The sequence below is a fragment of the Moorena sp. SIO1G6 genome, from assembly GCF_010672795.1.
GTDB classification, from domain to species: domain Bacteria; phylum Cyanobacteriota; class Cyanobacteriia; order Cyanobacteriales; family Coleofasciculaceae; genus Moorena; species Moorena producens.
The window spans coordinates 1-57,671 of record NZ_JAAHFZ010000023.1 but is presented as its reverse complement, the minus strand read 5'-3'; the positions used below and the strand labels follow the sequence as shown (position 1 = coordinate 57,671).

At 43.9% G+C, this 57,671-nt stretch carries 46 protein-coding genes and 4 pseudogenes (1 of these 50 running past the window's edge); 28 read left to right on the top strand and 22 right to left on the bottom strand.

Features of this window, described 5'->3' with window-relative positions; all coding sequences use genetic code 11:
- Positions 1-40, bottom strand: the start of a protein-coding gene (locus F6K63_RS21320) for a hypothetical protein (protein WP_287267086.1). It extends 362 nt beyond the left edge of the window; 40 of the gene's 402 nt are visible here — the first part of the coding sequence; it begins with the start codon at positions 38-40; the stop codon falls past the left edge of the window.
- Between the two features lie 668 nt (positions 41-708).
- Entirely contained in the window at positions 709-1,395 is a 687-nt protein-coding gene (bchM, locus tag F6K63_RS21315) for a magnesium protoporphyrin IX methyltransferase (RefSeq protein WP_287267083.1), read from the bottom strand.
- Between the two features lie 68 nt (positions 1,396-1,463).
- Between bchM and F6K63_RS21310 the strand changes: the two genes are divergently transcribed.
- From F6K63_RS21310 to cobD, 7 genes are all read left to right on the top strand, one after another.
- Positions 1,464-2,762, top strand: a complete 1,299-nt coding sequence (locus tag F6K63_RS21310) for a bifunctional folylpolyglutamate synthase/dihydrofolate synthase (RefSeq protein ID WP_287267082.1) — start codon at positions 1,464-1,466, stop codon at positions 2,760-2,762.
- A gap of 202 nt (positions 2,763-2,964) precedes the next feature.
- Positions 2,965-4,068, top strand: a complete 1,104-nt coding sequence (gene pilM, locus F6K63_RS21305; protein WP_044495077.1) for a type IV pilus assembly protein PilM — start codon at positions 2,965-2,967, stop codon at positions 4,066-4,068.
- 4 nt (positions 4,069-4,072) lie between these two features.
- The gene (locus tag F6K63_RS21300) at positions 4,073-4,873 is read left to right on the top strand and encodes a PilN domain-containing protein (RefSeq protein ID WP_008189108.1); all 801 of its coding nucleotides are present in this window, start codon (positions 4,073-4,075) and stop codon (positions 4,871-4,873) included.
- Complete coding sequence (locus tag F6K63_RS21295; RefSeq protein ID WP_287267081.1) at positions 4,870-5,625, top strand: GspMb/PilO family protein; 756 nt, start codon at positions 4,870-4,872, stop codon at positions 5,623-5,625. The genes F6K63_RS21300 and F6K63_RS21295 overlap by 4 nt, the downstream gene beginning before the upstream one ends.
- Before the next feature lie 268 nt (positions 5,626-5,893).
- Positions 5,894-8,341, top strand: a complete 2,448-nt coding sequence (locus F6K63_RS21290) for a secretin GspD/PilQ domain-containing protein (RefSeq protein ID WP_287313071.1) — start codon at positions 5,894-5,896, stop codon at positions 8,339-8,341.
- A 552-nt stretch (positions 8,342-8,893) separates the two neighbouring features.
- Complete coding sequence (gene hbs, locus F6K63_RS21285; RefSeq protein WP_008189112.1) at positions 8,894-9,178, top strand: non-specific DNA-binding protein Hbs; 285 nt, start codon at positions 8,894-8,896, stop codon at positions 9,176-9,178.
- A gap of 26 nt (positions 9,179-9,204) precedes the next feature.
- The gene (gene cobD, locus F6K63_RS21280) at positions 9,205-10,341 is read left to right on the top strand and encodes a threonine-phosphate decarboxylase CobD (RefSeq protein ID WP_287313070.1); all 1,137 of its coding nucleotides are present in this window, start codon (positions 9,205-9,207) and stop codon (positions 10,339-10,341) included.
- Positions 10,342-10,374: 33 nt separating this feature from the next.
- Here cobD and F6K63_RS21275 read toward each other — a convergent pair whose 3' ends face one another.
- A complete protein-coding gene (locus F6K63_RS21275; RefSeq protein ID WP_165691831.1) occupies positions 10,375-10,527 on the bottom strand; it encodes a hypothetical protein in 153 nt (50 codons plus the stop codon).
- A 146-nt stretch (positions 10,528-10,673) separates the two neighbouring features.
- On the opposite strand from F6K63_RS21275, the gene F6K63_RS21270 reads away from it, so the two are divergent.
- The 4 genes from F6K63_RS21270 (at position 10,674) to rph (ending at position 15,803) form a co-directional block, all read left to right on the top strand.
- Complete coding sequence (locus tag F6K63_RS21270; protein WP_008189114.1) at positions 10,674-12,194, top strand: dihydrolipoyl dehydrogenase family protein; 1,521 nt, start codon at positions 10,674-10,676, stop codon at positions 12,192-12,194.
- 98 nt (positions 12,195-12,292) lie between these two features.
- Positions 12,293-13,801: a thymidylate synthase gene (locus F6K63_RS21265; protein WP_287313069.1), complete on the top strand. Its 1,509-nt coding sequence runs from the start codon at positions 12,293-12,295 to the stop codon at positions 13,799-13,801.
- Positions 13,802-14,418: 617 nt separating this feature from the next.
- Positions 14,419-14,991, top strand: a complete 573-nt coding sequence (locus F6K63_RS21260; RefSeq protein ID WP_008189119.1) for a deoxycytidylate deaminase — start codon at positions 14,419-14,421, stop codon at positions 14,989-14,991.
- Positions 14,992-15,098: 107 nt separating this feature from the next.
- A complete protein-coding gene (rph, locus tag F6K63_RS21255; protein WP_008189121.1) occupies positions 15,099-15,803 on the top strand; it encodes a ribonuclease PH in 705 nt (234 codons plus the stop codon).
- 97 nt (positions 15,804-15,900) lie between these two features.
- On the opposite strand, the gene F6K63_RS21250 is transcribed toward rph, so the two are convergent.
- Positions 15,901-16,704, bottom strand: a complete 804-nt coding sequence (locus F6K63_RS21250; protein WP_008189123.1) for a TPM domain-containing protein — start codon at positions 16,702-16,704, stop codon at positions 15,901-15,903.
- A gap of 189 nt (positions 16,705-16,893) precedes the next feature.
- Here F6K63_RS21250 and F6K63_RS21245 point away from each other — a divergent pair, with 189 nt between their 5' ends.
- Entirely contained in the window at positions 16,894-17,046 is a 153-nt protein-coding gene (locus F6K63_RS21245) for a hypothetical protein (protein ID WP_154659937.1), read from the top strand.
- Between the two features lie 191 nt (positions 17,047-17,237).
- Positions 17,238-17,864: a type I restriction endonuclease gene (locus F6K63_RS21240; protein ID WP_008189126.1), complete on the top strand. Its 627-nt coding sequence runs from the start codon at positions 17,238-17,240 to the stop codon at positions 17,862-17,864.
- A 101-nt stretch (positions 17,865-17,965) separates the two neighbouring features.
- On the opposite strand, the gene F6K63_RS21235 is transcribed toward F6K63_RS21240, so the two are convergent.
- Positions 17,966-18,286, bottom strand: a complete 321-nt coding sequence (locus F6K63_RS21235; RefSeq protein WP_008189128.1) for a helix-turn-helix domain-containing protein — start codon at positions 18,284-18,286, stop codon at positions 17,966-17,968.
- Between the two features lie 105 nt (positions 18,287-18,391).
- Complete coding sequence (locus tag F6K63_RS21230; RefSeq protein WP_198954017.1) at positions 18,392-18,556, bottom strand: plasmid partition protein ParG; 165 nt, start codon at positions 18,554-18,556, stop codon at positions 18,392-18,394.
- Between the two features lie 678 nt (positions 18,557-19,234).
- On the opposite strand from F6K63_RS21230, the gene F6K63_RS21225 reads away from it, so the two are divergent.
- Positions 19,235-19,438: a hypothetical protein gene (locus F6K63_RS21225; protein WP_008189134.1), complete on the top strand. Its 204-nt coding sequence runs from the start codon at positions 19,235-19,237 to the stop codon at positions 19,436-19,438.
- 641 nt (positions 19,439-20,079) lie between these two features.
- Positions 20,080-20,521, top strand: a pseudogene (locus F6K63_RS37940) (hypothetical protein).
- 135 nt (positions 20,522-20,656) lie between these two features.
- Here the strand turns inward: F6K63_RS37940 and F6K63_RS21210 are convergent.
- The gene (locus tag F6K63_RS21210; protein ID WP_008189137.1) at positions 20,657-22,003 is read right to left on the bottom strand and encodes an RNA-guided endonuclease InsQ/TnpB family protein; all 1,347 of its coding nucleotides are present in this window, start codon (positions 22,001-22,003) and stop codon (positions 20,657-20,659) included.
- Between the two features lie 72 nt (positions 22,004-22,075).
- Between F6K63_RS21210 and F6K63_RS21205 the strand changes: the two genes are divergently transcribed.
- Positions 22,076-22,273: a hypothetical protein gene (locus F6K63_RS21205; RefSeq protein ID WP_008189138.1), complete on the top strand. Its 198-nt coding sequence runs from the start codon at positions 22,076-22,078 to the stop codon at positions 22,271-22,273.
- Positions 22,274-22,498: 225 nt separating this feature from the next.
- Here F6K63_RS21205 and F6K63_RS21200 read toward each other — a convergent pair whose 3' ends face one another.
- From F6K63_RS21200 to F6K63_RS21185, 4 genes and pseudogenes are all read right to left on the bottom strand, one after another.
- Positions 22,499-26,218 carry a helix-turn-helix domain-containing protein gene (locus F6K63_RS21200; protein WP_008189139.1) on the bottom strand — a complete coding sequence of 1,240 codons (3,720 nt, stop codon included), beginning with the start codon at positions 26,216-26,218 and terminating at the stop codon, positions 22,499-22,501.
- A 372-nt stretch (positions 26,219-26,590) separates the two neighbouring features.
- A pseudogene (locus F6K63_RS37935) lies at positions 26,591-27,216 on the bottom strand (Uma2 family endonuclease).
- Between the two features lie 27 nt (positions 27,217-27,243).
- The gene (bcsA, locus tag F6K63_RS21190) at positions 27,244-29,784 is read right to left on the bottom strand and encodes a UDP-forming cellulose synthase catalytic subunit (RefSeq protein ID WP_008189146.1); all 2,541 of its coding nucleotides are present in this window, start codon (positions 29,782-29,784) and stop codon (positions 27,244-27,246) included.
- A gap of 201 nt (positions 29,785-29,985) precedes the next feature.
- Complete coding sequence (locus F6K63_RS21185; protein ID WP_287313068.1) at positions 29,986-32,268, bottom strand: cellulose biosynthesis cyclic di-GMP-binding regulatory protein BcsB; 2,283 nt, start codon at positions 32,266-32,268, stop codon at positions 29,986-29,988.
- Between the two features lie 2,224 nt (positions 32,269-34,492).
- On the opposite strand from F6K63_RS21185, the gene F6K63_RS21180 reads away from it, so the two are divergent.
- Positions 34,493-34,897: a hypothetical protein gene (locus F6K63_RS21180; protein WP_287313067.1), complete on the top strand. Its 405-nt coding sequence runs from the start codon at positions 34,493-34,495 to the stop codon at positions 34,895-34,897.
- Here the strand turns inward: F6K63_RS21180 and F6K63_RS21175 are convergent.
- From F6K63_RS21175 to F6K63_RS21160, 4 genes are all read right to left on the bottom strand, one after another.
- A complete protein-coding gene (locus F6K63_RS21175) occupies positions 34,894-38,964 on the bottom strand; it encodes a CHAT domain-containing protein (protein WP_287313066.1) in 4,071 nt (1,356 codons plus the stop codon). The two genes, F6K63_RS21180 and F6K63_RS21175, sit on opposite strands and share 4 nt — an antisense overlap.
- Before the next feature lie 563 nt (positions 38,965-39,527).
- Positions 39,528-39,743: a hypothetical protein gene (locus tag F6K63_RS21170; RefSeq protein WP_008189162.1), complete on the bottom strand. Its 216-nt coding sequence runs from the start codon at positions 39,741-39,743 to the stop codon at positions 39,528-39,530.
- A gap of 809 nt (positions 39,744-40,552) precedes the next feature.
- Positions 40,553-41,293, bottom strand: a complete 741-nt coding sequence (locus F6K63_RS21165; protein ID WP_287297404.1) for a calcium-binding protein — start codon at positions 41,291-41,293, stop codon at positions 40,553-40,555.
- Between the two features lie 354 nt (positions 41,294-41,647).
- A complete protein-coding gene (locus F6K63_RS21160; RefSeq protein WP_044493068.1) occupies positions 41,648-41,863 on the bottom strand; it encodes a hypothetical protein in 216 nt (71 codons plus the stop codon).
- Positions 41,864-42,425: 562 nt separating this feature from the next.
- Between F6K63_RS21160 and metH the strand changes: the two genes are divergently transcribed.
- The 4 genes and pseudogenes from metH to F6K63_RS21145 all read left to right on the top strand — a co-directional run.
- On the top strand, positions 42,426-46,016 hold the full coding sequence (gene metH, locus F6K63_RS21155; RefSeq protein WP_287313065.1) for a methionine synthase: 3,591 nt from the start codon (positions 42,426-42,428) through the stop codon (positions 46,014-46,016).
- 341 nt (positions 46,017-46,357) lie between these two features.
- Positions 46,358-46,861 carry a hypothetical protein gene (locus tag F6K63_RS21150; RefSeq protein WP_287252652.1) on the top strand — a complete coding sequence of 168 codons (504 nt, stop codon included), beginning with the start codon at positions 46,358-46,360 and terminating at the stop codon, positions 46,859-46,861.
- A gap of 167 nt (positions 46,862-47,028) precedes the next feature.
- Positions 47,029-47,172, top strand: a pseudogene (locus tag F6K63_RS37930) (BrnT family toxin); the annotation flags it as partial.
- 4 nt (positions 47,173-47,176) lie between these two features.
- A pseudogene (locus tag F6K63_RS21145) lies at positions 47,177-47,314 on the top strand (antitoxin); the annotation flags it as partial.
- A 15-nt stretch (positions 47,315-47,329) separates the two neighbouring features.
- Here the strand turns inward: F6K63_RS21145 and cbiE are convergent.
- From cbiE to F6K63_RS21130, 3 genes are read right to left on the bottom strand one after another with little or no spacing between them, the layout of a single operon-like run.
- The gene (gene cbiE / locus F6K63_RS21140; RefSeq protein WP_287313063.1) at positions 47,330-48,676 is read right to left on the bottom strand and encodes a precorrin-6y C5,15-methyltransferase (decarboxylating) subunit CbiE; all 1,347 of its coding nucleotides are present in this window, start codon (positions 48,674-48,676) and stop codon (positions 47,330-47,332) included.
- Complete coding sequence (locus F6K63_RS21135) at positions 48,669-49,283, bottom strand: cobalt-precorrin-8X methylmutase (RefSeq protein WP_287313062.1); 615 nt, start codon at positions 49,281-49,283, stop codon at positions 48,669-48,671. The genes cbiE and F6K63_RS21135 overlap by 8 nt, the downstream gene beginning before the upstream one ends.
- Positions 49,284-49,338: 55 nt before the next feature.
- Complete coding sequence (locus F6K63_RS21130; protein ID WP_071103855.1) at positions 49,339-50,145, bottom strand: DUF1868 domain-containing protein; 807 nt, start codon at positions 50,143-50,145, stop codon at positions 49,339-49,341.
- Between the two features lie 24 nt (positions 50,146-50,169).
- Between F6K63_RS21130 and holA the strand changes: the two genes are divergently transcribed.
- The 3 genes from holA to F6K63_RS21115 all read left to right on the top strand — a co-directional run bounded on the left by holA (position 50,170) and on the right by F6K63_RS21115 (position 52,613).
- Complete coding sequence (gene holA, locus F6K63_RS21125) at positions 50,170-51,153, top strand: DNA polymerase III subunit delta (protein WP_287313061.1); 984 nt, start codon at positions 50,170-50,172, stop codon at positions 51,151-51,153.
- A gap of 212 nt (positions 51,154-51,365) precedes the next feature.
- Positions 51,366-51,878 carry a DUF4168 domain-containing protein gene (locus F6K63_RS21120; protein ID WP_287313060.1) on the top strand — a complete coding sequence of 171 codons (513 nt, stop codon included), beginning with the start codon at positions 51,366-51,368 and terminating at the stop codon, positions 51,876-51,878.
- A 288-nt stretch (positions 51,879-52,166) separates the two neighbouring features.
- Positions 52,167-52,613 (top strand): DUF4168 domain-containing protein, encoded by a 447-nt coding sequence (locus tag F6K63_RS21115; protein ID WP_008183844.1) that lies wholly within the window; start codon positions 52,167-52,169, stop codon positions 52,611-52,613.
- A 69-nt stretch (positions 52,614-52,682) separates the two neighbouring features.
- Here the strand turns inward: F6K63_RS21115 and F6K63_RS21110 are convergent, their stop codons facing one another.
- Positions 52,683-52,877, bottom strand: a complete 195-nt coding sequence (locus F6K63_RS21110) for a hypothetical protein (RefSeq protein WP_287313059.1) — start codon at positions 52,875-52,877, stop codon at positions 52,683-52,685.
- Between the two features lie 131 nt (positions 52,878-53,008).
- Here F6K63_RS21110 and ureE point away from each other — a divergent pair, with 131 nt between their 5' ends.
- Entirely contained in the window at positions 53,009-53,440 is a 432-nt protein-coding gene (gene ureE / locus F6K63_RS21105) for an urease accessory protein UreE (RefSeq protein ID WP_008183842.1), read from the top strand.
- A 65-nt stretch (positions 53,441-53,505) separates the two neighbouring features.
- Here ureE and F6K63_RS21100 read toward each other — a convergent pair whose 3' ends face one another.
- Positions 53,506-53,895 carry an alr0857 family protein gene (locus F6K63_RS21100; RefSeq protein WP_071103353.1) on the bottom strand — a complete coding sequence of 130 codons (390 nt, stop codon included), beginning with the start codon at positions 53,893-53,895 and terminating at the stop codon, positions 53,506-53,508.
- Complete coding sequence (locus tag F6K63_RS21095) at positions 53,867-54,445, bottom strand: HNH endonuclease (RefSeq protein WP_502708334.1); 579 nt, start codon at positions 54,443-54,445, stop codon at positions 53,867-53,869. The genes F6K63_RS21100 and F6K63_RS21095 overlap by 29 nt, the downstream gene beginning before the upstream one ends.
- A gap of 413 nt (positions 54,446-54,858) precedes the next feature.
- Here F6K63_RS21095 and F6K63_RS21090 point away from each other — a divergent pair, with 413 nt between their 5' ends.
- Positions 54,859-55,200 (top strand): ribbon-helix-helix domain-containing protein, encoded by a 342-nt coding sequence (locus F6K63_RS21090; RefSeq protein ID WP_287313057.1) that lies wholly within the window; start codon positions 54,859-54,861, stop codon positions 55,198-55,200.
- 80 nt (positions 55,201-55,280) lie between these two features.
- Here the strand turns inward: F6K63_RS21090 and F6K63_RS21085 are convergent, their stop codons facing one another.
- Entirely contained in the window at positions 55,281-56,735 is a 1,455-nt protein-coding gene (locus F6K63_RS21085) for an S-layer homology domain-containing protein (protein WP_287313056.1), read from the bottom strand.
- Between the two features lie 204 nt (positions 56,736-56,939).
- On the opposite strand from F6K63_RS21085, the gene F6K63_RS21080 reads away from it, so the two are divergent.
- Together F6K63_RS21080 and F6K63_RS21075 are read left to right on the top strand one after the other, a co-directional pair.
- On the top strand, positions 56,940-57,182 hold the full coding sequence (locus tag F6K63_RS21080) for a hypothetical protein (protein ID WP_154659772.1): 243 nt from the start codon (positions 56,940-56,942) through the stop codon (positions 57,180-57,182).
- Positions 57,173-57,631, top strand: a complete 459-nt coding sequence (locus F6K63_RS21075; RefSeq protein WP_287313055.1) for a Nif11-like leader peptide family natural product precursor — start codon at positions 57,173-57,175, stop codon at positions 57,629-57,631. Before F6K63_RS21080 ends, F6K63_RS21075 begins: the two co-directional genes overlap by 10 nt.
- Positions 57,632-57,671 lie beyond the last annotated feature (40 nt).

Here is a 57,671-nt window from a genome sequence, read left to right as displayed (position 1 = left end):
TAAGCAGCAAACCAGCAGATATTTTTTTAAACCGTTTCATTATAGCAAATTTTTAACAAACGTTTATCAGCTTTCAGCTTTCAGCTTTCAGGTAATTATTCAGCTTTCAGCTTTCAGCTTTCAGCTTTCAGCTTTCAGGTAATTATTCAGCTATCAGCTATCAGCTATCAGCTATCAGCTTTCAGCTTTCAGGTAAGTATTCAGCTTTCAGCTTTCAGCTTTCAGCTTTCAGCTTTCAGCTTTCAGCTCTGAGCTATCAGCTCTGAGCTATCAACTCTCAGCTTTTGAATAAAACAAGTAAGGATTGGAATAATGCTGAGTGAAGTCCCAGGGTCGTTCGCACAGCGTGGCCAAACGCGCACGCGTGGCCGTTCGCGTAGCGTGGCCAAAAGGCCAAAAGGCCAAGGCCAAAGCCTGTGCCAAAAAGCACCTCAAGTAGCGTGAGCTTTTAGCTCACGGCTGACGGCTGAATGCTTACGCTTTCAGCTTTCAGTTATCAGTTATCAGCGTGTCGCGTATCAGCTTATGGGTTACCTCCCAGGGTCGAAGCCTGTGCCAGGCTACTGTTCGCGCAGCATGCGCGTAGCCCAATCGGTGCTTTTGAATCAAAGCGGTAAGCATTCATTTAATCTCTGTTACATCTGCTGACTGCTGAGGGCTGACCGCTGAGGGCTGACCGCTGAGGGCTGACCGCTGAATGCTTTTTTTTTAGTTACGGATAGCCTCCAATAAGCGAGAATAGTAAAAGCGAGTGCTAGTCATTTCCTGTCGCTGAATCGAAAACCCATTATTTACTAAAATATTAACGATATCTGCTTCTCGATGCTGATAGGCACGAGTGGTTTTACTTGGTCCTGGAAAAAACTCACCAATCTTTTTGAGTGCAGTAAGAAGCAACGTTTTCGGGGCAAAACTAAGAATTAAACGAGACTCGGCCAAAGAGGCTAAGTGAGTTATCATTTCAGCCGCTTTATCCTGGGGATAATGAATCAACACATCTAGACAAATTACGGTGTGGTAGCTACCACCTAACCCTTCCAAATCCTTGACCATAAACGAGAGATTGTCAGTATTCCCTAAACTCTCCTTAGCCCTTACCTTGGCTTCTTCTACCATTTTGTGAGAAATATCACTAGCAAAAACTATAGCGCTAGCTTTTGCCAGAGGAATACTAAGACTCCCAACACCACAGCCAGCATCACAAATCGACAAACCTGACAAATTTCCATCAGCCTCCAGCCAACTAATCACTTTATCCACAGTCTGCTGATGACCAATCCGGATATCTTGCTGTACCCGGTTAACCTCGCCATCACCATAAATCCGCCGCCAGCGGTCAAACCCAGTGGCATTGAAATAGTCTTTAACAATCGCCTTATCATTAACTGTATTCATATTTAATAACAAACACTCTCCTGAGCTTGGTGTCCTTCCCGTCTTTGCGGTTCATCACAAATCATCCCATGGATATTGACGACCTTCTCCAATCCTTTAAATACTTTGGCGTTGAGCTTGGCTTAGAACGGATTAAGCAACTTCTATCGCGCTTAGGTAACCCCCAGCAGAATTTTCCAATCATTCACGTGGCTGGAACTAATGGTAAAGGCTCAGTTTGTGCCTACCTGTCTTCTATACTCACCCAAGCTGGCTACCGAGTCGGACGTTATACTTCTCCTCACTTGGTTGATTGGACAGAACGGATTTGCCTTAACCAAGAACCCATCTCTAGCCATACCCTAGGCACAATTTTGGAGCAAGTTAAGGCAGCAATTCCAAAAAACTGTTCCGATCCACCTACCCTATTTGAAGTGACTACTGCTGCTGCTTGGTTGTATTTTGCTCAGCAGCAGGTGGATGTGGCTGTAATAGAAGTGGGATTGGGAGGACGGCTGGATGCAACGAATGTATGCGATCGCGTTTTGGTTAGTATTATCACATCCCTGAGTTGGGAACATTGGCAGCGTCTTGGTCCAACCTTGGCTGATATTGCTAAGGAGAAGGCTGGAATCCTAAAGCCTGGCTGTCCTGCGGTAATTGGTCCGCTCCCGCCAGAGGCTAGGGCAGTGGTTGAATCAAGGGTGAATCAGTTGGGGTGTCCAGTGGTGTGGGTAGACTCAGCAGTGGATTTGCCAGAAGGTAAGACCCCAAGCACCGGAAAGCATCTCAGATGGGTGGAGTATGGGGGAGTCAGCTATAATTTGCCCTTGTTGGGGGAGGTGCAGTTGGTTAATTCGGCGATTGCGATCGCAACGGTACAAGTTCTGCAACAGCAAGGTTGGGAGATTCCAGAAGATGCGATCGCATTGGGGATGGCGAAAACCACTTGGCTGGGACGTTTGCAGTGGACTAGCTGGGAGAATCACCATTTACTGATTGATGGAGCCCATAATCAAGCCTCTGCTCAGGTTTTGAGACAATATGTTGATACCCTAGGTAAATCGGTCAACTGGGTCATGGGTATACTCTCAACCAAAGACCATGCTGGTATTTTTAATGCCTTGCTCAGACCAGGGGATCGATTATCTCTAGTGCCAGTACCAGACCATAGTTCAGCTGAGTTAGACTACTTGGCTACTCTCGCGCAACAAATTTGTCCAACCTTAGCCGATTGTGCTATGTATCCAGAGTTAGTGACAGGACTCCGTGGTACCTTTAACAAAGCCGAAGCTGAAGAGAAGATTACTGTCCTTTGTGGTTCTCTGTACCTAGTTGGTCACTTTTTGCGAACAGAAGCTTTTGTTGGTGGTAATGGGAATAGCTAATCGCTAATCGCTAATCGCTACAGTAATTAATTTCAGGATTAATCAAAAAATTGTCATGATTATAAGATAAATTGGGTACGATCAAAAGCAACCTAATGTTGAAACCCCCATCTACCTAACTCAGATCGGGTAGCTAAATAAATTCTGATAATTTTTGATCCCATATTCCCAGATCCGCTACTCCCTACTCCCTTTGCTAGATATGGTTAACCGTTTTAAAAATTTATTTTCCCGGCGCAAGCAAGGTGTTGGTATAGAATTAGCCCCAGAACGAATTCATATTGCTCAATTGCAGCGGCAAGGTCAGAGCCTCAAAGCTACCACCCTATATGCTCATGAGGTTCCAGAAGGGATCTGGGAAGGAGGACAGATTGTTGATTCCCCTGGTTTAGCGGAACTGATTCGAGAAGCCCTACAGGAAAGTCAAGTGAAAGTGGAGCGGGTTGCGACTGCTTTACCCATGCGGGAAGCAGTAATCCGGATTATTCCGATTCCTGCTGAGCTAGATGATAACGAGCTCCGGGATATGGTACTCAACCATGAAGCTGGCTTATATTTGCCCTATCCCCGGGAAGAAGTGGATTTGGATTATCAGAAGCTTGGCTTCTTCGTCGATGAAGATGGAATCGAAAAGGTGCAAGTGCTGCTGGTGGCTACTCGTAAAGAAATCACCGATAGCTATCTCGATACCTTTGAGCAGGTAGGTTTACAAGTAGATGTACTGGAAATTAATAGCTTTGCCCTGATTCGTACCATCCGAGAACAACTGCGTCAATTTCCTTCCCAAGAAGCAGCCGTTCTGGTAGATATTGAATTTGATAGTACTGAAATTGCCATTATTGTAGATGGTGTACCGCAGTTTTCCCGTACTGTTCCCATTGGTACCTACCAACTTCAGAGTGCTCTATCACGGGCGATGAATTTACCAGCCTCTAGAAACACTGAACTCCTCCAAGGGATGACTATTCCCAGTACCCCAGTTGATGGCATGCGCACCGGCTCGACCGGGGTAAATCCAGGTATGGTAGCTCTGATCCAAGTCTTGGGAGAAATTGCTGATGAACTACGCCGCTCTATCGATTTTTACCTCAATCAGATGGACAATCTAGAAGTAGCCCAACTTCTACTAGCTGGTCCTGGGGGTGGTATCGGACAACTTGATGAATTTTTCACCCAACGGTTAAGCTTGCCTACGATTCAGGTGGATCCCGTGGCGGCTCTTTCTCTAGAAGTGGAGAAAGATATTCCGATGGTACAACGACCGAGCTTAGGAACTGTGCTTGGATTAGGATTACGAGAGGTATAGCACTATGTATAGTCTTGATATTAATTTTTTAAAAGACCGAAATCCTGAGGAGATCAAGTCCGTTCAGGATGGAGCGGCTAGACCAGGGATGGCCCTAGGGGAAATGACCCCTCTACTGATTGGAGCTGCAGTCGGTCTAATCCTACCTGGATTGGTGGGAGGCTTTTGGGTAGTTCTCCAACATCAAAACGCCCGGTTGAAGGAAGAAATTGCTGATGTTGACAAGAAACTGGCAGCCTTGGGGGCGCAAAAGCAACGAATTAGTAAGCTAAACAAGGAACTCAAGCTGGTCAACGACGAAACTAATGCTCTTGCCAGTGTCTTTAATCAAATTAAGCCTTGGTCAGCGATGTTACAGGACATTCGTGAGCGCACTCCCCCCGGAGTCCAAATTAAAGACATCGAGCAACAGCAAGTCACTGACAAAAATGCTTCTAAGGATGAGTCTAACGCTAACTCACGACCTAGAATTGAGCTGGATATTTCCGGTACAGCTCGAACCTTTGATGATGTGAATTACTTTTTGCTGACGCTACAGAATTCTTCCTTTTTCGACAAAAATGACACTCAACTGATCAAAGCTCAGTTAATCAATAATCCCACCAAATTAGAAATTCCTGAGAGTCAAAAAGAATTAGTAACTCAGGTAAAATATACCCTGCCAAAAGTGGTAGAATATACTATTAAAACTCAACTGAGTGATATCCCCGCTTCTGAGATATTAAAAGAGTTAGACCGTAAAGGAGCAGTAGGATTAGTGACTCGGATTAGAAACCTTCAATCCCAAGGAGTGATTCAACAATGACCTATGCTACTGATGACGACTTTATGAGTGTTGAAGGTCAGGAGGAAGAGCCTGAGTATCCTACTGCCTTCGGCATTACCTTTACTCCCCAAGTTTCTGGGATTACCTTTGCTATTCTTGGTGTGGCCGCTGCTGTCTATCTAGCCATGAACCTGATGTTACCGGCTTGGCAGGAGTATCAGACTTTACGAAATGATTTATCAACCAAGCAAGATGACCTCCAAAATCCCGAAGTACTCCAGAAAAAAATTAAACAGAAAGAGGATGAACTCAAGCAAGCCAAGCAGCAAAACCGCCGGGTTTTGAGTTTGTTTGCCAGTGACAAAACTTTGGATACCTTATTGATTGATCTCAATACCTTTGTTAAGAATACTAGAGGAACTTTGCTTAGATATGAGCCAGATTCCGAGGGAATCAATATAGTTAATGATGGGTCTCTAGGAACCTTAGTTGATGGAAAATTAAAACGGAGAACCGTCAATGTCGAAATTGAGGGTAGCTTCCAACAAGTGCAGTCAATTATGCGCAGCTTTGAGCGGCTACAGTCGATGTTGCTGATCAAAGACCTAGAAGCTCAAATCAGTGAACCGCAAACACTAGTGCTACAGCAAGGTAGAGTAGTTCCTGGTCCTCAACCTAAGCTGAAAACTAGCTTAACCCTGGAAGCTCTCATGCCTGCTAGAGATTTGGATAAGGAGGAAGAAAAAGCTGAGGAAAAGAATGATAAGAAACAGTCAGGTAAGAAGAAATAATCCCAAATTACTTTATTATTGCTACCAATAATGATGGGTAGATGGCAAGATGGGTAAATTGATCGGTAGGCAAGTTGTTGGAAATTGGGATAACTTGCTGTTTGATTGATATGACAGGGTTATTAGTGTTGGTGATTATGGTTGTTTGTTGAGTGTTTAGTGTTTTCTCTTTAACGTCTCAACGGTCAATAGTCAATAGTCAACCGTCAACAGCCCTTTGTATGGAATAATTTCTGTGATTTGAGTCAGGAGATTTGAGGAAGTGACCGTGAGACAGATTCAAGTATGTGGTGGAGTGTTTGCGGCTACAGCAGTGGCTTTATGGGCAACACAGCCTGTAGTCGCAGCAAGCCAAGTTAGTGCCATACGGTTCAACCAGCAGGGGAGTGAACTGGAACTGAAACTTGAGACAAAAGGGGGCAATGAGCGTCCACAGATTTTTGCTGTTAACCAAGGCAATGTTTTGGTAGCTGATCTGGTTAATACCCAGCTGAGTTTGCCCAAAGGGACTAACTTCCGTGAAACTAACCCCCTACCCAATATCAGTGCGGTTGCGGTTAAGGAACTGGATGACAATCGGGTCAGGGTGACAATTCGAGGCACTGACAAACTGCCAATAAGTTCACTGATCCAAAGGGACGCTCAGGGAATTACCTTAGGCATTGACACCACTACTGAGAATCAGGGGATATTATCTATCCAAGACTCATCGGTGATGAAGCTGGCTCAAGTTCCTAATCCTCAATTTCCTAATACAGAAACTAATACTGAAACGGAACAGATGGAGAAACCAGCGGAACTTTCTGAACCAGAACCAGAGACAGAGGCTAACCCCTCAGAAACTCCTGAACCTCCAGAAATCGTGGCTCCTGAACCAGATGTGCTGGTACCTGAGCCAGAAATTATTATTGATGGGATACCGGCAGCTCCAGCTAATGCGGTGCAACCGATTGCGCCAGCGCCCCCCTTCTTACCTAGAGCAGTAGCACCACCAGTAGGGGATATTGCAGTTTCCAATATTAATGCTGCTGCTAGCACTATAGATCTTGGCACAGCAATTCTAGTGCCCCGTTTAGTATTACGAGAAGCACCGATTCGAGAAGTGTTGTCTCTGTTGGCTCGTTCTGCTGGACTCAATCTGGCCTTTGCTGAGTCAGATGAAGACTCGGGTGTAGCACAGTTCACCATTTCTATTGATTTAGAAAACGAACCCGTCCAAGATGCTTTCAACTATATTCTCCAGCTGTCTGGTCTTCAGGCTAACCGTCGGGGAAGCACAATTTTTGTTGGGGCCAAACTCCCTCAAGCCGCTCGTAATTTAATTAGTCGTACTCTACGGCTCAATCAAGCCAGTGCCCAAGGGGCTGCTACTTTCTTAGCCACTCAGGGAGCAGAAGTGCAACAGGTAGTAAGCGAGACCGAAGAAATCATCGATCCTGAAACCCAACGAGTGGTGCGACAAATCCAACGAGCCCCAGAAATTCAACCAGTTACCGCTGAGCGGGAAGACGGTAGCCAAGGGGCACTGTTGCTGGAGGGATTAGCAGTATCTACGGATGAGCGACTTAATTCTATATCTCTGGTAGGTGAGCCCAGGCAAATTGAAATTGCGACCTCTTTACTCAAACAGTTGGATGCTCGTCGCCGTCAAGTGGCAGTAAATGTCAAGATTATTGATGTTAACCTGGCTGGAACGGATGCTTATAATGCCAGTTTCTCCTTTGGGATTAATGATACCTTTGTAGTCAGTGATGGCGGAGCCGCAGCAGTTAATTTCGGCAGGGTTAATCCCCCCAGTAGAGATGATGTAATTAGTGGTCAGTTTCCTAATATTGAGCCATTTGATTTTCGTGCTGTAGACGGAGACGGTGATATATTCTTCGATAGACAAAATGCTCCCTTTGATAACGTGATTGAGGGTTTCAATGAAACCGCTGGTACTCCATCACTCTTCGCACGTCCTGGTTTTGGTCGAAATAATAATCCATTCCAGCCAGGTGTGACGGATGTCCAGCGTCAAGATGATGGAAACGAGTTTGATTTTGCTCTTCCTTCTCTATTTGAGTTCCCTGATAAGTTCTTATTAACCTTGGAGGCTCAGATAGAGAGCAGCAACGCCAAGATTCTGACCGACCCGACTCTAGTGATCCAAGAAGGGCAGCAAGCTAGTGTCAAGTTGGTTCAGGAAGTACTGACTAGTGTGAGGACAGATATAGACTTAGATGGTGGTGTGGCCACTAGAACCATCACCCCGGTTATTGAAGAGGCTGGTTTAACGCTAAATGTGAATGTTGAGAGAATTGACGACAATGGTTTTATCACCTTATCTACAGCTCCCATAATCACAGCTCCTTCGGGAACTCAAGTGTTTGAGAGTGATAATGCAGAAAATACAATCACATTCCTCAGTCGCCGAGAACTGAGCTCTGGGCTAGTTCGTCTGCGGGATGGTCAGACGTTAATTCTATCTGGCATTATTCAGGACAATGACCGCACAACCATAACGAAAGTGCCAGTTTTGGGTGATATTCCCTTACTTGGTGCTCTGTTCAGAAGTACCGAGAAGGTCAATGAACGCCGTGAAGTGATTATCCTGCTGACCCCTCAAATTATGGATGATACAGACCGCAATGGTGGGTATGGTTACAGCTACACTCCTGGACGGGATGCCCGTCAAATGTTAAACCGGGGAGGATTTCAGTCTCCAGGTAATTAAGGTAAAGGTAAGGTAAACGTCAATCAACACTTATCTCCCCGAGCGAGGGATTGCTCGCTCGGGGGTAATCAACTTATGGATTTGACTACTCCCCCCTACTTTAGTGGTGGGAATAGTTAGGTTTTGAAACTTTTACGTGTTTATTTGTTTTTGGTTGACAATTTTATTGACTTGGTTTGATTTAATTTTTATAAATCCTTAATTATACCTTATTTTAAGGTTTATTGTCAATATATAAAAAAGGCTCTCACCTTTGCTATCCCATAGGAGGCTCACCAAGCACTGCTAGAGCGAGGGGCTTACCTTAAATGAATTATATATAATTAACAATGATTGATCATCAAAAATTCTGATTGCCTACTCCCTCAGGAATAAATTTAGGGGAGCATTTTGGGGCAAAATTCTGAAATCTATATAAATTAAAGCATTCAACGATCCATATAGGCATTGCAAACATTAGAATAATGCAGTGAAACCTTGAAGCTGCGAGTGTTGCAGCGATTTTTTTGTTGAAAACCCTGGTTGGATGATCTGAAAAACAAGGAGATTTGAATGAATAAGGGTGAATTAGTTGATAAAGTGGCGGAAAAAGCTACTGTAACCAAAAAACAAGCCGATGCAGTACTAACTGCTACGATAGAGACGATTATGGAAGCAGTGTCCGAGGGTGATAAAGTCACCTTAGTGGGCTTTGGTTCCTTTGAATCCCGGGAGCGTAAGGCTCGTGAGGGCCGCAATCCCAAAACCGGTGAAAAGATGGAAATTCCGGCAACTAAGGTTCCAGCCTTTTCTGCTGGTAAGGTTTTTAAAGAGAGAGTTGCACCACCGAAGGAGTAATCGCTGATTCACTCAGAAACTTGTCCTTGAAACGACCAACTCACGGGGGAAATTTAGCCTGGGCAGCAGCACTGGCTAACTGTCCTCCTTCCTTAATTATTGATTTTTCTGCCAGCATCAATCCTCTTGGTCCCCCTAAAAGTGCGATCGCAGCGATTGAGTCTGGGCTAAATAACCTGGTAGCTTATCCTGACCCCAATTATGCCGAGCTGCGGCAGTGTTTGACGCAACTGCATCCAACCCTGCCCCCAGACTGGATTCTTCCAGGTAATGGCTCAGCCGAATTATTAACTTGGGCTTGTCGCGAGCTATCAGAACTAGATCAGACCTTGATGATTACCCCAGCATTTAGGGACTACCAACGGGGACTGAAGGCATTTGGAGCAAGAATTAGGAAGTGCCCCCTGATGAGGGAACTCTCGAGACCTAGTCTCAGATGGGGAGATGGGGAGATGGGCCGCGAGATTGATTCTTTGATGCCCTTACTCCCTGACTCCCTTACTTCCTTACTCCCACAAGAGGGGACTCGAAAGGGTTTGCTGCTGAATACCCCCCACAATCCCACAGGTCAATTGTTTACCTTAGAAGCAATTGAGCCTTATCTGAAGCAATTTGCTTTGGTGATTGTGGATGAGGCTTTCATGGATTTCCTGCCTCCTGAGCAGGAGCAAAGCCTGATTCCTTTAATTGGGGATTATCCGAACTTGGTAATTTTGCGATCGCTTACCAAGTTTTACAGCCTTCCTGGACTCAGACTAGGTTATGGCATTGCCCACCCTGAGCGACTCCAACGTTGGCAGAAGTGGCGGGACCCTTGGCCAATCAATACCTTAGCAGCGGCAGCCGCAGCTGCCGTGGTCCAGGATAGAGCATTTCAACAGCAAACCTGGGATTGGTTAGCACCAGCGCGTAGGCAACTGTTTCAGGGACTGGCTAAGTTACCTGGTCTCCAACCTTACCCCAGTGCAGCTAACTTCTTGCTAGTACACTCAGAAAAATCCACTTCACAGATCCAAGCACAACTACTCCAACACCATCGGATTCTGATTCGAGATTGCCTAAGCTTCCCGGAATTAGGCGATCGCTTTTTCCGGGTCGCTGTACGTACACAGGCAGATAACCAACGCTTACTAACAGCTTTAGACGCTATCTTGATAAGTTGAAGGTTAGAAGGTTGAAGGTTAGAAGGTTGAAGGTTAGAAGGTTGAAGGTTGAAGGTTAGAAGGTTGAAGGTTGAAGGTTGAAGGTTGAAGGTTAGAAGGTTGAAGGTTGAAGGTTGCTGGCCGTAGGCGTCTGTTGTCGGATAGGTTAGTTAGATGGTTGTTCGCGTAGCGTGGCCAAAAGGCCAAGGTTAGAGCCTGAAACCTGTAACTTTCAACCTGTAACCTGTAACTTGAAACCGCGTCACCTGTAACCTGTAACCTGTAACCTTCAACCTACCCTACGGGAACGCCAAGGGCTGCCTGTAACCTGCTAACCTTTAACTGTTGGACGAATGACTGTTGACTATGACCTAATTATCATTGGTAGCACTCCTGCTGGTGTCTATGCTGCTGTTGCGGCTGCTGGTTTAAAGGCTCGTGTGGCTCTGGTAGACCCTCAGCCAGGACAAACTAGCTGGCTAGGACAAGGGGCTATTTACACCAGAGTATTAAGTGAGATTGGGCGTAAGCTTGAGCAGATGCGTGACGCTGCTCAATGGCGTATTTATCCTCAAATAGCTGATTCAACTGAACCAGACATGTCACAGACCGGGTTTCCATCCCTACCACTAACTGAGGTGATGGAATGGGCTAATCTAGTGGTTGCCAACTGCTCAGAACAGAATTCTCCGGCTATTTTAGCTGCTTTAGGAATTGATATTATCACGGGTGAGGGGGAATTTTGCCGACTGCCTCACCTCGGTTTTGTAGTCAACAACCGACGTTTGCGGTCTCGTGCGTATCTGATCGCTACTGGCTCTCGCCCAGATATTAGCGATATCAAAGGGTTACAGACCATAGACTATTTCACACCAAACGATATCTGGCACAAAGTGTTGAAGGTTGGAAAGTTGAAGGTTGCAGGTTCAACCTCCCAACCTTCACTACCCAAAAGCTGGGTAGTAATTGGTGATGAGCCTATTGCTCCAGAACTAGCTCAGACCTTAGTGAGACTCGGTTGTGAGGTAACGTTGGTGGTCAGTACTACCCGTATTTTGTTCCAGGAAGACCTAGAAGCATCTAGGCTCATACAAGCTCAGTTAGAAGCTGAGGGAATTCGGGTTCTGACGGATAGTCCAGTTGATCAGGTCAGAGAGATTGAGGGTAAAACCTGGGTTCAGGCTGGTAATAAGGCGATTGAAGCTGATGCCATTTTACTGGCTACGGGTGAGCAACCCAATGTGGAATCCTTAAATCTAGAAGGGGTTGGGATAAAGTACACTCAGCAGGGTCTTCAGCTCAATCAGAAGCTACAAACGACTAATCCCCGCATCTATAGCTGTGGCAAGATGGCTGGTGGTTATCCCTGTGGCCATATTGCCCAGTATCAAGCCAGCATTGCCTTGAAGAATGCATTGTTTTTCCCCTGCTTTAAGGTGGACTATCACGGGATTCCTTGGACAGTCTTAACTGAACCCCAATTAGCACGGGTAGGTCTTACAGAAGTAGAAGCTAGAAAGCGCTATGGTAAGAATCTATGGGTGATGCGAGAATATTTTAAAGAGTTAGATCAGGCTCAGCTCCTGGGGCAAACCACTGGGTATATGAAACTGGTAGTGGGGCGCAATGGGACAATTTTAGGAGCAACCATAGTTGGATCACAAGCAACAGAATTAATTGGGGAAATTACCCTAGCGATTGAGCAGAAAATTAACTTGGGTCTGTTGGCAAATGTCTATTATCCCTATCCGACCTTGTCAGAGATTTTTAAGAAAACGGCAATCGAGTGGCAGCGCCAACGAATGAGTCGTAATCAGACTTTAAAAAACTTTCTGGAAGGCTTCTTTAACCTACGCCGTAGTTGGTCAAAATGAATGTTGATTACCATTACTTTAAGCTTAAACCTTAAGTATTTAACAGTTAACATTTAAAATTTAAAAGTCAACATTCAAGCTTCAACTTCTGCATTAAAATGACAGCAATCAGCAAACCAAATGAATTCCAGTATAAACCCCTGTACAAGCCTAACCAACTGATTTACGGTACAGGTCAAACGGCGGTGATTACCGGATGGACGATCAAAGACGCGATCGCAAAAAAGTTAAACCCCTCGGAATTTGCTGTGGTCGGACAGTTATACAGTCCCACCCGGGGAATTAGCCTACTCATTCGTAATCTCCTCGCTAATCCCCATGTCCGCTACTTGGTCATTCTCAACGCTACTAAGGAAGACCGCAATGCTGGGAGTGGAACTTGCTTGCTGGACTTTTTCCACCATGGGGTTGAAGAAGGGAGTAGTGATACTGGTCGTCACTGCTGGGTGATTCGCTCTTCTATCAAAGGGTATATTGACATCGAGATTCCCTTAGTCATCCTAGAACAACTCAGAAAGGAAATTTCTGTGGCAGAGGCTGATTCGATTACCCAAGCCGTTAGTCTGGTTAAGTCTTATGGCTCCAAAACTCAAGAGCCCTGGGGAACACCATTAGAATTTCCCATGGCCAATGATGTCGGGGCATCTGGCTGTGCCCCCCTAAAACCAGGACCGCGCTACGGACATCGCATTCAAGGGCGAACGATAGCTGAAACTTGGGTTAAAATAATTCATCGCATTAAAACTACCGGCACAATTCGGCCCACCGGTTATGACGGATATTGGCAAGAGCTAATTGATTTAATGGCAGTAGTAACGGCAGAACCTCCTGAATTTTACTTTCCTCAGCCCAATTATTTACCATGCGATCGCGACTTTATCCAAGAATACATTCATCAAATCCTGGACGACGCACCCGTAGTAGAAGGGGTGAAATATACTTATGGTCAACGTCTACGTTCTTGGTTCGGACGTGACCAAATCGAGCAAGTCATCACCAAACTCATTGGTGAAATTGATGCCGCCAGTGCAGTGATGTCCCTGTGGGATGTGAAAGACCATGAGAAAGGGGGTAGTCCTTGTCTGAATCACATCTGGCTGAGAGTTGTGGATAATGAATTGTCCCTAACCGCAACATTGAGAAGTAATGATATGTTTAGCGCCTGGGCAGCTAATGCCTTTGGACTCAGAGCCCTACAGCAGTATGTTAAAGACCAAATTGCTAAGCGCGGGGGTATTCAATTAAAAATGGGACCGCTGATTACTGTTAGTCAAAGTGCTCATATTTATGATGATTGTTATGACTATGCTGATCGGATTATTCAAAATCAGTATCAAAAACTTATCAATTCAGAACAGAAACAGTATGCTGATTCGATTGGTAATTTCTTGATTGAAACCGAAAATACTAATATTATAGTGAAGCAGACAACCCCTGGTAGCGGGGAAGTAATTGCTACGTATTCTGGTAAAAATGCCATGAGTTTAGCTAGAAAAATTTGTAGTGATAATCCTTCAATACAACCTAGTCATGCGGTCTATTTAGGAATAGAATTAGAAAAAGCTTGGATAGCCATAAAGGAAGACAAAAATTATCAGCAATTATAGCGTTTTTAGTAATTATGAACTACAAAGTAATGGGTGGCACGGGAGTAGGGATTAGGGACTTGCATGTAAAAAAAATACCAATTAAAGTAGGGTGGGCAAAGTTATCTTATCTATAAGACTCATTTGAACCAAAATGTTTTTGCCCACCCTACAAGCTAAAATCTGGTATTTTATTTTTTGGCTACTCCCTTAGGGAGTGGTTAATGGAAAAATTGACTCTACATCATGACTAGGATAAATGCTTTATAAGCATCAACTATAGATAACTAAAAAAAGGATTTTTGGTGTAAACAATAACCAAAGACATTTTGAACAATAGTTATTTGTAAGATAACAAGTTATAGCAGTCGAAGTATTATAACAGTCGAAGTAAAGGTTAAGACATGTTTATGTTCCTTGTTCCCTATTCCCTGTTCCCTGTTCCCTGTTCCCTTGAAACAGAGATGATATAGCGCTACGCGCAAGTCAGAAGGAACGAAGTCAGAAGTCAGAAGTAAGCTATGACTAAGTTTCCGAGTTTAGGAATATCATAATCTTAATGCGTAGTGCTATATTTTAGATCATAAACTAGATTTACCTTGCTATAAAATTGACCATTTAAAATTTGGCAATTACCAATGACTAATGAAAGACCAAACTGGGATGAATACTTTTTAATGATGGCTAAGCTAGCAGCTACTCGCTCAACCTGTTTAGCGTTTCCTGTAGGAGCAGTGATTGTTCAAAACAATCAGATTTTAGCAACAGGTTACAATGGTTCCCCATCTGGCTCAATTCATTGCACAGCTCAGGGATACTGCTATCCTGGACTAAGTAGCTGCGATGCGTCTCGTACCATGCCATCCCGAGCTGTTCATGCTGAAGCGAATGCGATCGCGTTTGCAGCCAAACATGGTATTGCCACTGCTGGAGCCAGTATTTATGTCACCCTGGAACCCTGTGTCTCTTGCTTAAAGTTAATCATTTCAGCTGGCATAAAGAAAGTTTTTTATGAGACTATCTTCAATAGTGGAGAGAAAGCTCTAGTTAGAGATCATTTTATGAAAGAGGGCTTGGTTAGCCTAACCCAAATCCAGTTAAGTGAAGAAACAGCTAAACGAGCAGCTTCATTTCTACTCAATCCAACATCTGTTCCGAAGTTGTCGAATCCAATTATCGATCACAATTACACAATTATTAAAGGTGACTAGCTCGATAATATAGCTCAATAATATTGTGATAATTTTTGTTCCCTACTCCCTACTCCCTACTCCCTACTCCCTACTCCCTACTTCCTACTTCCTTTGCTATATAACTTATGTCTTGGCAGCGTCCTGATAACCGACAACCGGATCAACTACGTCCCATTTTGTTTGAGCGAGAATTTACCCGCTATGCTCCTGGTTCCGTCCTAGCTCACTGTGGTGAGACCAAAGTACTTTGTACCGTGACGGTTCAGGAGGAAGTACCCCGATTTCTCAAGGATACTGGCAGCGGCTGGTTAACCGCTGAGTATAGGATGTTACCAGGAGCAACACCGGAACGCCAAAGACGGGAACTTCTCAAGCTTTCGGGTCGAACTCAGGAAATTCAGCGGCTGATCGGACGCAGTTTACGGGCTGCTGTTGATCTCAAAGCCTTGGGGGAGAGGACGTTAACAGTGGATGCGGATGTTATACAGGCGGATGCAGGTACCCGCACTACTTCCATTACTGGGGGATATGTTGCTCTGGTGGATGCTGTGGATAAACTGGTTAAAACGGGAGTACTAGAGCGATCGCCTTTAATTCACCAAGTTGCTGCTGTCTCCGTCGGTTTATTGGAGGGTGAGCCGTTTTTAGACCTCAACTATATCGAAGATGTGGCGGCTGAGGTGGATTTTAATGTAGTGATGAACGACGAAATGGGTATTATTGAGGTTCAGGGAACAGCGGAGTCAGGGGCTTATACTCGCCATCAACTCAATCAGTTGATTGACCTAGCAGAAAAAGGTATTAAGGAGTTATTAGAAGCACAGCGCTAGCAGAAACATAGTGCTGAGTACTGAGTAGGAACTCCTGGAACCTAGCTATTAATTAATTTCCGGAAAATTCCGGAAATTACAGGGATTTGACCAGGTGTTAAGTTTCTGAGGCTGAGGATTCACTAATCATCGGTGACAAGTAAGCCACAAGGGCACCAAGAACGAAACCAATAATATTGCGCAATAGTGGCAAGTAATCGGAGGTGCGTGTCACCACAGGTCCAATACCGAAGGCAATAAACAGGATACCCCAAAGTGGTGACAAAATCAAAGCCCATTGCCAAGCGAAAACCTGTTCCCGTTTGCGGGGGATAGCCGCAAATCCAAAAATCACTCCTCCAACAGTAGAAGTAATTAGGGTCAGAATCCACTGTTCCCGTGGTAGTCCAGGCACCACCCGACATCCCCCTTGGCGCAGGCATTGCTTGACCGTATTTAGGGATTCGATAATGGATTGGTTTTCGCCATTGTCCCGTACAAAGTAGAGATTACCAAATCGGGTTTGCAACTCTACCCAAAATGTCCGAGGAAGGAATTCATACAGGGCATCACCCACGTTAAACCCTAGGATATTGCCGCCTCGGGCGTCAGCAATCAGTAACATACTTTTGTCGTTAAGTCCCCAAAACTCTTTGACTGCCCGACCAGGGGTGCGGTCATATTGGGTCAAAACTCGGAGTTTCCAGCCAGTTTCTTCCTCAAAGCTTTCTAAATCTTGGATTAGTCTCTGCTCTTGAAGCTCTGGAATAAAGTTCGCTAAATCAATGACTGGTGTTTGAACCTCGGGCAGTAACTCAGGATTGTCGTAAGCCTTGGCCTCAGGAGCAATCGCCCACATAGAACAAGCTAGGAACAGTGCTGCCAGGGATACTAAAATTCGTTTTGGAAACAGATACTGCATAGTTATTTTCAACCGGCAATGGACAGTATGCTTATCTTTTAGATAAAGAATCAAGTAAAACTAAGCATTTCTTTACACTTGTTTACTTTATTCTAATCTTGGTTGCGATCGCAAAATGTTCGATCTTGTACACTACAGAGATAATTAACAGGGGTACGTTTTTTAAGTCAGGGTCAAAAGGGATGTGTGGTGGTTGTGGGTAGTGTAGGTATTGTGGGAGATGTGGGAGGAAACGGCAGTATAGGTTGGTTACAAGTTGAATTTCCAGAACTATCCCCAGTTAGCGACTGGATTCCATCAGGTGGTGATCAAAAACAACTGTGGAATGAGAATCAGAGTTAGGGGTTAAATTAAACAGTATTGCACTAGTTAAATAACCAGGTAATGCAGTAATTACTTAAAATTTAGAGCGATATTAGTTTTACGATTGGCCGTAAGCAACGGTACGCGATCGCTTATAATAAGGTAAGAGTATTAGGAATTAAAAATAAAATTTAAATTCCCAAATCCCAAATCCCAAATCCCAAATCATAATGGTAGAAACAATCGTAGCCCAAGATATTTCTCTGCCTCAATTGAAGGACAAATTTGGACTAGAGCCTACTAATGATGAGAAATTATTCCCAGAATGGCAAGAGGATTTACCAGAACTAAATGAGCTAGAAAAGCAATGGCTAGATCGGGTCAAGGATGACTATCTGCACTTATCTGAGTATCCCATGGTAGAACCGATTGTCAAAATGGTGGTGCTATCCCCATTGTTGAGAATTGCTGATTTTTATCGCCCACCATTCTATATTCTTGCTGAAAAGGATGTACAAATTTCATCGGAAGATCAGCAAACGATTGTCAGGGGACGAATTGATATTTTGATTTGCCAACCTCAGTTTTGGATAGTGGTGATTGAAGCAAAACGAGCAGAATACTCTTTAAAAGTAGGGATACCACAAGCTCTAGCTTATATGTTGGCTAATCCTGAGCTAGAAAAGCCTGCTTTCGGATTTGTCACTAATGGCGGTGAATTTATTTTTCTGAAACTAATTCGACAGGATAAACTGCAATATGCTTTTTCTAATCAGTTCTCTCTGCTGAATCGTGGCAATGATCTATATACTGTCGCGAGAATATTAAAACACTTAGGTCAGTTAGTAGGTGAATGACTGACAGCTTATAGCTGTCAGCTCTCAGCTCAAGAAGGAAGTATAGCGGTTTCACATCTGATGTGAAAACGCTATAGTAACCATTCAAGAATTTTGAATTTTTAATTGCGCTCAGCGCTACTAGGTGGTCCAAATTCCTCTGGCAGCTGATCGATGTGCTCAATCCCTAGTCGTTGGCACAGCAATTTCAGTTGCCGCAGCGTTGGTCTAGCCTCAGTCCTACCAGAGACCCAGCGCTGGTAAGTCGCACGAGGAATACCACAGTAGATTGCTAATTCGTCTTGAGACAAATTGGTGCGTTCAATTCTTAGAGCCTCCAAGGGTGAATCACTGGTGTGTTTGCGCCTTTTACTTTTCTCTGTCACAGTATGCTGGCTCAGCATGGTTTTAATGCCAGACTTCAAAGGATTATAGTAAGGCATCAAAATGAGATATAACCAGAAATACTGAAATGCGATTCGGCAAAGCCGACGCTGCGCGATCGCATCAGCCTGTAAACCTATTACCGCTAGGGTTTCAGGATTTATTCATGTCTCCTTTTCTCCGTGTATATATACGCCATTTTGGTCAAGCCACTTATCAATTAATTCATTGACCACATCGCTCATATCCCTGTCTTGCATAACACAAGCCGCTTTAAAGTTCTTTTTTTTATCTTTGGATAGATAAACCCGTATTGATTCTTCAGCCACTGTCCTACTACCAGTAAACAACTTTACTCCATTCTGGCATCAATGATTTTTTTTACAAAATTTATAAATTTATTTTCCCAGCCATAAGGTAGGATAGGGCAATCCCGCGCGCCGAGCCGTCAGAGTTCATGGGCTGGCTACTACTCCATTGTTCAACCAAGATAGCTCCATTATGGCTTATCCACAAAACTTGCAAGCTTGGGCAGTTACCCGCCTTCCCCAACGCAATGGGTAATCAAATGGGTAATCGTCGGTCGCTACTGCACTCGCTCCGACGCAGAGGGACACCTTCAGTTATGGCGTCAGCGAGTCCCTGATACCCAATTTGACCTCATATTTGATTTGCCCGATAGGAAAAACTATAGGGATTTTCCTCTTGATCAACTCACTCATTAATATGGGTCGCTTGTGAATTTTGAATTGTTATTTTCAATTTTAAATTAACAAAACTGATATCTTTAACCAGTCAAAAAAAATAATAACAGAAGGGATTCATTGCGGTCTTGGAGAGCCAGCAAAAAGCTTAAATATTTTGATGATATCATTATATCAAACGAATTATTATGCAGGCTGATACCTGTATAATCTAAATATAGAATGCGCCCCGGCAACTGCAACCACACTCAGCCAATACAACTTCTCCAAAGTCCGACGATAGGGAACTAGGAGCAACTAAGTATGCCAAAACCCAGGTATGACGAAAACGAAAACAAGTCACGCCATGCAGCAGCCGATCAGGACTGCTGCGAGGAAATGGCTGAGAAATATGGCTGGCAATTGGTTGATATCGAGGAAACAGGTAACCCTGTTCTTGAAGTCGATTGTGTGTTTGAAGGAAAAACTGAATTTCCCAAATCCTATTACAAAAAATTTTGGGTTTAAAGCCCCTAGAGACGAAACCTTAGAGAGTGGAGCCTTTAAGGTGGGTCGGTCTCGCGCAAAAAGGTTAAAAATTGATAATTAAGGCTCCACTCTCTTACGGTAACTTTAAATCCTTCTAGGACTGCTTTCTCTTATAAATCTACAAAAAACAAGAAACAAATTTATGGACACACACAAATATTTGTTGTACTCTAAAGATAGATACAGGCTGAAAAACCGTAGGCTGAGCCGGGAGAGAGACCCGTAACTTATCGACCTCAAAGTAGTAATGTCTAGAGGGAAGGGAAAGTCCTCTTTAAAAACCCAATCATCAATTAACAGTTGGTGTGTGAACCCAGAAGAATCACTATGCAAGATAAAACGGTACGGTGGGGCACACCGGAACCAAACGAAAAGGAAGGGAAACGGACTATGCACATGCACTTCCAATTAAGTAGTTAAACGCCTAGGGAGAACTGCCCTCTGGGTCTGCTGTGAACTGACTGAATACTTGGTCTCGACGGGTTTTTTGGTTTAGATATTGTCTAATTTGTGGCGGCGTCAAAGATTAGAACACGGCGGTTTAAGGCGGCTCGCAGATCTAGGAATCCCCGCTATGCGCAAGGCGGGGAGTGTCAAGACACCGAAAAGGAGGAAGACTAATGCGTAAATGGATTGTCTTTCGTGCTGAAAAGCGTCAACCTGGATGGAAAGAGCGCAAATATGCTCACTCTGGCTCTCTGACCAAAACTTTGTTCGAGCATTACGACTGCTCCGACAAGGCGCTGCCTGAACCTGGATACCGTCCGAAGCGAGTTTATTCGAGTTGATCAGTTTGTTGATCCTAACTATCCAGATTCATCAACCCATTACCGTCAAAGCGATTGGGAAGTTACACGGGTCGAAACCTACACACCAGATATCCCGGTTGACATGGATTTCGATATGGTCGTAATTTGCTACTGCAAGCACAGTCCCATCAGCGGCCCTCTCAAGCCCATGCCAGAGCGCAAAATTTCTGTAGATTCATTTGGTGGGGATAAGGATGCTCATGAGCAATGGCTAGAGATTCAAAAGCACTCGCTTCATCATTCTTCCCATTAATTTCTTCTTTGACAACTCCCGTTAAATAAAATTCATATTCAGACTCAATTAATTGCGTCAAAAAATCTAATTGTGCTAGAAAGATCAAAGGAGAAGAAATGAACTACCCCGCCCTGTTCGTTCGCGTAGCGTGGCCTACGGCCAGGACGGGGTGTCAGCAGACCCGTCTGATGAGCGTGATTTTTGACGCTTCAACTTCCCTAGTTGCTTCATTGATCCAGTATGCTTTCTGGTCTTTGAAGTAGAGCTAGAAAATCCACGTTTATCGAGGTCAGCACCGTACCCCGGCTGTTTTCCTAATGCTGCATTGAACATTACCATGGCGCTGGTCTTGTCTCTGTCAAACTCAAAACTACAAGCATCGCAGACATGGTATCGATTTGATAATTCAGCCCAGTTCTTATGAACTTTTCCACATTCTGGGCAGCGCTGTGATGGCTTCAATTGTCTGGTTGGCAATTGAAGGACAATCCCTCCCTTAAGTTCAATTTTGTAGGTTAACATCTTGTTGAGAGTGCCAAAACCTACATCTAAAATGGCTTTGTTCAATCCAGCTTTCTGTTTCTTTCTCTTTGACCCTTTTTTTGCTTTTCGGGTCAATCCTTTCGTGTTTAACTTCTCAGTTACGCCGATGTCATAACGACTAGCTAAATCTGACGTAACTTTGTGCTGCCAGTCTTTACGTTGTAATCCGGCTTTTATTTTTAGTTGAGACTCTCGCTTATTCGCTTTTTTCCAGCGATTAGAAGCTTTTATTCCTTTCTTGAAATCGGGGGCTTGCTTTCTGCGTTTCTCTTTCCCAGCGGCTTTCACTTTAGGCTCTAGGGTTTTAGTAAACCTCTGATTGGCTATCTCTTCAAATTCCGCGCCGTTGAAAGCTGTAATTGCTGTCTCAGTTCCCAAGTCATAAGCTACGATTTTCTCGTAGACTAAATCAGATTCTGAGCCATATCTAGTCTGCTGTGTATCAACTTTGACTGTAATTGAAGCAAACCAGGCATTAATACTAGGTTTATAAGCAATAGTCAAAGTTGTTGGAGTTCCCCAAAACTTTGCTTGCCCACGCATCTTGATGACAAGACCAAGATCATTCAATACCAATGTCCCGTTTTTGCCATCGGTATTAGCTTTCCATCCAGCCTTACTAGGGTAAGTCCATCCTGAATACTTCTTGATTGATTTGTATCTAGGAATTTCACTTAATCCCTTCAAGAAACGATTGTATGCTAAATCTACTCTTTTAAGAGTCGCTTGCAAAGAAGTACTGTAAAGTTCTTTGTACTCTGGCCAACATTCCTTGAAAGCTGGCAAGCAGTTTTGCTGATATAAGTACCCTATGGTTTTCTTGTTTGCTTTCCATTCATAGCGACGATCAGCTATCCCCGCATTATACAATAATTGATGTAATTTTCTTGCGTAAAACATCTTTGATATAGCTGTTTTGTTGGGATATAGACGAAATGTTTGCCTAAGAGTCGCCATGAATTAAATCACCTCCTTGTTTTTCTTGTTTCTTTGCTAGAGTCATTTTAGTATAGTCTACGGTAATTCGATATGTCAAGTATAAAAAAGAAAAAACCAGAAAAAAGAATGAGGGGGGCTCCAGCTCATTATGATGAACTAAAAAGAAAGCATGGTATCTGGCTGACTGACACTACCTGGAAGTGGTTACAATTGTCTGCTGAAGAGGCTGGGACAAGTGTAGGAGAGTATATAGAGAGTTGGGCGAGGAAACAGATAGACAGTATTTGAGAGGGGCTATCCATCCTAGAGACGAAACCTTAGTATAGTGGAGCCTTAATAAAATAGTTTTAACCCTTTTTATCATAGCCTGCTGATCATAAAGGCTCCACTATACTTACGGTAACTTCAACACCTTGGAAGAAGGTGGGGAATTTCGCCCCCTCTTGCCTCCCCCTATCTTGTTAAAAACAATTTTCATCTTAAATCACCAGTTTCGTTCCCATCTTCTTTAAATCAACTCAGCGCCCCCAACGCTTCCAGTGCTGACTTCTGTGCTAGGCTCAAACCAGTAACCCCTGTGATGTTCATACCTTGGTAAGGTCGATCAGGAATCAAGGTTTTAATACACTGACCTGTGTGGGTATTCCAAACTTTAATAGTCCCATCATTACTGCCACAAGTAAGCCAATAACTGCTCACCTGTTCTTGATCAGACCTACCCTGGTGATCTTGATGTTTTACAGGACTAAACCCAATCGATGACCGTACTGAATTCCGATGACCGTGTAAGGTTCTCAGATACTTACCCGTACTTGCCTGCCAAAGCCTAATGGTTTGATCTAAGCTACCACTGGCAATCAATTCACCATCAGGACTAAAGGCGACAGACCAGACACCTTTACTATGGCCTCGCAAAATCCTGACACATTCCCCAGTCCTAACATCCCAAATCCGAACAGTTTGGTCTCCACTGCTGCTAACTAGGGTTTGGCCATCAGGACTAAATGCTACCGACTGTACCCGACTAGTGTGACCCTGTAAAACCTTGAGACATTCACTACTCCTGACATCCCATAAGCGTATGGTTTCGTCTTCACTAGCACTGGCTAGGGTTTGACCGTCTCGACTGAAGGTAACAGACCAAATCCAACTGGTGTGACCCCGTAAGATCTTAAAACATTGACCAGTATTGACGTCCCATAACCGGATGGTTTTGTCATCACCACTACTGGCAAGAGTCTCACCAAGAGGACTAAAACTAACGGATTGCACCCAATAGGAGTGACCACACAATACTTTCAGGCATTGACCTGTACTTACTGACCACAAGTGTATGGTTTGGTCAGCGCTGCTGCTAGCGAGAATTTCACCATTGGGGTGAAATGCCACAGAAGTCACCCAACCGGTGTGTCCCTCTAGTCTCTTTAAACAGTTATCACTACTGACATCCCACAACCTGACCATGTTGTCAGTACTGGCACTGGCTAATTGTTGACCATTGGGACTGAATACTGCTGAAAATACAGAATTGGTATATCCTTGTAGGATTTTAAGACATCGACCTGTCTTGCTATTCCATAGACGTACGGTTTGGTCACTACTGCCACTAGCTACGGTTTGACCATCCCGATTGAATGCTACTGAAAATATAGAATTGGTGTGTCCTTGTAGGTAGTTCAGGCATTCACCACTGCTGACATTCCACAGCCTCACCGTCTGGTCATCACTGCCACTGACTAGGGTTTGCCCATCTCCACTAAACATCACTGACCTTACTCTGTCGCTATGGTTAGTTAAGGTGTTGAGACATTCACCTGTGCATGGGTCCCACAATTTAATGGTAAAGTCAGCACTTGCACTGGCTAACATCGCACCATCAGGACTAAAATTAACTGACCAAATCCGATTAGTATGACCATAACAGATTTGGCGACATTCACCAGTACTAAGATCCCACAGTCTCACTGTCTGGTCATCACTACCACTGGCTAGGGTTTTACCATCTGCACTAAACGCCACCGACAGGACTTGACCGGTGTGTCCCTGACATACCTGACGGCATTCACCAGTGTTTACATCCCAAAGCCTTACTGTTGATTCATCACTACCACTGGCTAGGGTTTTACCATCCCTACTGAATGCTACTGACCAAATAGAACTGGTATGGCCTTCTAAGGTTTTAATACACTGACCTGTGCTGACATTCCATAGTTTAATCGTTTTGTCACTACTGCAACTGGCTAGGGTATTACCATCAGGACTAAAGGCAACAGACCAAACCCAACCGGTATGACCTTTGCAAATTAAAATTGGCTTACCATTCTCGACTTGCCATAAACGCAACTGACCTTCCACATCTCCAGTAGCTAAAAGCTTACCATCAGGACTAAACGCTACTCCAAATACTACTCCTAAGGTTTTAGTAAACACTGACTTGGATAAATCGGAGTGAGCGAAATTGACATCTTGTAAATCCACCCCTTGTAGATAAGCTTGCCAAATCGTAACTCTTGAAAAATCATAGCCTTTTAAACAGATTTCCTGTTGACAAAGGAGATTAATAATATTTCCACCAGCGTAGCCAATGGCTAAGGCAGGTTTGCCTCGAAGAGTTTCGAGAATCTGATTTAGATGGGTTTCTAGGTTACCTTTACCAGTTAAAGCAATCTGTAGACGCTCTACAATGGGTTTGATAATTAGACGAATTTGAGTATTTCTAAGATAATCTTTGGTCTGAGCTTTGAGGATAGCATGAGTTATCAACAGGGAATTTTCCCAGTTATTAGTGTTATTAATGGCAGTTACACCAGCAATAACGTCTTCACAGATTTGCTCAACCAAGCGTTCAGTTACGTATTCCATCACCACTGGTTGTAGGGAAAACAGAGACGCTTTTCTTTCCACAAGCGATCGCTGTTCCAAGGATTCCAGGGTGTCGATCAGTTGTTGGGGTGGTACAGGAGGAAATATATCATCTCGTAAGTCAGCAAATGAGGCTTCTTCTCGATTGATGGCCAGCCAAAAAATTACTGTTCGTTCTGGAGCGCTTAATCGGGCAAAATGCTGCTCTAAAAGATTTTTAATATTACCAAATATTATCGCATCTTGATTTAAGAATTCCGAAATATTACCGGCAAATAATTTCTGGATTGTTGTCGCTAAAATTTTTAGAGCTAAGGGATTACCAGAATAGCGATTAATTAACTGCTTCCATTCCCTTTCTTCACCTTGGAAAGAACCGATAATATTAAATATTTCTTGTCCTTCAGCAGTTTTCAAACCACTTAATTGTAGGGAGCGGACAGGTAGCACTTCTGCTTCAAGCAGTCCAATTTCTTGAGGCTTCTCCCGAGAGGTTAGTACTAAGCAGCTTTGATGGGAGTTTTCTCCCCACCGTCTCAATAGTTGACCGTATTCTTCATATCCAGCTTGATAATGTCCAGCAGCATTGCTTTGAGCTCCCCCTTGTAAAATTGTTTCCATATTATCGAGAACTAGCAAACAACGGTGGGAGCGTATATCATTCAGAAGTCGGGAAATTTTATCGTCTGTGGTATCTGGTAAATCAATGTCTTGCTGATTGGATAGAAATCTCAGCAACTGAATCAAAATCTCTGATAGGTCAGGAGCATTACGTAGGGAGCGCCAAATAACAAACTCAAACTGGTGTTGGAGTTGTTGGGCAAGCTTGATCGATAGGGAGGTTTTGCCCATGCCGCCCATACCTAACAAGGCGACTAGCCGACAGTGTTCGCTCAGAATCCATTGCTGCAACTGGGCTAGTTCTGATTGTCTTCCATAAAAGAAACGAACATCAACGGCTTCTGACCAATCGTGACGTGGTTTTCCGTTCCCGTAGCCTGGCCTTAAGCCAATCCCATCTGTTTCCTCGGTCGAGTCCCCGACTGGGGTTATGCTTTCGAGTGTAGTTGGCTGTTGGTTCGAGGAGATAGTTTCCTGTTCACTGCGCCACCGTCGTTCGAGGGCTGAGCGAAAGTTTTTTTTACTGACTTTTTCCCCCAAAGCCTCTGAGAGAAGTTTCCACAGCTTAGGACCGACATCATGTTTCAGGTAAGTCGGTGAATAGCCATAGGTTTCGGCAATAGTATCATAACTCTGACGCTTCCAGGACCAAGATGCCTCAATTAAGGCTTGCTGTAAATCAGTGAGATGATTTCCCGATTTGGCAAACACTAAGGCATTGGCGAATTCCAGAGCGTCTTCAAAGTTCATATACCGTTTTGATTATAGTTTATTATGCTATAATATAATAATATCGTGATTTACTAATAGTTCAGGTCTTAGGTATTAGGTTTTAGGGCTCAGGGGGTAACAAAATATCCTAAAAAGAGCAATTTAGGGTTAAAAAAGACCGGTCTAGTTATCTTAATCAGACCAATCAACATAAAAATTTTACCATAATTTTGCATTTGAAAGTCTAAAAAAATAAACTATAGCGCTTCTCATACTTATGATGTAAATTAAATTGACGCAACCCTCCCTACTTCCTAAAGGATAATTGATAAGCGATCGCATGAATTATTATGCGCTATATCTAGTGTCGGTATTCGGTTTAGAATCCCCTTTTTTCAAAGAGGAGAGATATCAAATCCAAATCAACTGCAAATCCAATCGGAAATCGGGTAATACCTCCTCCCCAGAAAGAATCTGGGGAGATTGTAGAATTTCTTTTGCTTGACCAGAACGGTAAATCTCAACCTGTTGATTTTGATAGTTAATCAACCAACCGAGGCGACAGCCATTATCCATATATTCCAGCATCTTGTTCTGTAGAGATGTCAGAGAATCAGTTTTGGAGCGCAATTCAATCACAAAGTCAGGACATAGAGGTGGAAAGGTTTCTTGTTCCTCAAGAGTAAGGCTGTTCCATCGGTCTGAGCTAACCCAAGCTGCATCAGGAGAACGTCCTGCTCCATTGGGGAGTTGAAACACAGTAGAGGAGTCGAAAACTTCCCTAGGTGCGCTCTTACTTGGCGAATTAAATTCGCCACGGGTCGCACCTCAAGTTGGGTCTGACGACTCCAAGCTTGGAGTTGGTACGTTAGATCGGCATTACGCCTACCGGTATTTCCTCCTGTTGGGGGCATAACAATCAGTTCTCCATCAGCAGTCAGTTCCAACCGCAGATCGCGGTTAGCTGCTGCAATTTGCTCAAATTCCCGGTGGGTTAACCTCAGGAGTGGTCGCAGGTCAAGAGTTAAGGGGTTCATATTCCCTATTTCCTATTCTCTTTGCTATCAATCCAAGCTATTCAGAAGCTGTCGAATTTTGAGCTGTTGCTGCTCTTCTATTGATTCTGGAAAACTTAACTCGATCGCAATTGAATTAACAGATCCGCTATCAACTAATTGCTCTATAGTTTCCACCTTAGCCAAAAAACTCAAATCTTGTAAGTGATTAGATTCCTGAGTTACCAGTAAACTGATCAGGGGTTTAGTCTTCTGCATGATATCGAGATTGCTAATCTGGTGGCCATCTAATTCCAACCGTAAATCATGAGTGCCAATTTCCGTGATTGTCGCGCTAACGGAATAGTTTTTCCAGTAATCCCAATATAATTGCACCGGTGCTTGAACCTTTTGACGTACCTTGGTCTCTTTAGCTGGTCGGAATTCACGGAAGACTCGTCTGATACTCGTAGCAATAAACTTAAGGGATTCCAGAGGATGGTCTGTTTCAGATCGTCTCTGGGAATACCACTCATTGACATCAGAATAAATAACTAAGACCAGATCATCTTGCTGAGTACCGGTGAGATTAATAAAATCAACAAATAGCCTCACCTGGTCACCCATAGCAACTTCTCGCATCACCCGCCCTCGGACCAAGCACTTGTGTCCGTAGTCTCCTTCGAGTTCCACTCTAATTTGATCAGGGATGTTGGGTCGGGTATTCAGCAGAATTTGGGCACCACTTTCACTAACATTAACGGTTTCACCTCTCCAACTCTGCTGTGGAGTATGAATCACAGCCGTTAACTTCCTTGGCATCCGGTGAGCACGACGGAGTTGGGGTTGCTCGAAAGCAACTAGACAAGCAGCCATCAGAAGGATTAGGTTAAAGATAGACCAAAAAACATTAACAATCACCGCTTGGCTATCCTCCGGTCTTAACCATAGCCACAGAGGTACAGTAAACAAGGCAGCAGTAGCCAGTGCAGCCACTAACACTAGGTACTTGACCGAATCAAAATCAAAGCTGCGCTTGGTAACATTCATCCCTTTATCGGTAACATTGAAAGACCCTAACTTAGGATTAATCAGAGCTAAGAGGGTAACCATTCCCGCCTGGAATGACAGGGCAAATTCAAAAATCTCGTTCCAGAAGGAGAAACGGACGTGCTTGTAGGGAATGTGGTTGGTCTGCATCGATAAAATAACGTGAGGCAGAGCATAGCACAAGGTTTCAAAACCGAGACCCTTAACCGAATTGATGCCAAATAATAAGAATAGAGTGGGTGCGATCGCATACATCAATCGCGGGAAGCCGAAGAAAAAGTGGGCTGTGGCACTCATGTAGCACAACCGTTGGGGCAGGCTCAACCTCACCTTCCGGTTGAACAAGGGATTTTCCAGGCGCAGAATCTGAGCCATTCCCCTAGCCCAACGTACCTGTTGACCGATATAGGCCGAAAATTTTTCTGGCGCTAAACCTGCCACCATAATCTTGTCGTAGTAGACCGACTCGTAACCCTTTGAGTGCAGACGGAAGGCAGTATGGCAGTCTTCGGTAACTGTTTCGGTGGCAATACCTCCGATTTCCATGACGTGGGTTTTGCGAATCACCGCCGCAGACCCACAAAAGAACGCCGCATTCCAGAAATCATTGCCCTTTTGCAGCACCTTATAAAACAGTTCATTACCCACAGGTATTCTGCCTTCTGTGAGCAGATTACGCTCAAAGGGGTCTGGGTTATAGAACCAGTGGGGTGTTTGGACAAAGGAAACCTTAGGGTTAAAAAAGAAGCCAACAGTTTCCTTCAACAAGTTTTTAGCGGGAATGTGGTCACAATCAAGAATAAGCACTAAATCCCCTTTGGTTTTATGAAAAGCTGTGTTGATATTGCCAGCTTTAGCATGATGATTATTATCCCGAGTCAGGAGTTCGGAGCCTAGATCCTCACACATTTGGCGCAACTTTTCCCTACGCTCTGGATACTTTCTGCCATCATCAAGGACATAAACTGATTTTTTATCAGTCGGATAGTCAATGGCTACAGCCGCTAAGGTGGTTTTGCGGACAATTTCGAGATCTTCGTTATAGGTAGGAATGTAAATATCAACCCTAAACCACTCCTCTTGGGGAATATTTTCTAAACTAACTGCTTTACGTTCTTTGATTTTTAAGGTTTGAAAGTAAGCCAAAAATAAGGTAGCGATCGCATAAAATTCTGCTCCATACAACAGCAAGCAAAAAACTATATTCAGCCACCCTTCAAAATTCAGCGTATATCGAGTGCGGTAATAAAAATAGCGTAGGGTAGTGAAAGCGCTAAGTAAAACTAACAATAAGTGGAGATATTCACTGGTTTTACGATTCGGTTTATCTTCCTCCATCTGAATAATCACCCGTCCCATCAGGAACAAAATTACAGCAAGCAACCCTTGTTGCCAAATTGGTGGGCGAGCAGTAATTAGAGGAATGAATAGCAATAGTAAAGATCCAATTAGCAACAGCAATTGACGGCGACTTAGCCACTGTAAAATCTGGTCAAATATATAGGGTAAGTCTTCCACTACCCAGACTGTTAGTCGCTGTCGCTGTTGGGGTGTGGTCACCAAGCCTCTGTGACCCGGTTTTGACCTAATCTTTAAAAATGGAATAGTCAATCGCTTCGCTCCAATTCAAAATTATCAATTCAAAATTCAAAAATACCCCATTAACTAATTCATTTTCTTGTAGTAATTGGAAACAATTCCAAATTATAAATTTAGTCATTTTGAATTTTTAATTTGGCATTTTGACTTAAAAAACCGTCATTAATTTCTATCCCTAGCCATTTTTTGGAGATAAAACTGAATAACACCGTAACTAAGCAAGGTTGCAGCTACAATAGCTGGAGCTAACAACAACCAACTTCTTATTATGAAGTTAAAAATTTGCTGAGTCAACTCAGGTTTTTCCATTTGACGCTGGCGCTTTGGCTTGAAAAACTCCATATTATAAGAATTTTGTTGATAAATATTGGGATTTTCCGAGTTAGCACTAATCAGTACCGTGTCTCCCTTGATTTGAGAGAATAGTGGGTCTTGATTTAATAAGTCTTGGACTTTTTCTAAGCCTTTATCAGTTTGAGCACTTAGAGCAAGCAGCACCCGTTCTTTATTCCATGGCGATATAATTTCTTTGATCACCCCATCATGATCAGACCAGGTTTGAATTTGACTATCACTCCGCTGCCTTGTCAAAAAATCTTTTAATTCAAAACCACCAGAAGAGAAAATTTCAGGAAACGGAAATTTATCTTGAGGGCCAATTCCTACCAAATGATGGTCACTGCGTTCCTCAGTGGGTAAAGAATCTTTAGTATAAACTGATAGCTGGATTGATTCCGCTTTGCTTAACCGTCCCAGTCTGTTAGTGAACTGTAGTAATGTCATCAGTACACTGCTTGAGGGGTCTTTTGGTAGCACAATAACGGTATTGGATAAATCCTGAGGAGCAGCAAAGGGAAAACCCGTTTTCAGCAACCCCAAATCTGGGACTTTGGCAACACTGGTGCGCTGGAGTTCAAAATTTGTATCACTGTGCAACGTACCCCAAAGCTGTTGGTCAGTTACTTTGCTACAGGAGCGCCGTTCCCGAGCATCAAGACGAAAATCCACCTGGATTTTAGAATAGGGGGTAATGTTGTCACTAGGCAGGGCAACCCTCAGGGACTCTCTAGTTCCACCATCGATGGACGTTAGCTTTTTGCCGATTAGGGCAATGCCATCTAGCTTGACTTCCACTACTGAGGTTTTGGGATTAATTTGGGGGCCGTAGCTATAAATTAGGTTCATATAGTTATCCCCCTCAAACTTATCATCGGGCAATGCCCGGAAGTCAATAGTAATGGGTGGGGAATCAGAACCCCTGACTGTTATATCCTCAATCGGCTGATTGTAGGGAGTTTTGAGGTCGCTGAGCTTGAATGTGGGTTCTACAGGTAAATAGTCTGGCCAATCACGGGATGCAGGGGTTGGCACTTCCTCCAGCTTTTCAACTAAGATCGCTTGACTGGTACCAATTTGACGGTCTTCCGATTGCACTAAAAACTGTACTGCTTTCGCCACTCCTTCTGGCCCATTACCGGTTGCTACCAATACTGCGCCTTCATTGCCAGGAGTGGTGGTTAACATTAAGACCCCGACATCGGGGGGTAAGGCTTTTTCCTTAGCATCGAGAATCTTATTGTTTCCTACAGGAAGGGGTAGTTTCAGGGATTTGAGTTCTGGCTGTTGTTCTGGTGTGCCGATGATCACCAATCGATTACCAGAAAATCGATTAATCCCCGTTCCACTGACCTCTTTAACAGATTTCACCAAGGAAGTCTTCAGGCGACGATAATCCGCTAGCCTACCTAAGGAAGCTTGGAAACGAGCAGTGCTAGTTAACCAATTATCATCAATCTCCTTGGGCAACAGATAAGTAATTTGATTTGGTTCTAGACTGAGGTCATCAAAGATCGGGTAAGGATAGCGATTGAAGTCTAGAGAAACCGGTTGGGGTTCAAAATCAAAGACTATTTTAGAATCGGGTAGAATTTCTGTCCATAGGGAAGGATCATAGGGGTCTTGAGTACAGGTAGGAGAGTTATTCTGTAGCGCCGCAATTGTGATTTGGTTGTAGTTACGGAGTTGGTCTATCGGAATATTAAATAGCACATTCCCAATTTCCCCTTTCTGGCGCTTGAGAGGAATACTGCCAACGCTAACACCATTAATTAGAACGGTAAGATTAGAGCGAGTGGCATAGAGCGCTGGAGAATGGCGAAAGCGAATCAAGGCTTTGACAGATTTGAGTTGCCAATCTCGGGGACGAGTAAACCCTAGCCGTGCTTCGTCATAGATGCCTCTTAAACTAAAACGAGAGCCTACTACTGGGCTGCGATTGAATTCTAGGATGTACTTACCAGCAGGAGGAGCATCGATCTCAGGAGCTTTAGTTGGTGGGGAAGGTAGAGCAAAGGTGGGTTGAGATTTTTCCTTGAGTTCCTCGATGGTACTCTCCCTTAGGGTTTTGTTACTATCAGTGGTACTGCCATCACTTTGGGCAGACACTAACCTTGTGCTTAACCCAATGGAAATACTACAGCTGAGGAATAATAGTAGGACTAAAGAATATCTTTGGAACGAAGGCCGAGGATGATCTGCTTTTGCATCGAACCTCCTCGAAGTAGAGGCTTGATTAGCGCTAGAGTGACCATCTGATCGGTGTGACCTAGGATTTTTTTTGGGTAGATGGGCAAAAGCCTTGCGAAAAAAGGGTGTCATCAGCAGAACGTTTTAACTCTGATTAAAAATTAAATTGCCGCATGGGATGTTTAGCTATTGATACAAGGCTAGCGCTACCTAATCCGGAGCAAGCTAGTTGGATTACCAGCGGTTGAATAAAAATCAGATACACCCTTGAGTGACCAGAATCTGGGGAACGGAATCCTCCCTATGCCAACCTTTTCGATCGGCAAGCTTCCGCAGTCTTTGAGTTAAATTTACCACAGGCTTCTAGGACATTGCCCCTAGAACAAAAGTTCAGTAAAGTTACTTGACAAATTTAATTTTATATGCATTAAGGAAAATCCCTGGATTGGTATAGGGTTTTTAAATGAATTGTAAACAGCGATTACAGTTTTTTCCATTCCCAAAAATCTCTATATAGCTCTTGCCTGTTGCCTGTTGCCTCGTAAGCATTCAGCTATCAGCGTGTCGCGTATCAGCCACAGGATTTGGTCTATGGTCACCCTCAGAAAATGGCGTTGCTGATTCTGGGTATGGGGCGCGGAATCATACCCAGAATCAGCAACGCTACTTTAGCTGCTATCAGCTATCAACAAGCTGACCGCTGACCGCTGACTGCTGAATGCTGACCTACTCCCTGTTCCCTTTGCTATTGTGATCCAGATCACACCAATCGGTCTGGAAAATCACTAAGGTGGGTGAGCTAAGTCGGTGCAGTGAAATTATTGTGGACTGTAGTATATTCACATCAACTTTAAAGAAGTTTTAGATAACTGCTGGAGGAAATAGGTAATTATGAGTAGTCAACAAATTCGCTTTGCCACTATCACCGTTATTGATATCGCTCTGTTGTTTAGCGCCCCCCTGTTAGTACAATTCATTTCACGGATGCCCTGAGAGAGTTTCAAGAAAGCAGGCCGTGTCGAGTAGGTTTAACAAAATTTAATGTACGTTGATAAATGAGGAAATAGGTAATTATGAGTAGTCAACAAATTCGCTTTGCCACTATCACCGTTATTGATATCGCTCTGTTGTTTAGCGCCCCCCTGTTAGTACAATTCATTTCACGGATGCCCTGAGAGAGTTTCAAGAAAGCAGGCCGTGTCGAGTAGGTTTAACAAAATTTAATGTACGTTGATAAATGAGGAAATAGGTAATTATGAGTAGTCAACAGATTCGCTTCGCTACTATCACCGTTATTGATATCGCTCTGTTGTTTAGCGCCCCCCTGTTGGTAAAATTTATTTCACGGATGCCCTGAGAGAGTTTCAAGAAAGCAGGCCGTGTCGAGTAGGTTTAACAAAATTTAAGCTACCTTGATAAATGAGGAAATAAGTAATTATGAGTAGTCAACAGATTCGCTTCGCTACTATCACCGTTATTGATATCGCTCTGTTGTTTAGCGCCCCCCTGTTGGTACAATTCATTTCACGGATGCCCTGAGAGAGTTTCAAGAAAGCAGGCCGTGTCGAGTAGGTTTAACAAAATTTAAGGTACCTTATATAGCAAAGGGAGTAGGGAGTAGGGAGTAGGGAGTAGGGAAGAAAAATTATCAAAATTTCGACACAGATTGCTATAAATTTAATATAAAGGCCGTTGCGTCAGTCTCTGAATGAATAGGAGTAGAGTGGGCATCCTGCCCGCACGAAAATATTGGGCATCCTGCCCGCACGAAAATAGATTGAAACTGGCAAGATGCCAGTTCCACGCCTGATCCCCATTCCACAGGTGCGCTTAAAATCATTCCATTATAGAGTGGGCATCCTGCCCGCGCGAAAATAGATTGAAACTGGCAAGATGCCAGTTCCACGCCTGATCCCCATTCCACAGGTGCGCTTAAAATCATTCCATTATAGAGTGGGCATCCTGCCCGCACGAAAATAAGCATGAAACTGGCAAGATGCCAGTTCTACCAAGATACCTATTCCACAGGTGCGCTTAAAATCATTCCATTATTAAGCAACGGCATATCAAACGCTATTTTCTATAAAAACTGTTATAAACTGAAAGTTGTTGTCAAATTCAGCAAGTTTAGCGAAATAACTTGATGACTACACTTACATCAGAACAGATTTCCAAGTTACGCTCCGAACTGGCAAATAATCCACAAGCCCTAGAAGCTCTTGAGGTAATCGAAGAGTGGGATGGTGATTTAGCTGATGCTGCTGAATCCCTAGCCACTCGGAATGGGATTGAAGGAGTAGAAGATCAAGCTGACTTGCGTTGGTTTACTCAGATCCTTAGGCAGTGTCATGGTCATATCTGTCAGCCAAAATATAAAAAATTTAGAGAAAACTACTTGCCTGCACTTATAGGAGTAATAGCTGAGTTCTTGGCGGGATCACTGGAATTTAAACCTCTAGTAGCCGGACTAATTGCTACTCCAATTGCTATCTATATTGAGCAAGAAGGCATCGAAAAATTCTGCCAATCTTACAATCCTAACCCCTAAGTGCCTGTAGCTACGGAAGCTGCCCAATAATAGGGGTTAGCAAAAGGATAGGGTTGGCGCTTAATGGCAGCATATAGTAAATCATTGAATTTGCCACGATCGCGCTTATTGTTTTCAAAGATTTGAGCTATCAAACCCTTAAACTTTTGGCTTTTTTGGATTCTTGCTAAGGTTTTACTGTTCAGTGTTCGTAACCAGAATTGGGCGTTAACTAAGGCAGTTGAAACATCCCCATCTTCTAACGTTGGCAGTCGTTTGAGGTTTTTGTAGAATTTGATCACTAATAAAGCAGTGGCAAGAGGATCGACTTTCCAGAGGGTGCTGACAACGCTAGGACTACCTGCATAGAGAAAACCACTAGGCAAACCAATATATTCATCTAAACCACTAGGTAATCCAGTATCTTCGTCTTTGTTACTTGATTCTTTGTTACTGGAAAGGGTCATCCCAGTTTCACAGGCAGAAAAACCGACAATACGACATTGATTGAGATCAAGTTTAAATATTTTATACAAGGTTAGGTCTGCATCTGCTAGAAGTAGGGCTGATTCTAGGGGAGATTTAGGCTCGAACTTGCCATGACAGGAAAAGTGGACACAGTGAGCAGAGCGGAGTTGCTTGATATTTTGATTTAGCTTGGCTTCGGTTGCGTCTGCTTCAGCAAGAACTATACTATGGTTTGGGTCAAAGTATTGTCGGATTTTATCAACTTCTAGTTTCGAGCCAGGCAATGGTTTTGCTTCAGGTCTAGTGGGGTTTTGGATAGCAAATAAGTTATTGAAATTAGGGCGCTGTTGTTGTTTTGTTAGTTTTAGTAACTGGCTACTAGGAGCATAACTTACCCCTCTTTCAAAGCGGTCGATAAGTAAATTACCTTTTGATAAAGGTAGAGCATGCAGCGGAAACAGATGCAGGAAACGATGGGGCACTAAAATTAAGCGATCGCATTTACCCCCTTCTGTCTCAAATACTCGATCAATCTCGGAAATAATGTTATCAATATCTAATATTGTAGCGAGTTCCGCGAGACGAGAGGATAGATTAGTTATCCATTGATTTTTTTGGTTGCGGTAGGCATTGGTATAGTCTTTATCCCACTCTTCCAACGTTTTCAGGTTTTCAGTAGAAGATGACACAACAATGGGCTGCTGACTGTGACTGGTGACAATAAAGGTAAGAATGTTATCCCTGGTAACATACCACTCAATCATAGCGGTGCCTTGATCAATCACGCTCTTAATATCCCTAAACGGAATAGTTTCTACTGTTTGAGTTAAACTGAAACTGGAGTCATAGTTATCATTGATTTCTTTGAGCACCTGATCTAAGTGCTGTCGCGACTGCTGTAATTCTTGTTGTAGTCGTTTCTGGGATTCTTCTAAAGATGGTCGTTGCTGTAGTTGTGTGTCATCCCTATTTCCTGATAGTTTCTCAAAAACTACTTGTAACTGTTTTTCCAATGATGGAATGTTTCGACGCAGTAGATCTAACTCGGTGATTATCCCTTGGGGAACATCACCTTTAGGATAAAGGTCGCGGTTGGTGAGCAGTTGCACTAGGTCCCGGGCTTTGCTGCGTTCGACTGTTTCGATGGCTTTATCTTTCTGTTCTATATTGATATAGGCTTGCACTAGTTTGTGATAAACTGTTATTGCTTTTGCTAAAATCCTTTGGCGACTTTGATCGATTGGTATAATCCTTTGGCGACTTTGACCGATGCTTGCCCAACTGCGACTGAGTTCGACTGCAGTTATGGCTTTTTCGTAGGCATCGATGGCGGGTTGCCAGTTACCTTCGGTGAAGTGGAGGTTGCCTAAGTTGCGGGAAGTTCCAAGACATTTAATCGGATCGGCTTGCGGGGTGTAAACTGACAATGCTAGTTGGTATGCAGCAATCGCTTTTTCCAGATTCTCTTGCCTATCACCACGGATTCTGTAACTGTAGGCAAAGCCCAGATTGTTTTGAGTTAATGCCCACTCGATGGGTAAGTCTTCTTTGGTGTAAACTGACAATGCTAGTTGGTATGCAACAATAGCAAGTTCGAGATTCTCAGCCCTGTCATGGCGGATTCTGTTACAGTAGGCATTGCCCAGGTTGTTTTGAGTATCTGCCCAATCAATGGGTAAGTCTGATTTGGTGCGAACTTCCAAAGCTTGTTGGTATGAGGCAATGGCATTTTCGAGATTCTCTGCCTTGTCACCGCAGATTCTGTCACGGTAGGTAGCACCCAGGTTGGTTTGAGTCATTGCCCACTCGATGGGGAAGTCTGATTTGGTGTAAACTGACAATGCTAGTTGGTATTGGGCAATGGCAAGTTCTAGATTCTCAGCCCTGTCGTGGCGGATTCTGTCACTGTAGGCAAGGCCGAGGTTGTTTTGAGTCATTGCCCACTCTTCGGGGAAGTCTGATTTGGTGTAAACTGACAATGCTAGTTGGTACGCGGCAATGGCAAGTTCGAGATTCTCAGCCCTATCGCAGCGGATTCTGTCACTGTAGGCATTACCCAGGTTGTTTTGAGTCGTTGCCCAGTCGTAGGGTAAGTCTTCTTTGGTGTAAACTGCAAAAGCTAGTTGGAATGCAACAATAGCAAGTTCGAGATTCTCAGCCCTGTTGTCGCGGATTCTATGACTGTAGGCAAGGCCCAAGTTGTTTTGAGTCCTTGCCCAATCGATCGGTAAGTCTGGTTTGGTGCGAACTGACAATGCTAGTTGGAATGCAACAATAGCAAGTTCGAGATTATCACCTCTGTCGCCACCGATTCTGTAAAGGTAGGCATTACCCAGGTTGTTTTGAGTCGTTGCCCAGTCGTAGGGGAAGTCTGATTTGGTGTGAACTTCCAATGCTAGTTGGTATTTGGCAATAGCAAGTTCTAGATTCTCAGCCCTGTCGTGGCGGATTCTGTCACTGTAGGCATTGCCCAGATTGTTTTGAGTCGTTGCCCAATCTTGGGGGAAGTCTGATTTGGTGCGAACTTCCAATGCTAGTTGGTATGCTTCAATGGCAAGTTCGAGATTCTCTGCTTTATCACCACGGATTCTGTTACTGTAGGCTGCACCCAGGTTGTTTTGAGTCGTTGCCCAATCTTGGGGGAAGTCTTGTTTGGTGCGAACTTCCAATGCTAGTTGGTATGCTTCAATGGCAAGTTCAAGATTCTCAGCCCTGTCGCCACGGATTCTGTCAAGGTAGGCATTACCCAGGTTGTTTTGAGTCCTTGCCCAATCGATGGGGAAGTCTGATTTGGTGTAAACGGACAATGCTAGTTGGTATGCGGCAATGGCAAGTTCAAGATTCTCAGCCCTGTGGTCGCGGATTCTGTCACTGTAGGCTGCACCCAGGTTGTTTTGAGTCGTTGCCCACTCGATGGAGAAGTCTTGTTTGGTGTAAACTGACAATGCTAGTTGGTATGCGGCAATGGCATTTTCGAGATTCTCAGCCCTGTCGTGGCGGATTCTGTTACTGTAGGCTGTGCCCAGGTTGGTTTGAGTCCCTGCCCAACTTTCCCGGTTACTCTCACGGGTAAAGAAGTTTAGCACCACTTTGTAAGCAGCAATGGCGATTTCCATGTTATTGGCTTTATTGCCCAGAGGAAACTGCTGGATGAGGTTGCTGAATTCTCCAATAACTTTAGCTATGTATTCTGCTGTTTCTGATTGCGCTTCTGAGAGTTTAGCACTTGCCCAGTTTTGCAGGACATGGATAAAGTTATCATCGAGTTTGTCTAGGTTAGCTTGCAGGAGTGGATAGACAACTTTGGGGTCGCCATTGCTGTTGCCAGTTGCTTCCAATACCTCCATCAAGAATGGCAAATAGTCTTGAGATGAGGGATTAGTTGAGGTAGAGGTTTCTGATATTACGGCTAAAATATCACTTCTAAGATGGAGTAAAACATCAGCGCTATTTTGGTCGCCATTTGCTGCTAGTTGTTCTGCTACTTGTGCCATTACCTGCAATAACTCTGCATCCACTAACTCGTGGTTGCTCTCAAGAATTTGGACTTGCTCACCGCTAGGACAAGTTAGCAGTTGGTCAATCAGATTAAAGTATGCTTGAAAACTTTGTTCGTCCATTTTTACTTACTCCTACTCGCTACTTGCTACTCTCTGCTCCTAGTAAATAGTTCACCGAATTGATAATTTCTCTAACTATAGCGCTTTCTAGAAAGCATGAAGGTAAGTTTTTAGCGGTCAGCGGTCAGTGGTCAGCTTAAAATAAGGCGTTGCTGAATCAAGGAATGAATATAAGGTGGTGCGTTACGGGACGGGCTGTCTCAACATTGGATACGAGGGGGTCAGAGCGAGCCCGTCCCTAACACACCCTACGCAAGATTTACTCCCTACTCCCTACTCCCTTTCCTATAAATAACAATAAAAAAAATTCGGTCAAGTTCTGGTTAAACCCAAGTCTTGACCGAATTCTATTGTGTACACAAAAACGAGTAAACAATAGGTCAACTCAAAGAAATAAATTCTGATGACTAAAAACATTCCACCAGAGTTAGTCAGCAATTGCTCGAAAGCAACCACATTCTAAGCTCTGACTTATCCTATTCCATTCTACTTCATCCCGCTTCAGAAAACAACCTTAAATCTTCATGGTGGCCAGGGCGTAAAAGCCCTGGCAAATTCCTATCCTAGTCTAGGTAAAAATATCGCACTAAAGTGGTCATCACCTCACCAGGCTTTTCGGTGGGCTCGGGAGTGCTCCACTCGTAGGGATATGCGTATTTAACGGAATACAGCGCATTAATCGTATCGTGAACCTGTTGAGGAGTTCCGATCAACAAGAGCTTGAATTGATTAGGTTTGCGACCTTGGTTGTCCGGGGTGGGAGGAATGTTTTCAGTCATCAGAATCTTTTCTCTTAAGTGGTTATATTATTAATATATACATAAATTAACTACTAGCCAAGGGATTTAGGAATTTTTTTTTATTACGAAATATGGGTAATAGGAGAGTGTGGAAAGTGTGGTAATTGTGGGAATAAGTAAGAGGTAATAATCTTAAAATAAACTGATAATTTTTGGTGTTGTTATCATCAGCTTTTGGTTTATAATGTAAACTATAAGCATTCAGCATTAATCTAATAATGAATGCTTAGTTAATTGGTTTTTTATTGGTAGTTAAAAAAAATCGGCGTTGCTCAATTGAAGTATGAACGAGCGTACGTTTGGTTTTGGTCAAGCCCCCTAAATCCCCCAACTTTGGGGGACTTTGATAGAGAGTTTTGTTCCCCATAAAATTGGTTGGCTAGGGGGGCGGGGGACTTTGATAGAGAGTTTTGTTCCCCCCAAAATTGGGGGGCTAGGGGGGCGAAACCATACCCAGAATCAGCAACGCCACGCACCCTACGCAACTGACAGCTGATAGCTTACTTAATTGGAGTTATTTTTGGTAATCAAAAAAATCAGCTTCCTATCTTTTATCGCAACAAAAGACAGGAAACTGAAATAGCGATAGCATTTTTAGTTAAGATGTAAACAAGGGAACAGGAAACAGGAAAAAGTTGAGGGTATCTAAGGATGGGATGAATGCGATTGACCTAAGGCCACGTTACGCGATCGCATTTCTTGCTTGAGGCGATCCCATCGTTCGATACCCCATTACCACTCAAAATTTACCCACACTTGCGACACTTCCGACACTCTCTTCTGGGGAATTATGAAATAGTCGTGATTGCCCGACCAATATTAATTTGCAGGCCATCTAAGGATTCTTGGCTTTGGATAATACCAATCAGTTGCTCAGAACCGTTACCATCAAAACCGTCAGCATCGAAGAAGATTCCTAGACCGGAAACGCCATTAAGAAGCTCAACATCTTCTAATGTATACTCTATGGCTCCTTTCAGCTGAATAACATCTTTACCAGGTTCAAAGTCAGTAATCAAAGCGTAGCTTGGTGGGGGTTCTGTAGGAGGGGGCTGAATGATGAATCGAACTTGACTATCATCATAATAAACTGTCTGAGTATCTCCGAGAACGAAGGTATCTTTGCCTGAACCACCAGTGAGGGTATCCCTCTCCAACTGACCAGGTTGTTCGTCAAAGATATCCACACCAACTAAGGTATCATCACCACTGCCACCGTTGAGGGTATCTTTGCCAAAGCTACCCATTAAGTTATCGTTGCCACTCCCCCCAAACAGCCTGTCATTGCCAGTATCGCCATCAAGAATATCATCGCCCTGGTTTCCGAACAGGAAGTCATCATGTCCGCCACCGTTGAGGGAATCGTGACCTCTTCCACCAAATAGTAAGTCCGAATCATCCCCTCCATTTAGGGTATCATCACCCCTGTTCCCGATGAGTACGTCTCTGCCATCAAAACCATTGATCTCATCGTCAAACCGAGTACCAACGAGAGTATTATTCCCCTTATCACCGTTGATAACTGCCATGTTAATTTCTCCTTGTTTTTTTCCCAATAGGGAATCAAGCCTTCTATAGTTATTACAAACGATTTATCTCTAGTTGTATTGCCACATTGGCTTAAATTTAGAATCTAGGGTGAATGGGTTAATAAGGGAATCGGGAATCGGGAGTAGGGAGTAGGGAGTAGGGAGTAGGGAATAGGGAATAGGGAATAGGGAATAGGGAATAGGGCATCAAAAATTATCACAATTCCGACACCGATTGCTATAGCAACCCACTGGGCAAAAGCAGCTTTAGGATAAAAAAAACTAGTTCGTTCTTTTAAGTAACTGACTCCAACCCGACCATTGCCTTTGCTGTAAACTCTACGCGGTAGCTCATTACCAATTCAAGCCAAGTTTCTCAGCTACTTCTTCTGCAGGAATACCAGGCTCTCCAAGTTGAGTGCGGTGAAGCGAATCAATCAACTCCTGCACAACCTCAGGTCTTAGTTGTTTATTTTTATCAGGATCGCTCAACAGTGCTTCTAGAGTTTCAGTGACTGTTTCTTGGATGAGGAGCTTACACTCATCAATAGTCAAGTCTTTAACTTGCATGGTCTTTTCCCTCACATAATTACTCTATATTATAGCATTTTTTAGAGGAGATTGTCTTTCAGCAGTTTCTGGAATTTGGTACAATCGGCTAGCCAAAGTATAGCCAAGTTTTTAATCCCTGCGCTGCCTAACTTGTGCTGCACTTTAGGGACCGACTATCCCTTGGGCTTTTCCAAGAGATCCGTGCCGACGTAAACTGAGTCGTTAGCGCTGCATCTGTTAACTATAAGTATTATCAACGCTATAAATCTGGTTTAATGGGTTTACGAAACTAGTTTATTAACGTTGCACACTATTGAATTTATACTAATTATTTGATAATGTAATTTGTAAATTACTGTTTGTTTCACCCTTTAACTGAAGTTAATTAAACCCTTGAAATTATAAACATAAACTGTTGGGAAAAAACTAATTTGACCTAAAATTTAAATTATAGCAAAAATTAAATAAAATAATTTGGGTGATTTTTGATAAACTAATTATAAGAGCCGACATAAATGAATAAAATTCCGTAAACTGTCAACGGTCAACACACCACTGAAGTCAACAAATAACTGAATCTATGAATAGCCCTTTTCTCAATCACCTCCATAGCCCAAAGCGCCCGGTTATCGTATTTGATGGGGCAACTGGAACGTCTCTCCAAACCCAAAACCTCACCGCTGAAGACTTTGGTGGACCTGAGTACGAGGGATGTAATGAGTACCTTGTCCATACTAAACCAGAAGCAGTGGAAAAGGTGCATCGGGGCTTCCTGGAGGTGGGAGCAGATGTGATTGAAACGGATACCTTTGGGGGTACCTCGATTGTACTGGCAGAATATGATCTAGCTGACCAAGCCTATTACCTAAATAAAGCCGCTGCGGAACTAGCGAAACGGATGGCAGCGGAATACTCTACTCCAGAAAAACCTAGGTTTGTGGCAGGGTCCATGGGTCCTGGTACTAAACTCCCTACCCTGGGACATATTGATTTTGATACCTTGAAGAACGCCTATGTGGAACAAGCCTTAGGGTTGTATGATGGCGGTTCTGATTTGCTGATCGTGGAAACCTGTCAGGATGTGCTGCAAATTAAGGCAGCGCTGAATGCCATAGAAGAGGTATTTGAAAAAAAAGGGGCAAGACTGCCACTGATGGTATCGATCACTATGGAAGTGATGGGTACTATGCTGGTGGGGTCAGAAATTAATGCGGCGCTAACTATTCTAGAGCCTTACCCGATTGATATCCTTGGTCTTAACTGTGCCACTGGGCCAGAGCAAATGAAGGAACATATCAAATACTTGTCTGAGTGTTCCCCATTTGTGGTTTCCTGTATCCCTAATGCGGGATTACCGGAAAATGTCGGAGGGCACGCTCACTACAGGCTTACTCCCATGGAACTGCGGATGGCACTGATGCATTTTATAGAGGATTTGGGAGTACAAATTATTGGTGGCTGTTGCGGTACTAGGCCAGATCATATTCAACAGTTAGCGGAGCTTGCCCAAACCCTGACCCCGAAGGAGCGAAATCCTAAGCATGAACCGTCAGCAGCATCGATTTACAGCTCCCAGCCTTATGAGCAAGATAATTCTTTCCTAATTGTTGGTGAACGGCTCAATGCTAGTGGTTCTAAAAAGTGCCGCACCATGCTCAATGCAGAAGATTGGGATGGATTGGTATCTTTGGCTAAATCCCAAATCCGGGAAGGGGCTAACGTCCTAGATGTTAACGTGGACTATGTGGGACGGGATGGAGTTCGGGATATGAACGAATTGGCCTCCCGTTTAGTCACAAATTCCACCTTACCCCTGATGCTGGACTCCACGGAATGGGAAAAGATGGAGGCTGGCTTAAAGGTAGTTGGGGGTAAGTGTATCCTGAACTCCACTAACTACGAAGATGGGGAACCTAGGTTCTATAAGGTACTTGAGTTAGCTAAAATTTATGGCGCGGGAGTGGTAATTGGTACTATCGATGAAGATGGTATGGCCCGGACAGCAGATAAAAAGTTTGAAATTGCTAAACGTGCTTATAACGATGCGATCGCATATGGTATCCCGGCTCATGAACTCTTCTTTGATACTCTAGCGTTACCAATTTCTACAGGCATTGAGGAAGATCGGGAAAACGGCAAAGGAACAATCGAATCCATTCGTCGGATTCGGGAAGAATTGCCTGGGTGTCATGTTATCCTAGGGGTTTCTAATATTTCCTTCGGACTAAACCCAGCAGCACGAATTGTGCTTAATTCCATGTTCTTGCACGAAGCAATGCAAGCAGGGATGGATGCAGCAATTGTTAGTGCTAGTAAGATTTTACCCTTAGCCAAGATTGAGCCAGAGCATCAAGAGGTTTGTCGAAAACTGATTTATGATCAGCGGGAGTTTGATGGGGATGTGTGTACCTATGACCCCTTGGCCGAGCTGACTACTCTGTTTGAAGGGAAAACTACAAAACGCGATCGCTCTCAGGATGAAAACCTATCGGTAGAAGAGCGGCTCAAGCGTCATATTATTGATGGGGAACGGATTGGTTTAGAAGAACAACTGGAGAAAGCCCGAGAAAAATATCCTCCCCTGGAGATTATCAATACCTTTTTGCTGGACGGGATGAAAGTGGTAGGGGAACTATTTGGTTCCGGGCAAATGCAGCTGCCGTTTGTATTACAATCCGCTCAAACCATGAAGGCAGCAGTGGCTTATTTAGAGCCATATATGGAAAAATCCGAAGCAGGGAAGAATGCTAAAGGTACCTTTGTAATTGCTACGGTGAAAGGAGATGTTCATGATATTGGCAAGAATTTAGTGGATATCATCTTGTCCAACAATGGCTACGAAGTGATTAACTTGGGGATTAAACAGCCAGTGGACAATATTATTGATGCTTATGAAAAGCACAATGCTGACTGTATTGCCATGAGTGGACTACTGGTGAAGTCTACCGCCTTTATGAAGGATAATCTGGCAACCTTTAATGAGCGGGGAATTACGGTACCAGTTATTCTAGGGGGTGCTGCCCTAACACCAAAGTTTGTCCATAAGGATTGTCAGAATACCTACAATGGTCAGGTAGTTTATGGTAAAGATGCCTTTTCTGACCTCCATTTCATGGATAAGTTAATGCCAGCAAAAGCAGCTGGTAACTGGGATGATAGTAAAGGCTTTATCGATGAGGTAGAGAATGGTTTAGCAGTTGAAGCTTCTTCCGAATTGAAAGTTGACAAGTTGCAGCAGAATGGTTCACAAGACAACTCTCAACCAGCAACTCCCCTTTCAACTCCTGTAGATACTAATCGTTCGGAAGCGGTAACCTTAGATATTGAGCGTCCAACACCGCCATTCTGGGGAACTAAGATACTTCAGCCAGAAGATATTTCCTTCGAGGAAGTCTTATGGTATCTGGATTTGCAGGCGTTGATTGCTGGACAATGGCAGTTTCGGAAGCCAAAGGACCAGTCGAGGGAGGAGTATAATCAGTTTTTGAAGGAAAAGGTTGACCCAATTCTGGCGAAATGGAAGGAAAAAACTCTTGCTGAGAACTTGTTACATCCCCAGGTAGTCTATGGATATTTTCCTTGTTTAGCTGATGGTAATTCCTTGATAATTTATGATGCTAAAGGGATGAATCCCGAAGGCGCAAAGGACCCGAAGGAATTGCAAGAGGTGGCACGGTTTGAGTTTCCTCGGCAACGGTCTGGTAAGCGTTTGTGTATAGCGGATTTCTTTTTACCGAAGGAGTTGGCAGAACCAGGTCAATTCGATGTGTTCCCAATGCAGGCGGTAACTGTGGGGGATATTGCCACAGAGTACGCTAAGGAATTATTTGATGGTGATCAATATACGGATTATTTGTATTACCACGGATTGGCGGTACAAATGGCTGAAGCCTTGGCGGAGTGGAGTCATGCTCGGATTCGTCGGGAGTTAGGGTTCGCAGATCAAGAACCCGATAGTATTCGGGATGTGTTGGCTCAGCGCTATCAGGGTTCACGGTATAGCTTTGGTTATCCCGCTTGTCCAAATCTCCAGGATCAGTACAAGCAGTTGGATTTGTTGGAATGCGATCGCATTAAGTTATACATGGATGAGAGTGAGCAGTTGTATCCAGAGCAATCTACCACGGCAATTGTAGCTTATCACCCCATCGCTAGGTATTTTACTGCTTGATCTCTCAGCTTTTTGAGAATTGACTCTTGTTCCCCCCAAAGTTGGGGGGCTAGGGGGGCAAAATTCAGTTGAGCTAGCAAGATTTCAGTTGATTAATACTGGAATCTTGCACCCTTGTTATTAATCTTTAGGGTTCGCAGTGTTTATCAAAGTGCAAAGCCCAGCTTGGTGAATCTGTATCAAGCATTGCCCACCCTACTACATAAACTGGTAACAGACTCGAAAAAATTTCCACCCACCCATTTAATATTTACTCTTTATAATATATAATTATAAATTAGGTAAAACTACAAAACGAAAAGTAATCGAACGTTGATGATCATAACTTTTGGTAAAGTGGGATGAGTGGTCAAGATAAAAGTCATAGGATACAGATCATTGCCGCTGTAATTGGCCTGGTTGGTGCACTGGGGGCAGCTGTGATCACGAATTGGCATAATTTATTTCCTAAGGAGATTACCAAGTCTCAAAATTTTGGTCCAGAAAAAGTAAGTTGTACTGGCAGTGGCCAAGTATGCAGTAACCGCTTCGCAATAGATGTAACAACGCGCGGTTTCTTAAAAGTCCAGTATGTCGTCCCCCCTACTCATTGCGGTCCAATAAAAATCCATTTCTACCTTGACGGTGAGCGTGTTACTTCTACAGATACCCTTGGGTGGAGGGGCGCATCTGGCCAGTTCAGTAGGCTTCCGTTGACCTCAGGTAAAATTGATCTTGGCCCTGTTTCCTCAGGAAATCATTCCATTAGTTTAGAGGCAGAAGGGGAAACTGCGGGTTGTAATCGTGGGCAGCTGAATTCTTGGTTAGGGAATCTACAGGTCTGGACATCAGTTTTGGATAAGTAGTTCCGTAGGGTGTGTTAGGGGAGCCCTCATTTTATCGGTAGCTAGAGTTGAGAGACTCAGCCCCGTAACGCACCACTGTTAGGTCAAAGAATAAAAATGAGATCCACCCGAAAGTGCCAACCCTTTAATCTTTTGTGTGGGTTGATTGCCTATTGCTACTAGCTGGGATCCAGTTTTGGAACGAAGATCATTCTGAGATAGAAGACCGATTTTTACTGATTGTTCATTGTTACCGATAGGAGGAATCAGTAATCAGAATCATTTCAGCCCGCAAAGCCACTAAAAATGAAAGTAAACACTATCGATGCTAAAACCATGAAACCAGAATATGACCTTGCCAACATGAAAAGCCGCCCCAATCCTTATGCCAAGAAATTAAAGCAACCAGTAACTTTGCCTTTGAGGATTGATGTAATAGAATATTTTGAAGCAAAGGCGCAAGAAAAAGGAATTTATTAACTCTCAAACTCAGCACTTCCAAGCTGTCAAAATAGTTATCGGATTGAGAGGATTAAACCGAGTTAGCTTGCCCACAGGTACCGACTTTGATAACTGCACCTGTAACCATTGATAATTCCAGTGATCCCCCCTAACCCCCCTTAATAAGGGGGGGAAGGAATTTGCTCTAATCCCGCGCTCGGAGGGGGGGAAACGTTTAGACTCAAACCAACTATAGGCTGTATTAATATGCTCTACAGTTGCTAACGCTAACACTATAATACCATCGAGCTCTAAGCGAGTATCACAGTAATCCAAAATTGAGTGTAAATTACCACCACTACCGCCAATAAAAATACGATTTGGTGTTGGTAAATCCTTCAAAACATCCGGTGCTGATCCATGAATTGATGTAACATTATTAACGCCTAAACGTTGACAATTTTGCTGAATTAAAGCACTACCCATGGCTGTTTTTTCAATAGCATACACCTGAGATGTCTTCGATAAACGAGCAATTTCAATGGAAACCGAACCTGTTCCTGCACCAATATCCCAAACTGTTTGCCCTGGTTTGAGTGCTAACTCTCCTAGTAACAGCAGCCTCACTTCTCGCTTGGTCATTAAACCAGGGCGATCGCTAAAACTAGTAAATGTCTGATCTGGTAATCCCAGTATCGGTAACGAGTCTGGATCCAGGGATTGGTCAAGGGAATCAGGGTGACGTAGTAATACCACCACATTCAGGGGAGCAAAGGTCTGGTTCAATACTGCTTCTACACCAAGACATTGCACCCGTTCATCCATACCTCCCAAATTTTCACATACCCAGAACTGGTAGCCACTGGGTAAATCTAGCGCTAGTAATAATTTAGCGATCGCTTCAGGTGTATTGCTGCCATCCGTCAGCACTGCAATCTTGTCAACTCCCTGCTTCAAGGCTGGGATTAGTTGTTCGAGAGAACGGCCATGAGCACTGATTACCTTAGCATCTTGCCAAGCAACCTTAATCCGACTGAAGGCTAACTGAATCGCACTGACATGGGGATGAAACCTCAGCCTTGAGGGGGGAAGTTGGCTTAGGAGCAATCGTCCTAAGCCAAAAAACAATGGATCACCACTCACCAACACTACGATTAGGGTATCGTGATCAGCACTATCGAGCTGCTTACGAATTAATTCAATAGCGTCAGCAAAATTACCCAATACCAGTTGTGACCCTTGGTGGTTGGGAAAATAACCTAAATGGCGCTGACTTCCTACCAATAGCGTCGCTCGTTCCACCAGCTCCTTGACTTGATCAGTTAAGCTAGCTGCTCCATCTAAACCAATGCCCACTACATGGATGGGTGACCTTTGGGATGTTTTATTACTCACTATCCCAAGCCAATACCATTAATCCATTCAAAATAGCTGCAGCCACTGGAGACCCTCCTTTAGCTCCTTCAACCCGAATCTGAGGGATAGATATCTTTGCCAAAGCAGCTTTCGACTCCAACACTGAAACAAACCCAACGGTTGCGCCAATGACCAAAGCTGGTTTGACCTGAGAGTGGGGCAACTGCTCACATAAAGCCAACAATGCCGTAGGGGCATTACCAATCACAAAAATAGCCCCTGGAAACTGCTCAAAACATCGGAGTAAACCTGTTTCCGTGCGCGTCTTTCCTGGCAGAGCTACTGGTGCCTGGTCTACTGCTACAATCAGCGGATTACCAAAGGTTTTTGCCACCATACTAGCTATCCCCTGTTTGACCATTCCGACATCTGTAACTATTGGTGTTCCCTGGCTCAGTGCAGAAATACCAGATGCGATCGCATTTTCACTAAACCGAAGCAGTTGGGTAAATTCAAAATCAGCTGTACTATGGATTACCCTGCGCACAATCCCATACTCAGCTCGATTAAACTGATGCTCCCCAATCTGTTGGTCAATAATGGCAAAACTTTGCTCCATAATCGGATGCATCGACAATGCTTTCATCTCAATCCCCAACCCATATTCTGCTCCAACTTAAACACTAAGCACGCGAAAGCACTCAAAACTCCAAAACTGGCCATTCCGGTTCCCGCAAGAAGTGCATCATATCATCAAACTTCCTTAATTGAGCCTGCCGAATCGATAGTACACTCCCTTCCGCTTCTAAGGCTTGGCCACTTAACTCGAATAGGATATTGCTAATGCGATCGCTATCCAATTCCTGGGGGATATCTCCGAAATATCCTAGAGTGATGTGAGCCGTAAAATGGTATTGCTGTTCAATACCTAGAGCCATTAAATCAGAATTTTGATAAATACACCGACGCAGTTGCGCAATCCGATTGTATGCCTGTTCATCCTTGGGCGCTAGACATACACCAATCGCTCTGGGCATGACCATTAAGCCCAACAGCTGCCAGCTAATGGGATTACCACCATTTGCTAAAGACGTTTCCTGGCTGATACCGACATACTTGTCGAAACTTGCCTGTATCGACTGAAGCAGTTGAGTTTCAAACTCTGGATTTTCAGCCGTGGCATCTCGGTAAGCATTTTCCCAAATCAAGTCAGCCAGGGTTAAATGAAAACTATCCGGGGGTATGGGTACCATTAAACCCGGGTCTAGTTGCTGGAGAAGCTCTTTTTGGAGCTGCTGCATGTTATTATAGAATGCTGAATTATTCGTCTCTTCCTCCCAAGGTGGTGTGATTACAGTGTAACCAGGAAAAGGGGCAGGCTCTCTGCTGCCATTAGGGAGACGTTTAAACTTGGGTGACTCTTGGATATTGAGTAACTGCGATTGATAGGTTGCGGTTAGGGTCAGCCGTGTGACCCGATTTAGATAACTTTGATATGTATCGTCCAATTTTGCCCCCTTACGTGTTCTGATATGGGAATTTACCTCTATTGGGGAAAGGATGACTTTGCCATGGCTCAAGCCGTGGACAAACTGCGTCGATCCTTAGTTGACCCCAACTGGGCTAGTTTTAACTATGACAAAATTTCCCCAGACCAACCAGATGCCGTAATTCAAGCTTTGAATCAAGTAATGACTCCTCCGTTTGGCATCGGTGGACGTCTAGTGTGGTTAGTCGATACAACCCTGTGTCAGCAATGTTCGGACAATTTACTGGCAGAATTAGAGCGTACTATACCAGTCATTCCTAAACACTCCGTTTTGTTACTAACTACCCCCCATCGACCAGATCCACGACTCAAGTCCACGAAATTACTGCAACAGTACGCCCAGATTCAGGAGTTTGCTCTGATTCCCCCCTGGAAGACCCAGCAGCTGCTCAATCGGGTCAAGTCCTACTCCGTTGAATTTGGGGTCAAACTAACCAATAGTGCGGCTGTTCTCTTAGCCGAATCCGTTAGCAATGACACCCGACAGTTATTCAACGAACTGGAAAAATTACGACTCTACGCGCTGTATGACAGCCAACCCTTATCAGAAAGTACCGTTGCCACCCTGGTAGTGGCTAATACTCAAAATACCTTGCAACTGGCAGAGGCGATTCGGCAAGGGGATGGGGCAAAAGCTTTAGAGTTGTTAGCTGCCTTGATCAACCACAATGAACCTCCCTTAAAGATTGTCGCTACCTTAATTACCCAGTTTCGTACCTGGTTGTGGGTGAAGTTGCTGGTCCGTGAGGGGGAAACTGATCTAAATGCGATCGCTAGCACCGCCAATATCAATAACCCCAAACGAGTTTTCTTCCTCAAACAAGACGTGGAGTTCCTTTCCCCCAAGCAACTTATCTCCACTCTGGGGGTCTTGCTGGAGTTAGACCTCAACCTCAAAACCGGAGCAGACCCCCTTTCAACATTACAAACTAAGGTGATACAACTTTGTGAAATCTTTAACAGTTGAAGAGTTTATACCGGTCAGTGGCTTCACCCAGGCTAGCTTTAATATTGAAGGTTAAATTTTTTTTATACTCATGCTTCATATTCATCCTGTCTGCACTTCCCAATCCCCAGAATATCTTGCCTTATGAGGAACTTACCACCCATAAATTAATTCACATTAAACTAGCCCTTAGTGGTTTTGGTTATTGTTTGTTTTGATCATAATCTATCATCATGCTCACTGCTAACTCTCTAAAACTTAGCTTGACCCAAATTTTCTCCCAATCTCTCCTTGTCGGAGGACTTACTGCTATTAGTTTGCTATCTGGATTTATCCCTGAGCTTTCTGAAGACTCTTATACCCTTGTGATTACAACTTCAGCCTATGCTCAAGATGTCACCTCTGAGATTAGTCCTAATGACGTCACTCAATATGCTGAAGTTCTATTACAAATAGAGCCTATTCGCGCATCTGCCTATGAAAAAATCACCACAATCCTAGGAGAGCAACCAGAAATTTTCTGCGATGACCCCCAGAGCATCGATAAGCTGCCCTCGACCGCCCAAGAGATTGCTAAAGATTACTGCCAACAGTCAGAGGGAATTGTCTCTAAGTATTTTCCCGAAGGAGGAAATAAACGCTTCAACGAAATTACTATTGAGATGCAAGATAATCAAAATTTACGGGAACAGATTCAAAGTGAATTAGTGCGTATTCAACAAGCAAAATTTGACGCTAGCTTTTAGTTGGGGATAGCTCGAATCATCAGCCACTTATTCCCTTGACCCATAACTTAAACCATAACGTCAACCATAATTAAATCGTTTTGGGAAAAGCGTAAGGGTCTCAACGTTCCTCTTGGGCAAGCAGTAAGACGAGTTGCACACCTGGGAATTATCAATCAAGTTTAGACCTATAGTGGTATAGTTACCTTGAAAACAACCATAATAGCTAGCCACTAGTAATAGTAAAAAATAGGCTAATCCAGCTTTCGGCTAGCCACTGCAGGTCGCTTATCTCCCAGAAAACGGCTAATGAACAAATTTATCTATCCCTTGGGATGGCTTGCCGGAATGATAGTGGTTTTGGTTGGATGTTCTTCCAGTCCAGACCCTGACCCCACCGCAGCTATCCCCACAGTAGCGTCAGATGCAGTAAAGAGTCAGGAATTGAAGAATTACGCCAAAGCTGTTCTGGCGATCGATCAAAATCGTCAAGGTGTCTATGAGGATATTCAGGAATTAACCAAAGACAAAGACAAGATAGTTCCTGAAATTAACTGCACCCAAGTAAAAACCATCGCAGGTCTACGTCGAAATATCCAAGATCTGGCTGTAAACTACTGTAAGCGCTCGAAAACCATTGCTGAAAGTCATGACTTGACCATATCTCGATTTAATTCCATTACCGTTAGCGCCCAATCGGATCAGAAGTTACAACGGCGCATCCACAATGAACTAGTTCGCTTACAACAAAATTGACAATATGTCAAGCTTGTAGGGTGGGCAAAAGCGGTCAGCGGTCAGCGGTCAGCGGTCAGCGGTCAGCGGTCAGCCTTTAGCTACTTGAGGTGCTGACGTAACAGAGATTAAACCAATGCTTACCTGTTGTCTTGATGCAATAGCGAGTGGGGGAAACCACGGCAGTCGCTCATGGGGGAGACCACGGCAGTCGCTCATGGGGGAAACCCCCAAGACCGCGCTGCCTCCCCAAGACCGCGCTGCCTCCCCAAGACCGCGCTGCATCGCTTATTAAAAAGCTGATAACTGATAGCTGATAACTGATAACTTATAGCTGATAGCTTACCTTTGCTCACCCTACTTCACTTGGTATTTGTTTTAAACAGAAGTCTGAATTAAGCAATGGTAAATTGCCCATGCTCACCTTTACGAAACGCCTCAGAGCTAATCAGAATACTAAAGTCGGCTTTACCCTCTCCTTGACAGCCGAGGAGCGTACCCGAACTCGCCACCGCTTTGAAACAGCGGATGGTGAAAATTTGTATTTGCGTTTGCCTAGGGGCAGTGTCTTGCAGGATGGGGATTTACTGGAAGCTGAAGATACGAAGGTGATGATCCGAATTGCTGCTAAACCAGAACCGGTACTGACTGTCACTGCCAAAAAACCGGTGAATTTGCTGCGAGCTGCTTATCATTTGGGTAATCGCCATGTCCCTTTAGAAGTAACGGCTAGCTATTTAAGGTTATCTCCTGACCCAGTTTTGCAAGGGATGTTAGAGCAGTTGGGGGTAGAGGTACACCAGGAAGTGGTACCGTTTCAACCAGAAATCGGTGCCTATCGACATTGAGAAGTTTAAAGAGAACTGTTAAAAGAAAACTGTAAAAAAGAGGCACACCTAAGTGCGCCTCTTAATCAATCCTTCGGAACAGAAGCCCGATGGTTAGCCTCTTGCCACAGCTGATAGAGAAAAAACTCAACAGCATAGTTCATTGCTGTTACAAAAATTCCCTCTTCATCTTCTGGATCTGACGTTAGCCAGGTGCCTTGTAGGCTTACTTCAACATATTCCGCATCACAAATCGATAATGCGATCGCATCTGTTTTGTCTTGCCGCACAAACACTTCTAATTGCCTGAGCTGGGGCAAGTCAGCTGGTAGCAAAAATGACGCAGTGCTGGGTTCGATATAGAAACTTGCCCCCGCACGGAGCGAGACAAGGGTTCGTGTCGTTACCCATTCTTCTAGGGATTGAGCCAAACGCTCTAGATAAAAGCTATTTTCGGTGTAAATCAGTTTCAGCATTACCTGTAACTTCCTCCTCTAACCGATTGATTTGCTGTTGACGCCAAAACTGTTCCGCAAAAGCAACAGCTGGATGCATGGGTGCTTTGGGCTGCCTGGGTAATTTCATTCCCGCTTGGTGGGGAGTGCGGTTGCCTTTAAGGCTGTTACAACGCTCACATGCTGTAACGACGTTGTCCCAACTGTGTTTCCCGCCTTTTGACCGAGGCATGACATGGTCGAGGGTTAGCTTTTTGGTGCTGCCACAGTATTGGCACCGATGCTTGTCCCGTCTTAAGACCTCCCGCCGATTTACTGGAGGAACTCGCCAAGTTGGTTCAGTTTCGGTAACTATCAAGCGGATATGGCTTGGTACCAAGATCACCACACTAGGAGAACGGACTTTGTAGCCCTTACCACCAAAGAAATCGATTGGTTCAGCTTTCCCGGTAACCAACAGAGCAATCGCTCGTTTGATATTGACTCGATTAATGGGTAAGTAGTTTTTGGAAAAAACCACTACCGATTGCCTCAACACCTCAGTTGTGCTTGTCACGGATTGACTCCTCATAAACCAAACCCCCGCTTCTGTTTGTCAGGAGCGGGGGCGTTTAAGATTTTTTAGGGTAGGCTGATTGCTATGTCAGTACTGCTAGCGTTCGCCTATACCTCCCGCTGTGTCTATTTAGTTTCAGATTGATCTCTGGCCGACAATTGATTGGTTGTGAATCATGCCTTCTATACTCGACTGTTCCCTGTGCGATCGAGTCATATTTGCCCCTAAACAAAAGCTCCACCCATATTGCCCCGAATCCCGAACCGCCGAAGCAGTTGATATCTGAGCAATTGGTGGAGGAGGTTAAATGATGACTCATAGAAGATGAAATGTTTGAAGGCGAAATTTGTGAAAAACGATTTTCAAGCCGCTTTTTAAATACTACACTTGTATTACGGGAATGTCCAGATATTTGGAGGAAAAAATTAATGCCTACACTCACCCGTCAAAACTCAACCACTGATATGGAAGTTACCAGCATCCGTCTGGATCGACAGTTGAAAGAGAAACTCAAAGAACTTTCTGGCACTCAGGGGTATCAAGCTCTGATTCGAGATATTCTCTGGAACTATGTCCAGCACAAGTCTGGTGATTATCGACCTCAATTTTGTAAGTCTGATATCAGAGCCACCATTCAAGCGATCGCTGAGCGCAAAGAGCGTTGTGTACTGACTGGCAAGTATATAGAACCCCAAGAGCCGATGTTATTAGGACTGACGATCAACGGAGAGATGCTTCCCCTCAGTATTGATAGTATGTCCGACTGTTAAGGGTTTGCCTCGATACAATTGAAGAGACGTGCGATCGCATGTCTCTTCTGAATCCTTAACTAGGCACTCTTGTAGGTGGGTTACCGAGTTGGAACCTGTAAGGGTGGCACTTGCGGAAGCTCAAGTTTTGGTGCTTCTAGAACTGGTGGGGCTTCTGGTGTTGCTGGGATTTCTTCAGTGTCCATAGCTTCTGGGATTTCTTCAGTGTCCATAGCTTCTGGGGCTTCTGGGGTTTCTGGCATTTCTAGCGTTTTAGTAGCTACTTGGAGATATAAATCAGAACCCAGTGTTAGTGGTAAATCCTGTTCCGGATTAATGATCATAGGATTTTGCTGCTCCGGTTGTTGATTAGAATCACCACCAGTTAAGACACCAGTCAAAATATTAACCGCAGCACCTTCTAATGTTTGTTTCTCGGTATCATCAGGCTTAGCATCAGTAACCAGTTTCGAGGTGGCATTGATGGTGTTATAGGATAATTCACCAATTTTAAGTTTTTGAGCCACAAACTGAGTACCAAGAAACTGAGAACCACTATAACGCGGTACTAATTGACCCTCAATCTCGCTGTCTTTTGGAATTAAGACTATTCCTTGCTCATTTTTGATGTCCTCAGCCACTAACAGCGTCATATCAATAGTTTCACCACGCTCCACAGCCACCTTGTCTGATACTGTGTAGGCTACATCAATCACTGTACCTTTGGAAACTTGATATTCCTTAGTTTCTGGGAGTTCATCCTTACTAGTCATTGACTCAGTGGAATCAGTCCCCTCAGTTTTTTCAGTTGTCTGAGTTGATTCCATCAGGCTGTCGTCACCCACAGATTTAGTCTCTCCCGTCAGCTGAGCAATATATTGAGAGGCTGGATGTTGACTAGACAGGGGAGCTAATACCTCTTCATTCACTAAAGCTTGATGAATAAACGCTGCCACATCAGCACGGGTAGCAGGTTTACCAAAATCAAGATAGGTTACATTCGGGTAGTTGACGACCATAGCCTTTTGGGTAGCAGCCGCAACGCTATCTTTGGCATAGTCAGGGATTCGGGATAGGTCTTCATAGGAAGAGAGAGTGTTCTTTACTGAACTGCTAGAGTATAGACCCAAACCATTTAAACCCAAACCATTGGTCAATGACACCAATACTTGTCCCCGAGATAGTGGCGAAGATGGACGTAGTTGGCTGTTGGATTTATCCTGCTCAGTTAGGTTACGACTTACCCAATACTCAGCCGCTTCACGATCAAATGTTTTGGGCAAAGCTAAATTATTTTCGCTGAAAGCTTGGCTCACCATTGCAGAGAACTGAGCGTAAGTAACAGCTTGATCAGGTTTAAAGGTGCCATTGGCATATCCATTTACCAGGTTTTCTGCTGCCAACCCTTCAATGAACGGTTTTGCCCAATGACCTTGAATATCAATAAAGCTAGTTTGGTTTGGAACCGCAATTACCATCGGCGCAGTCACACCAGTTACTATTCCCAATAGCAACATGGCAGTGCTCGTGGAATTCCAAGTAGACGCACTAGACATAGAACACAACTCTCCTGATTTAGATAACTCTTCCAGACAGCTCAACTCCTTAGTTATCAGAGTTGACAGCTTCCCAAACACCATCCCCAGACGCACAGGTGAAGTGAAAGTTCCCAAGTTTTAAAAAAAAAGATCACTATCGCTAACGGAGTCATATCAAGTGCAGTTAATCAGTTACAAAAGTCATTAATCGTAGGGTGGGCAGTGTCTAGCAACGCGCTTTGCAAACTTCTGAATCTGTCTGCTGCACTGCCCACCCTACATGAACTTACAAAAGGGAGTAGAGAACAGGGAATCGGGAATCGGGAATCGGGAACAGGGAATCGGGAAAAAATCCTGTGTATTTTATTAATAAGATTTGTAAATTTAGCCAGATTGGCGAGACAAATTTATGCTATGGGATTTTTATTTATAGTATTGACGGTTGGAGAACGTTTATGTTTTTAGAAAGTGTAATCCTTTTCTTTAAGCGCTTAGCTGCTGATAAAAATTTCCGTAGCCAGCTTGAAGATGCTGCAAGTCCAGAAGACTACCAAACCATGGTGCGAGATGCTGGCTTTGATTTCACACCAGAAGACTTGGAAACTACCACAGCTAAAATTCTCGATGAGAATAAGCTTAGAGATTTAGACGATAATTTCAAGAATCTCAGTGAAGAAGACCTAGAAGTACTTGTTGGTGGCGTGTTTAGAGGCTTCTGTGGTTGGCCATGGCGACCTATACATCCGATTGAGCCACCTATAAAAAAGCCACCTATTGAGGTTCAGCCCCTATATGGAGCAGTCATCGGGATTACACCGGAACCTCCTGTGCGGTTCGTTCCAACCAGGAGCTTTCAGAAACTGAAAGGGTATGGGTTGGGGGATTCGCGAGGGTTAAAACCTCAAAAATCCTAACTATCTAACGGATATGGGTGAAAACCCCATCCTTGAGGAG

Excerpts from the sequence above, each read along its gene's own strand:
- F6K63_RS21295 (WP_287267081.1), top strand. The coding sequence starts at position 4,870 with ATGACCTATGCTACTGATGACGACTTTATGAGTGTTGAAGGTCAGGAG.
- F6K63_RS21260 (WP_008189119.1), top strand. The coding sequence starts at position 14,419 with ATGACTAATGAAAGACCAAACTGGGATGAATACTTTTTAATGATGGCT.
- F6K63_RS21205 (WP_008189138.1), top strand. The coding sequence starts at position 22,076 with ATGTCAAGTATAAAAAAGAAAAAACCAGAAAAAAGAATGAGGGGGGCT.
- F6K63_RS21265 (WP_287313069.1), top strand. The coding sequence starts at position 12,293 with ATGACAGCAATCAGCAAACCAAATGAATTCCAGTATAAACCCCTGTAC.
- pilM (WP_044495077.1), top strand. The coding sequence starts at position 2,965 with ATGGTTAACCGTTTTAAAAATTTATTTTCCCGGCGCAAGCAAGGTGTT.
- F6K63_RS21225 (WP_008189134.1), top strand. The coding sequence starts at position 19,235 with ATGCCAAAACCCAGGTATGACGAAAACGAAAACAAGTCACGCCATGCA.
- F6K63_RS21110 (WP_287313059.1), bottom strand. The coding sequence starts at position 52,877 with ATGCAGCGCGGTCTTGGGGAGGCAGCGCGGTCTTGGGGAGGCAGCGCG.
- F6K63_RS21085 (WP_287313056.1), bottom strand. The coding sequence starts at position 56,735 with ATGTCTAGTGCGTCTACTTGGAATTCCACGAGCACTGCCATGTTGCTA.
- F6K63_RS21235 (WP_008189128.1), bottom strand. The coding sequence starts at position 18,286 with ATGCCTTACTATAATCCTTTGAAGTCTGGCATTAAAACCATGCTGAGC.
- ureE (WP_008183842.1), top strand. The coding sequence starts at position 53,009 with ATGCTCACCTTTACGAAACGCCTCAGAGCTAATCAGAATACTAAAGTC.
- F6K63_RS21150 (WP_287252652.1), top strand. The coding sequence starts at position 46,358 with ATGAGTGGTCAAGATAAAAGTCATAGGATACAGATCATTGCCGCTGTA.
- holA (WP_287313061.1), top strand. The coding sequence starts at position 50,170 with ATGGGAATTTACCTCTATTGGGGAAAGGATGACTTTGCCATGGCTCAA.
- F6K63_RS21240 (WP_008189126.1), top strand. The coding sequence starts at position 17,238 with ATGGTAGAAACAATCGTAGCCCAAGATATTTCTCTGCCTCAATTGAAG.
- F6K63_RS21165 (WP_287297404.1), bottom strand. The coding sequence starts at position 41,293 with ATGGCAGTTATCAACGGTGATAAGGGGAATAATACTCTCGTTGGTACT.
- F6K63_RS21310 (WP_287267082.1), top strand. The coding sequence starts at position 1,464 with ATGGATATTGACGACCTTCTCCAATCCTTTAAATACTTTGGCGTTGAG.
- hbs (WP_008189112.1), top strand. The coding sequence starts at position 8,894 with ATGAATAAGGGTGAATTAGTTGATAAAGTGGCGGAAAAAGCTACTGTA.
- metH (WP_287313065.1), top strand. The coding sequence starts at position 42,426 with ATGAATAGCCCTTTTCTCAATCACCTCCATAGCCCAAAGCGCCCGGTT.
- F6K63_RS21250 (WP_008189123.1), bottom strand. The coding sequence starts at position 16,704 with ATGCAGTATCTGTTTCCAAAACGAATTTTAGTATCCCTGGCAGCACTG.
- bchM (WP_287267083.1), bottom strand. The coding sequence starts at position 1,395 with ATGAATACAGTTAATGATAAGGCGATTGTTAAAGACTATTTCAATGCC.
- F6K63_RS21210 (WP_008189137.1), bottom strand. The coding sequence starts at position 22,003 with ATGGCGACTCTTAGGCAAACATTTCGTCTATATCCCAACAAAACAGCT.
- F6K63_RS21100 (WP_071103353.1), bottom strand. The coding sequence starts at position 53,895 with ATGCTGAAACTGATTTACACCGAAAATAGCTTTTATCTAGAGCGTTTG.
- F6K63_RS21160 (WP_044493068.1), bottom strand. The coding sequence starts at position 41,863 with ATGCAAGTTAAAGACTTGACTATTGATGAGTGTAAGCTCCTCATCCAA.
- F6K63_RS21090 (WP_287313057.1), top strand. The coding sequence starts at position 54,859 with ATGCCTACACTCACCCGTCAAAACTCAACCACTGATATGGAAGTTACC.
- F6K63_RS21095 (WP_502708334.1), bottom strand. The coding sequence starts at position 54,445 with ATGAGGAGTCAATCCGTGACAAGCACAACTGAGGTGTTGAGGCAATCG.
- F6K63_RS21115 (WP_008183844.1), top strand. The coding sequence starts at position 52,167 with ATGAACAAATTTATCTATCCCTTGGGATGGCTTGCCGGAATGATAGTG.
- F6K63_RS21200 (WP_008189139.1), bottom strand. The coding sequence starts at position 26,218 with ATGAACTTTGAAGACGCTCTGGAATTCGCCAATGCCTTAGTGTTTGCC.
- F6K63_RS21170 (WP_008189162.1), bottom strand. The coding sequence starts at position 39,743 with ATGACTGAAAACATTCCTCCCACCCCGGACAACCAAGGTCGCAAACCT.
- F6K63_RS21075 (WP_287313055.1), top strand. The coding sequence starts at position 57,173 with ATGTTTTTAGAAAGTGTAATCCTTTTCTTTAAGCGCTTAGCTGCTGAT.
- F6K63_RS21300 (WP_008189108.1), top strand. The coding sequence starts at position 4,073 with ATGTATAGTCTTGATATTAATTTTTTAAAAGACCGAAATCCTGAGGAG.
- F6K63_RS21180 (WP_287313067.1), top strand. The coding sequence starts at position 34,493 with ATGACTACACTTACATCAGAACAGATTTCCAAGTTACGCTCCGAACTG.
- F6K63_RS21270 (WP_008189114.1), top strand. The coding sequence starts at position 10,674 with ATGACTGTTGACTATGACCTAATTATCATTGGTAGCACTCCTGCTGGT.
- rph (WP_008189121.1), top strand. The coding sequence starts at position 15,099 with ATGTCTTGGCAGCGTCCTGATAACCGACAACCGGATCAACTACGTCCC.
- F6K63_RS21120 (WP_287313060.1), top strand. The coding sequence starts at position 51,366 with ATGCTCACTGCTAACTCTCTAAAACTTAGCTTGACCCAAATTTTCTCC.
- F6K63_RS21135 (WP_287313062.1), bottom strand. The coding sequence starts at position 49,283 with ATGAAAGCATTGTCGATGCATCCGATTATGGAGCAAAGTTTTGCCATT.
- F6K63_RS21175 (WP_287313066.1), bottom strand. The coding sequence starts at position 38,964 with ATGGACGAACAAAGTTTTCAAGCATACTTTAATCTGATTGACCAACTG.